This window comes from Sediminibacillus terrae, assembly GCF_009602435.1.
GTDB lineage: Bacteria > Bacillota > Bacilli > Bacillales > Amphibacillaceae > Sediminibacillus > Sediminibacillus terrae.
In genome coordinates, this window is record NZ_VZDQ01000006.1 from 1 (window position 1) to 55,955 (window position 55,955).

The 55,955-nt window shown below is 44.6% G+C and carries 68 protein-coding genes, 1 rRNA gene and 2 other annotated features; all 69 genes read left to right on the plus strand.

Translation table 11 applies throughout. The features are described 5' to 3' along the window. The first annotated feature begins 3 nt into the window (after positions 1-3). Positions 4-119, plus strand: a 5S ribosomal RNA gene (gene rrf, locus F6X55_RS02100). A gap of 423 nt (positions 120-542) precedes the next feature. Beyond that, positions 543-1,193 carry an MgtC/SapB family protein gene (locus F6X55_RS02105; RefSeq protein ID WP_035426475.1) on the plus strand — a complete coding sequence of 217 codons (651 nt, stop codon included), beginning with the start codon at positions 543-545 and terminating at the stop codon, positions 1,191-1,193. Between the two features lie 187 nt (positions 1,194-1,380). After that, complete coding sequence (locus F6X55_RS02110; protein WP_026569016.1) at positions 1,381-1,839, plus strand: CtsR family transcriptional regulator; 459 nt, start codon at positions 1,381-1,383, stop codon at positions 1,837-1,839. Between the two features lie 18 nt (positions 1,840-1,857). Then, positions 1,858-2,409, plus strand: a complete 552-nt coding sequence (locus tag F6X55_RS02115; protein ID WP_026569017.1) for a protein-arginine kinase activator protein McsA — start codon at positions 1,858-1,860, stop codon at positions 2,407-2,409. Further along, positions 2,406-3,470, plus strand: coding sequence for a protein-arginine kinase McsB (locus tag F6X55_RS02120; RefSeq protein ID WP_026569018.1), 1,065 nt, complete (start codon positions 2,406-2,408; stop codon positions 3,468-3,470). The genes F6X55_RS02115 and F6X55_RS02120 overlap by 4 nt, the downstream gene beginning before the upstream one ends. A gap of 24 nt (positions 3,471-3,494) precedes the next feature. After that, positions 3,495-5,930 (plus strand): ATP-dependent protease ATP-binding subunit ClpC, encoded by a 2,436-nt coding sequence (gene clpC, locus F6X55_RS02125; RefSeq protein ID WP_153461781.1) that lies wholly within the window; start codon positions 3,495-3,497, stop codon positions 5,928-5,930. A gap of 283 nt (positions 5,931-6,213) precedes the next feature. Next, entirely contained in the window at positions 6,214-7,587 is a 1,374-nt protein-coding gene (gene radA, locus F6X55_RS02130) for a DNA repair protein RadA (RefSeq protein WP_026569019.1), read from the plus strand. Beyond that, positions 7,588-8,664 carry a DNA integrity scanning diadenylate cyclase DisA gene (gene disA / locus F6X55_RS02135; protein WP_026569020.1) on the plus strand — a complete coding sequence of 359 codons (1,077 nt, stop codon included), beginning with the start codon at positions 7,588-7,590 and terminating at the stop codon, positions 8,662-8,664. 223 nt (positions 8,665-8,887) lie between these two features. After that, positions 8,888-9,988 (plus strand): PIN/TRAM domain-containing protein, encoded by a 1,101-nt coding sequence (locus F6X55_RS02140; protein ID WP_026569021.1) that lies wholly within the window; start codon positions 8,888-8,890, stop codon positions 9,986-9,988. A gap of 193 nt (positions 9,989-10,181) precedes the next feature. Then, positions 10,182-10,859, plus strand: a complete 678-nt coding sequence (gene ispD, locus F6X55_RS02145; protein ID WP_153461783.1) for a 2-C-methyl-D-erythritol 4-phosphate cytidylyltransferase — start codon at positions 10,182-10,184, stop codon at positions 10,857-10,859. A 30-nt stretch (positions 10,860-10,889) separates the two neighbouring features. Beyond that, complete coding sequence (ispF, locus tag F6X55_RS02150; protein ID WP_153461785.1) at positions 10,890-11,372, plus strand: 2-C-methyl-D-erythritol 2,4-cyclodiphosphate synthase; 483 nt, start codon at positions 10,890-10,892, stop codon at positions 11,370-11,372. A gap of 93 nt (positions 11,373-11,465) precedes the next feature. Continuing rightward, positions 11,466-12,935, plus strand: a complete 1,470-nt coding sequence (gene gltX, locus F6X55_RS02155; protein ID WP_153461787.1) for a glutamate--tRNA ligase — start codon at positions 11,466-11,468, stop codon at positions 12,933-12,935. Positions 12,936-12,977: 42 nt separating this feature from the next. Further along, positions 12,978-13,191, plus strand: a binding site (T-box leader). A 250-nt stretch (positions 13,192-13,441) separates the two neighbouring features. Beyond that, positions 13,442-14,140, plus strand: coding sequence for a serine O-acetyltransferase (gene cysE / locus F6X55_RS02160; RefSeq protein ID WP_051381994.1), 699 nt, complete (start codon positions 13,442-13,444; stop codon positions 14,138-14,140). Continuing rightward, on the plus strand, positions 14,121-15,521 hold the full coding sequence (cysS, locus tag F6X55_RS02165; RefSeq protein WP_026569026.1) for a cysteine--tRNA ligase: 1,401 nt from the start codon (positions 14,121-14,123) through the stop codon (positions 15,519-15,521). Before cysE ends, cysS begins: the two co-directional genes overlap by 20 nt. A 2-nt stretch (positions 15,522-15,523) precedes the next feature. After that, positions 15,524-15,937, plus strand: a complete 414-nt coding sequence (locus F6X55_RS02170; RefSeq protein ID WP_026569027.1) for a Mini-ribonuclease 3 — start codon at positions 15,524-15,526, stop codon at positions 15,935-15,937. After that, on the plus strand, positions 15,930-16,673 hold the full coding sequence (gene rlmB, locus F6X55_RS02175) for a 23S rRNA (guanosine(2251)-2'-O)-methyltransferase RlmB (protein ID WP_153461789.1): 744 nt from the start codon (positions 15,930-15,932) through the stop codon (positions 16,671-16,673). The genes F6X55_RS02170 and rlmB overlap by 8 nt, the downstream gene beginning before the upstream one ends. A 2-nt stretch (positions 16,674-16,675) precedes the next feature. Next, positions 16,676-17,185, plus strand: a complete 510-nt coding sequence (locus F6X55_RS02180; protein WP_026569029.1) for an NYN domain-containing protein — start codon at positions 16,676-16,678, stop codon at positions 17,183-17,185. An 83-nt stretch (positions 17,186-17,268) separates the two neighbouring features. After that, the gene (sigH, locus tag F6X55_RS02185; RefSeq protein WP_026569030.1) at positions 17,269-17,925 is read left to right on the plus strand and encodes an RNA polymerase sporulation sigma factor SigH; all 657 of its coding nucleotides are present in this window, start codon (positions 17,269-17,271) and stop codon (positions 17,923-17,925) included. A 71-nt stretch (positions 17,926-17,996) separates the two neighbouring features. Next, positions 17,997-18,146, plus strand: coding sequence for a 50S ribosomal protein L33 (gene rpmG / locus F6X55_RS02190; protein WP_081704471.1), 150 nt, complete (start codon positions 17,997-17,999; stop codon positions 18,144-18,146). A gap of 40 nt (positions 18,147-18,186) precedes the next feature. Further along, positions 18,187-18,366: a preprotein translocase subunit SecE gene (gene secE, locus F6X55_RS02195; RefSeq protein ID WP_026569031.1), complete on the plus strand. Its 180-nt coding sequence runs from the start codon at positions 18,187-18,189 to the stop codon at positions 18,364-18,366. Between the two features lie 135 nt (positions 18,367-18,501). After that, positions 18,502-19,035 (plus strand): transcription termination/antitermination protein NusG, encoded by a 534-nt coding sequence (nusG, locus tag F6X55_RS02200; protein WP_026569032.1) that lies wholly within the window; start codon positions 18,502-18,504, stop codon positions 19,033-19,035. A 229-nt stretch (positions 19,036-19,264) separates the two neighbouring features. Next, positions 19,265-19,690, plus strand: a complete 426-nt coding sequence (rplK, locus tag F6X55_RS02205) for a 50S ribosomal protein L11 (protein ID WP_026569033.1) — start codon at positions 19,265-19,267, stop codon at positions 19,688-19,690. Positions 19,691-19,899: 209 nt separating this feature from the next. Next, complete coding sequence (gene rplA / locus F6X55_RS02210) at positions 19,900-20,595, plus strand: 50S ribosomal protein L1 (RefSeq protein WP_026569034.1); 696 nt, start codon at positions 19,900-19,902, stop codon at positions 20,593-20,595. Between the two features lie 63 nt (positions 20,596-20,658). Next, positions 20,659-20,805 (plus strand) — a sequence feature (ribosomal protein L10 leader region). Positions 20,806-20,850: 45 nt separating this feature from the next. Further along, on the plus strand, positions 20,851-21,351 hold the full coding sequence (gene rplJ, locus F6X55_RS02215) for a 50S ribosomal protein L10 (protein ID WP_026771007.1): 501 nt from the start codon (positions 20,851-20,853) through the stop codon (positions 21,349-21,351). Positions 21,352-21,423: 72 nt separating this feature from the next. After that, positions 21,424-21,789, plus strand: coding sequence for a 50S ribosomal protein L7/L12 (gene rplL / locus F6X55_RS02220; RefSeq protein WP_026569036.1), 366 nt, complete (start codon positions 21,424-21,426; stop codon positions 21,787-21,789). A gap of 187 nt (positions 21,790-21,976) precedes the next feature. Further along, the gene (locus F6X55_RS02225) at positions 21,977-22,579 is read left to right on the plus strand and encodes a class I SAM-dependent methyltransferase (RefSeq protein WP_153461791.1); all 603 of its coding nucleotides are present in this window, start codon (positions 21,977-21,979) and stop codon (positions 22,577-22,579) included. Positions 22,580-23,202: 623 nt separating this feature from the next. Beyond that, complete coding sequence (rpoB, locus tag F6X55_RS02230) at positions 23,203-26,739, plus strand: DNA-directed RNA polymerase subunit beta (RefSeq protein WP_026569038.1); 3,537 nt, start codon at positions 23,203-23,205, stop codon at positions 26,737-26,739. A 67-nt stretch (positions 26,740-26,806) separates the two neighbouring features. After that, positions 26,807-30,418, plus strand: a complete 3,612-nt coding sequence (gene rpoC, locus F6X55_RS02235; RefSeq protein WP_153461793.1) for a DNA-directed RNA polymerase subunit beta' — start codon at positions 26,807-26,809, stop codon at positions 30,416-30,418. Between the two features lie 179 nt (positions 30,419-30,597). Beyond that, a complete protein-coding gene (locus tag F6X55_RS02240) occupies positions 30,598-30,849 on the plus strand; it encodes a 50S ribosomal protein L7ae-like protein (RefSeq protein ID WP_026771005.1) in 252 nt (83 codons plus the stop codon). 105 nt (positions 30,850-30,954) lie between these two features. Further along, positions 30,955-31,368: a 30S ribosomal protein S12 gene (gene rpsL, locus F6X55_RS02245; protein ID WP_026569040.1), complete on the plus strand. Its 414-nt coding sequence runs from the start codon at positions 30,955-30,957 to the stop codon at positions 31,366-31,368. Positions 31,369-31,417: 49 nt separating this feature from the next. Further along, positions 31,418-31,888, plus strand: coding sequence for a 30S ribosomal protein S7 (rpsG, locus tag F6X55_RS02250; RefSeq protein ID WP_026771004.1), 471 nt, complete (start codon positions 31,418-31,420; stop codon positions 31,886-31,888). Between the two features lie 39 nt (positions 31,889-31,927). Beyond that, on the plus strand, positions 31,928-34,006 hold the full coding sequence (fusA, locus tag F6X55_RS02255) for an elongation factor G (protein ID WP_026569041.1): 2,079 nt from the start codon (positions 31,928-31,930) through the stop codon (positions 34,004-34,006). Positions 34,007-34,135: 129 nt separating this feature from the next. Beyond that, the gene (gene tuf, locus F6X55_RS02260; protein WP_026569042.1) at positions 34,136-35,326 is read left to right on the plus strand and encodes an elongation factor Tu; all 1,191 of its coding nucleotides are present in this window, start codon (positions 34,136-34,138) and stop codon (positions 35,324-35,326) included. Positions 35,327-36,425: 1,099 nt separating this feature from the next. Further along, positions 36,426-36,734, plus strand: coding sequence for a 30S ribosomal protein S10 (rpsJ, locus tag F6X55_RS02265; protein ID WP_026569043.1), 309 nt, complete (start codon positions 36,426-36,428; stop codon positions 36,732-36,734). A gap of 30 nt (positions 36,735-36,764) precedes the next feature. Beyond that, positions 36,765-37,394: a 50S ribosomal protein L3 gene (gene rplC, locus F6X55_RS02270; protein ID WP_026569044.1), complete on the plus strand. Its 630-nt coding sequence runs from the start codon at positions 36,765-36,767 to the stop codon at positions 37,392-37,394. A 24-nt stretch (positions 37,395-37,418) separates the two neighbouring features. Continuing rightward, a complete protein-coding gene (gene rplD / locus F6X55_RS02275; protein WP_026569045.1) occupies positions 37,419-38,042 on the plus strand; it encodes a 50S ribosomal protein L4 in 624 nt (207 codons plus the stop codon). Next, positions 38,042-38,332 carry a 50S ribosomal protein L23 gene (rplW, locus tag F6X55_RS02280; protein ID WP_026569046.1) on the plus strand — a complete coding sequence of 97 codons (291 nt, stop codon included), beginning with the start codon at positions 38,042-38,044 and terminating at the stop codon, positions 38,330-38,332. Before rplD ends, rplW begins: the two co-directional genes overlap by 1 nt. A 31-nt stretch (positions 38,333-38,363) precedes the next feature. After that, the gene (gene rplB / locus F6X55_RS02285; protein ID WP_026569047.1) at positions 38,364-39,194 is read left to right on the plus strand and encodes a 50S ribosomal protein L2; all 831 of its coding nucleotides are present in this window, start codon (positions 38,364-38,366) and stop codon (positions 39,192-39,194) included. Positions 39,195-39,251: 57 nt separating this feature from the next. After that, positions 39,252-39,530 (plus strand): 30S ribosomal protein S19, encoded by a 279-nt coding sequence (rpsS, locus tag F6X55_RS02290; RefSeq protein ID WP_026569048.1) that lies wholly within the window; start codon positions 39,252-39,254, stop codon positions 39,528-39,530. 18 nt (positions 39,531-39,548) lie between these two features. After that, entirely contained in the window at positions 39,549-39,890 is a 342-nt protein-coding gene (gene rplV / locus F6X55_RS02295; protein WP_026569049.1) for a 50S ribosomal protein L22, read from the plus strand. Positions 39,891-39,893: 3 nt separating this feature from the next. After that, entirely contained in the window at positions 39,894-40,535 is a 642-nt protein-coding gene (gene rpsC / locus F6X55_RS02300; RefSeq protein ID WP_026569050.1) for a 30S ribosomal protein S3, read from the plus strand. Positions 40,536-40,552: 17 nt separating this feature from the next. Then, on the plus strand, positions 40,553-40,987 hold the full coding sequence (gene rplP, locus F6X55_RS02305; protein WP_026569051.1) for a 50S ribosomal protein L16: 435 nt from the start codon (positions 40,553-40,555) through the stop codon (positions 40,985-40,987). Then, a complete protein-coding gene (gene rpmC / locus F6X55_RS02310) occupies positions 40,977-41,177 on the plus strand; it encodes a 50S ribosomal protein L29 (protein WP_017473656.1) in 201 nt (66 codons plus the stop codon). Before rplP ends, rpmC begins: the two co-directional genes overlap by 11 nt. Positions 41,178-41,203: 26 nt before the next feature. Beyond that, positions 41,204-41,467: a 30S ribosomal protein S17 gene (gene rpsQ / locus F6X55_RS02315; protein ID WP_026569052.1), complete on the plus strand. Its 264-nt coding sequence runs from the start codon at positions 41,204-41,206 to the stop codon at positions 41,465-41,467. Between the two features lie 42 nt (positions 41,468-41,509). Next, the gene (rplN, locus tag F6X55_RS02320; RefSeq protein ID WP_026569053.1) at positions 41,510-41,878 is read left to right on the plus strand and encodes a 50S ribosomal protein L14; all 369 of its coding nucleotides are present in this window, start codon (positions 41,510-41,512) and stop codon (positions 41,876-41,878) included. A gap of 35 nt (positions 41,879-41,913) precedes the next feature. Then, the gene (gene rplX / locus F6X55_RS02325; RefSeq protein WP_026569054.1) at positions 41,914-42,225 is read left to right on the plus strand and encodes a 50S ribosomal protein L24; all 312 of its coding nucleotides are present in this window, start codon (positions 41,914-41,916) and stop codon (positions 42,223-42,225) included. Positions 42,226-42,251: 26 nt separating this feature from the next. After that, entirely contained in the window at positions 42,252-42,791 is a 540-nt protein-coding gene (gene rplE / locus F6X55_RS02330) for a 50S ribosomal protein L5 (protein ID WP_026569055.1), read from the plus strand. A 30-nt stretch (positions 42,792-42,821) separates the two neighbouring features. Next, complete coding sequence (locus F6X55_RS02335) at positions 42,822-43,007, plus strand: type Z 30S ribosomal protein S14 (RefSeq protein WP_026569056.1); 186 nt, start codon at positions 42,822-42,824, stop codon at positions 43,005-43,007. 29 nt (positions 43,008-43,036) lie between these two features. Further along, entirely contained in the window at positions 43,037-43,435 is a 399-nt protein-coding gene (gene rpsH, locus F6X55_RS02340) for a 30S ribosomal protein S8 (protein WP_026569057.1), read from the plus strand. A 30-nt stretch (positions 43,436-43,465) separates the two neighbouring features. Continuing rightward, positions 43,466-44,002 carry a 50S ribosomal protein L6 gene (gene rplF / locus F6X55_RS02345; protein WP_026569058.1) on the plus strand — a complete coding sequence of 179 codons (537 nt, stop codon included), beginning with the start codon at positions 43,466-43,468 and terminating at the stop codon, positions 44,000-44,002. A gap of 32 nt (positions 44,003-44,034) precedes the next feature. Continuing rightward, positions 44,035-44,397 carry a 50S ribosomal protein L18 gene (rplR, locus tag F6X55_RS02350; RefSeq protein WP_026569059.1) on the plus strand — a complete coding sequence of 121 codons (363 nt, stop codon included), beginning with the start codon at positions 44,035-44,037 and terminating at the stop codon, positions 44,395-44,397. Between the two features lie 21 nt (positions 44,398-44,418). Then, positions 44,419-44,922 (plus strand): 30S ribosomal protein S5, encoded by a 504-nt coding sequence (rpsE, locus tag F6X55_RS02355; RefSeq protein WP_074601248.1) that lies wholly within the window; start codon positions 44,419-44,421, stop codon positions 44,920-44,922. 13 nt (positions 44,923-44,935) lie between these two features. After that, positions 44,936-45,118 (plus strand): 50S ribosomal protein L30, encoded by a 183-nt coding sequence (gene rpmD / locus F6X55_RS02360; RefSeq protein WP_026569061.1) that lies wholly within the window; start codon positions 44,936-44,938, stop codon positions 45,116-45,118. A gap of 31 nt (positions 45,119-45,149) precedes the next feature. Next, positions 45,150-45,587 (plus strand): 50S ribosomal protein L15, encoded by a 438-nt coding sequence (rplO, locus tag F6X55_RS02365; protein ID WP_026569062.1) that lies wholly within the window; start codon positions 45,150-45,152, stop codon positions 45,585-45,587. Continuing rightward, entirely contained in the window at positions 45,587-46,882 is a 1,296-nt protein-coding gene (gene secY / locus F6X55_RS02370; protein WP_026569063.1) for a preprotein translocase subunit SecY, read from the plus strand. Before rplO ends, secY begins: the two co-directional genes overlap by 1 nt. A 91-nt stretch (positions 46,883-46,973) precedes the next feature. Then, positions 46,974-47,627, plus strand: a complete 654-nt coding sequence (locus F6X55_RS02375; protein ID WP_026569064.1) for an adenylate kinase — start codon at positions 46,974-46,976, stop codon at positions 47,625-47,627. Between the two features lie 608 nt (positions 47,628-48,235). Beyond that, entirely contained in the window at positions 48,236-48,571 is a 336-nt protein-coding gene (locus tag F6X55_RS02380) for a KOW domain-containing RNA-binding protein (RefSeq protein ID WP_026569065.1), read from the plus strand. Continuing rightward, positions 48,549-48,767 carry a translation initiation factor IF-1 gene (gene infA, locus F6X55_RS02385; RefSeq protein ID WP_003464670.1) on the plus strand — a complete coding sequence of 73 codons (219 nt, stop codon included), beginning with the start codon at positions 48,549-48,551 and terminating at the stop codon, positions 48,765-48,767. The genes F6X55_RS02380 and infA overlap by 23 nt, the downstream gene beginning before the upstream one ends. A gap of 29 nt (positions 48,768-48,796) precedes the next feature. Further along, positions 48,797-48,910 carry a 50S ribosomal protein L36 gene (gene rpmJ, locus F6X55_RS02390; protein ID WP_003156543.1) on the plus strand — a complete coding sequence of 38 codons (114 nt, stop codon included), beginning with the start codon at positions 48,797-48,799 and terminating at the stop codon, positions 48,908-48,910. A gap of 23 nt (positions 48,911-48,933) precedes the next feature. Further along, entirely contained in the window at positions 48,934-49,299 is a 366-nt protein-coding gene (gene rpsM / locus F6X55_RS02395; RefSeq protein ID WP_026569066.1) for a 30S ribosomal protein S13, read from the plus strand. A 22-nt stretch (positions 49,300-49,321) separates the two neighbouring features. After that, the gene (gene rpsK, locus F6X55_RS02400) at positions 49,322-49,711 is read left to right on the plus strand and encodes a 30S ribosomal protein S11 (protein WP_026569067.1); all 390 of its coding nucleotides are present in this window, start codon (positions 49,322-49,324) and stop codon (positions 49,709-49,711) included. Positions 49,712-49,938: 227 nt separating this feature from the next. Then, positions 49,939-50,883: a DNA-directed RNA polymerase subunit alpha gene (locus tag F6X55_RS02405; RefSeq protein WP_026569068.1), complete on the plus strand. Its 945-nt coding sequence runs from the start codon at positions 49,939-49,941 to the stop codon at positions 50,881-50,883. A 48-nt stretch (positions 50,884-50,931) separates the two neighbouring features. Beyond that, positions 50,932-51,285 (plus strand): 50S ribosomal protein L17, encoded by a 354-nt coding sequence (rplQ, locus tag F6X55_RS02410; protein ID WP_026569069.1) that lies wholly within the window; start codon positions 50,932-50,934, stop codon positions 51,283-51,285. 285 nt (positions 51,286-51,570) lie between these two features. After that, positions 51,571-52,410 (plus strand): energy-coupling factor ABC transporter ATP-binding protein, encoded by an 840-nt coding sequence (locus tag F6X55_RS02415; protein WP_153461796.1) that lies wholly within the window; start codon positions 51,571-51,573, stop codon positions 52,408-52,410. Further along, positions 52,386-53,258, plus strand: a complete 873-nt coding sequence (locus tag F6X55_RS02420; protein WP_153461798.1) for an energy-coupling factor ABC transporter ATP-binding protein — start codon at positions 52,386-52,388, stop codon at positions 53,256-53,258. The genes F6X55_RS02415 and F6X55_RS02420 overlap by 25 nt, the downstream gene beginning before the upstream one ends. Beyond that, a complete protein-coding gene (locus F6X55_RS02425; protein WP_153461800.1) occupies positions 53,251-54,048 on the plus strand; it encodes an energy-coupling factor transporter transmembrane component T family protein in 798 nt (265 codons plus the stop codon). The genes F6X55_RS02420 and F6X55_RS02425 overlap by 8 nt, the downstream gene beginning before the upstream one ends. 20 nt (positions 54,049-54,068) lie before the next feature. Next, positions 54,069-54,833 carry a tRNA pseudouridine(38-40) synthase TruA gene (truA, locus tag F6X55_RS02430; protein ID WP_153461802.1) on the plus strand — a complete coding sequence of 255 codons (765 nt, stop codon included), beginning with the start codon at positions 54,069-54,071 and terminating at the stop codon, positions 54,831-54,833. Between the two features lie 259 nt (positions 54,834-55,092). Beyond that, positions 55,093-55,530 carry a 50S ribosomal protein L13 gene (rplM, locus tag F6X55_RS02435; RefSeq protein WP_026569074.1) on the plus strand — a complete coding sequence of 146 codons (438 nt, stop codon included), beginning with the start codon at positions 55,093-55,095 and terminating at the stop codon, positions 55,528-55,530. 20 nt (positions 55,531-55,550) lie between these two features. Next, positions 55,551-55,943 carry a 30S ribosomal protein S9 gene (gene rpsI, locus F6X55_RS02440; protein WP_026569075.1) on the plus strand — a complete coding sequence of 131 codons (393 nt, stop codon included), beginning with the start codon at positions 55,551-55,553 and terminating at the stop codon, positions 55,941-55,943. The last annotated feature ends 12 nt before the right edge of the window (positions 55,944-55,955 follow it).

The following is a 55,955-nucleotide window of genomic DNA, read 5'->3' on the forward strand; positions in this document are numbered from 1 at the left end:
AGGCCTGGTGGCAATAGCGGAGAGGCCACACCTGTTCCCATGCCGAACACAGCAGTTAAGCTCTCCAGCGCCCATGGTAGTTGGGGCTTTGCCCCTGCGAGAGTAGGACGCCGCCAGGCAAAACAAAAACACCCTTGAATGAGTTCAAACTCGCTCAAGGGTGTTTTTTTATGTTATGTGAATACCCGGTTTTCAGGAAATGGAGAATACGAGCAAAAGTTGACTCTATATTGAGAGTATATAAAGCATAAAGTTTTATGGCAGAAAACGGGTTCATTTATTGAAATCGCTATTTTTATGGATGGAGCTTTCGGTAAAGAAAAATTGAATTGAAAAATCAAACCACCACCTTTGGCAGAGGAGCAAAGTTTTCCCAAAGAGCCGACTGAATTTAAAATAGAAACAATCATTCCCATTCCTTATCATTACATAAGATAAGAGAAAGCCTGATTTCGATTTGCCAGTAACGGGTACTAAATACACAAGAAGAAGGGGGAAGTCGAGTGCAATTATCAAGTTTGATTCATGAAGATTTTACACTAATGGTAATCCGTTTATTTGTAGCCTTGCTGCTGTCAGGCTTAATAGGATTTGAAAGAGAATGGAATAACCACGCTGCAGGATTCCGGACCCATATTTTAGTAGGGGTGGGTTCTTGTTTAATGATGCTTTTATCCATATATGGTTTTGAAACCTTTATGGAGAAATATGATAATGTCCGTTTTGATCCTGCACGTATCCCTTCTTACGTGATTAGCGGAATAGGCTTTTTGGGTGCCGGTACAATAATGGTGCATGGAATCAACATCCGTGGTTTGACGACTGCAGCCTCCATTTGGGCAGTCGCCGGACTTGGCCTGGTGGTGGGAGCGGGGATGTATAGCCTGGCAGGAGTAGCGACGTTCATCATCCTGCTTAGTTTGGTACTCTTGCAACAAGTAGAAAGACTATTTTTAAACAAACGGGCAAATCTCCATTTTGAATTAATTGTTGAGGAAGGTTTGAAAATTGAAAGCCTGCTCCGTATTTTTGAAAAATATCAATCGAAAATCGAAAAGATGGAAGTAGAAAGAGCAGAGGACGATGCAAGGAGTTTGTTTATCGAACTGGAAAACAAAACTCAAATTGATAAGTACGAATTGATTGAAGAGATGTCTTCTCTCGAACACCTAAAAAGAGTAAAAGAGATTTGAAGGAATTATCCCTTAAAAGAAGAAGCTTTATAAAAGACAGGGTAAAAAAACATTATATAGAAGTTTATCCACTATTTTTAAGGAGAAGATATTTACTGAACTTTTTTATTTGCATCCCAGGAAAAGATGAGTATAATAAAAGTAAAGTCAAAGATAGTCAAAGTCAAAGCTGAGGAGGGGAGGGCAAATGAGTAACATATCTGATGTAATCGAGCGTTACTTAAAAGAAATTCTGCGAGAGAATAATAAAAATGCAGTGGAAATCAAAAGAAGTGAAATAGCGAACCAGTTCCAGTGTGTACCCTCTCAGATAAATTATGTGATTAAAACCCGCTTTACAGTGGAAAGGGGCTATATAGTCGAAAGTAAGCGCGGAGGCGGAGGGTATATTCGCATAATTAGAATTGAAAATGAAGATAAAGCGAAATTGATCGATGATATTATGAAAATGATCCAACCTGCGGTAACACAGCAGGCCGCTGTGGATATATTGGAGCGAATGCTGGAGGAAGAGTTGATCACAAAGCGTGAGGCAAAAATGATGGCAAGTGCCATCGATCGAAGCACTCTTGCCTTTCAACTGCCAGTTCGTGACGAGATCCGGTCCCGCATTATGACTGCAATGCTTTCAACTTTAAAATATTAGGCAAAAGGGGGAGTTGGCATGGAGTGCCAAGAATGCCATGAACGTCCAGCTACCTTGCATTTTTCCAAGATTGTGAATGGTAATAAAACTGAAATACATGTCTGCGAGTATTGTGCGAAAGAAAAAGGGTATATGGGATACGAAGATGACGCATACTCCCTGCACAATTTATTATCTGGTTTGTTTAATTTCGACGGAGCATCGGGTCTTAATGAACAGCATGCGAGCAGTAGACCTTCCGAACAAAGGCTCACCTGCCCAAAATGCGGCATGACTTACCAGGAGTTTGCCAGAGTCGGCAAGTTTGGCTGCGCAGAATGTTATCAAACCTTTTCTGATCGACTAAATCCTGTTTTCCGCCGGGTTCATAGTGGAAACACAACCCATCATGGAAAAATACCTTCCAGAATTGGGAGTGGTATTCAGCAGAAACGGAAGTTAGGCGAGTACCGTGAACAGTTGAAACAATTAATTGCAAATGAAGAGTTTGAAAGCGCTGCTCAAGTGAGAGATAAAATTAAACAATTGGAAAAAGACCTCAGCCGTGACGGGGAAGGTGAGGATGAATGAGCTTACAGCAATTTATGAATGAGGCGATCAGTCCTTGGATGAAGGAGAATGGACCGGATAGCGACATTGTGATGAGCAGTCGTATTCGCCTGGCCAGAAACTTTGAGCAAGTCCCCTTCCCGATCATTGCCAGTGCCGATGAATTGGAGAAAGTGCTTTCGTTTTTTCAGAAGGAGTATGAACATCAGTCTTTTTCCAACTATAACGATTTGGCGCTCGTTAAAATGCGGGATTTGAAGCCAATAGAAAAAAAGGTTTTAGTTGAAAAACATCTCATCAGTCCCCATTTGGCAGAAAACGATGAAGAGGCTGCAGCCCTGATATCGAGCAACGAGCAAGTATCGGTAATGGTAAATGAAGAAGATCATATCCGGATTCAGTTATATTTTCCGGGTTTTCAATTGGAAAAAGCACTTGAACAGGCATTTACCTTTGACGATTGGCTGGAAGAAAGAATCAATTACGCATTCGATGAAAATCGGGGTTACTTGACGAGTTGCCCGACAAATGTCGGAACCGGAATGCGAGCTTCGGTCATGATGCATTTACCGGCATTGGCTCTAACTCAAAAAATCAATCGGATGATTCCGGCAATCAGCCAGCTGGGCCTGGTGGTAAGAGGCATATATGGAGAAGGAAGCGAAGCCATCGGGAACATTTTTCAAATTTCCAATCAAATCACCCTTGGAAAATCGGAAGAGGACATTGTCCAAGACTTGCGGAGTGTTGTCAACCAACTGATCGATCAGGAACGAAAAGCCAGACAGTTACTGGTCGAACAATCGGAATTACAACTTGAAGACAGGGTTTTCCGATCCTACGGCATCCTCCAGCACAGCAGAATCATCGAATCGAAAGAAGCGGCAAAATGCTTGTCGGATGTACAGTTGGGTATTGACGTAGGTTATATCAAGGATATCTCGAAAAGCATTCTGAATGAGTTGATGATATTGTCCCAACCTGGATTTTTGCAGCACTATGCTAAAAGAATGCTTTCAGCAAAAGAAAGGGATGTACTAAGGGCTTCGTTGATCAGAGAACGGTTCAAACTGGAAAATTAATTAATGTAAGGAGGAAGACCTGATATGATGTTTGGTCGATTTACCGAAAGAGCGCAAAAAGTTTTGGCCTTATCCCAGGAAGAAGCGGTCAGGTTAGGGCATAACAATATTGGTACAGAACATATTCTATTAGGATTGGTTAGAGAAGGGGAAGGCATTGCCGCCAAGGCATTAAGCTCTCTCGGACTCGAAACGGAAAAAATCCAGGAAGAAGTAGAACAATTAATCGGACGCGGACAAAAAGTGTCACAGACGATTCATTACACACCGCGGGCCAAGAAAGTCATTGAACTGTCCATGGATGAAGCCAGAAAGCTGGGGCACTCATATGTAGGAACAGAACATATTCTCTTGGGACTCATCCGGGAAGGGGAAGGAGTCGCTGCAAGGGTTCTGAACAACCTTGGAGTCAGCCTGAACAAAGCCAGACAACAAGTATTGCAATTGTTGGGCAGCAATGAATCGGCAGCAGGCCAACACGGCCGTAATGGCTCCCAATCAACTGCCGCCAACACACCGACTTTAGATTCCCTGGCACGGGATTTGACTTCGATTGCCAAGGATGGCAATGTCGATCCGGTTATCGGACGGGGCAAAGAGATTGAACGGGTCATTCAGGTATTGAGCCGTCGTACCAAAAACAACCCCGTATTGATAGGGGAACCAGGTGTCGGTAAAACAGCCGTGGCTGAAGGGCTTGCCCAAAAAATCGTGAACAACGACGTTCCGGAAATATTGCGTGACAAACGGGTCATGACATTGGATATGGGAACAGTCGTAGCCGGTACAAAATACCGCGGTGAATTCGAAGATCGTTTAAAGAAAGTAATGGAGGAAATTCGCCAGGCCGGCAATATCATTTTGTTCATCGATGAACTCCATACATTGATCGGAGCTGGCGGTGCAGAAGGCGCTATAGATGCTTCCAATATCCTGAAACCATCTCTCGCACGTGGAGAATTGCAATGTATCGGAGCGACAACATTGGATGAATACCGGAAGTATATTGAGAAGGATGCAGCACTGGAACGTCGTTTCCAGCCAATCCAAGTAGATGAACCGACAATGGATCAATCCATGCAAATTTTAAGGGGATTGCGTGATCGCTACGAGGCCCACCATCGTGTCACCATTACAGATGAAGCCATCGAAGCTGCCGTCACGTTATCGGATCGTTATATCACCGATCGCTTTTTACCCGACAAAGCCATCGATTTAATTGATGAAGCGGGCTCTAAAGTGCGCCTGCGCTCATATACTGCTCCGCCAAATCTGAAGGATTTAGAACAAAAGCTGGAAGAAGTTCGCAAGGAAAAGGATGCAGCGGTTCAAAGTCAGGAATTCGAAAAAGCAGCATCATTAAGAGACAGCGAACAGCGTTTAAGAGATGAATTGGATCAAACAAAAGAAGAATGGAAGGAGCAGCAGGGTCAAGAAAGCTCGGAAGTGACGGTCGAAGACATTGCCAGTGTTGTTTCAACATGGACGGGTGTCCCGGTTTCCAAGCTTACCAAAGATGAAAGTGAACGGCTGCTCAATATGGAAGAAGTGCTGCATGACAGGGTAATCGGTCAGGAGGAAGCGGTGAAAGCTGTTGCAAAAGCCATCCGTCGTGCCAGGGCCGGATTGAAGGATCCGAAACGCCCAATCGGTTCCTTTATCTTTTTGGGACCTACTGGCGTCGGTAAGACGGAATTGGCACGTGCCTTGGCTGATACGATGTTCGGAGATGAAGAAGCAATGATTCGTATCGATATGTCCGAGTATATGGAAAAACACTCGACATCCCGTCTTGTCGGTTCACCTCCTGGTTACGTCGGTTATGAGGAAGGCGGCCAATTAACGGAAAAAGTACGAAGGAAACCTTATTCCGTTGTGCTGCTTGATGAAATAGAAAAGGCACATCCAGAGGTCTTCAATATTCTTCTTCAGGTACTGGAAGATGGAAGGTTGACCGACTCCAAAGGGAGACTGGTCGATTTCCGAAATACCGTGCTGATTATGACTTCCAACGTAGGTGCCAGTGAATTGAAGCGAAACAAGTATGTCGGTTTCAACCTCGGAGACGAAGATCAAGGCTACAAAGGGATGAGGGATAAAGTGATGGATGAATTGAAAAAGGCATTCCGTCCTGAATTCCTCAATCGGATTGATGAAACGATCGTCTTCCACTCTCTGGAAAGAAAACACATGAATGAAATTGTCACCTTGATGGCAAATGAACTACAAAAAAGGCTGGCAGACCAGGACATTGAGTTCACCTTATCTGACCAAGCGGTGGAAAAAATTGCTAATGAAGGGTTCGACCCGGAATATGGTGCACGCCCGCTTCGTCGTTCGATTCAGAAGAATGTCGAAGATTTACTGTCCGAAGAATTGCTGAAAGAAAAAATTCAAAAAGGGCAAAAAGTCAAAATCGACGTCAACAAAAATGATGAGTTCACCGTTACTGCACAATAAGAAACGCTGTCGGCTAGAGAAAAGCGGAAGGTTCAACCCCTTCCGTTTTTTCATTTCAAAAAAGGTAAATAAATAAAAATTCGGCGGCCATACTGCCATTGCTTCTTAAAAATTCAGCGAAAAAACTTGGGAAAATACACACCCTTCGGAACTTTCGCAGGTGTTCTTGGAGGCTCCGGCGTTTTTTGTGTTTCCAAGGGAAGGGATATTTTTTAATAAATTGATAGAAGTCTGTAACTTGTTCGTTATCTCATTCGTATACAATAGGTGAGGAGAGATTATTTTGGCAAAACGAAAGACAAAGTATGTATGTCAGGAATGTGGATATGAAACCCCCAAGTGGATGGGGAAGTGCCCCAGCTGTCACAAGTGGAACACATTTGTAGAGGAGATGGAAGGATCTTCTTCCTCGAGGCATACATTCCAAGTACCATCTGGATCCAAAACAAAACCAGAAAAAATTACTGCTATCCAATCAGAAGAAGAACCACGGGTTACAACAAAAATGCCGGAGTTCAATCGAGTGCTTGGCGGAGGGATAGTACCTGGCTCGCTGGTTCTGATTGGCGGGGATCCCGGGATCGGGAAGTCGACTCTCTTACTGCAGGTATCTTCCCAGTTGGCAAGAAAACAAATGAATGTATTGTATATATCGGGTGAGGAATCGGCTCGTCAGACTAAGTTGCGGGCGGACCGGCTTGGCGTAACATCGGACAACCTTTACGTGCTCGCCGAAACAAATTTACTGGATATATCCAATCAAATCGAGCAATTGAACCCGTCATTTGTGGTGATTGACTCGATTCAGACTATCTATCGGGAAGAAGTCACCAGCGCTCCCGGCAGTGTTTCGCAAGTGCGGGAATGTACGAGCGAACTCATGCGTATAGCTAAGAGTAAAGGAATACCCATTTTTATCGTCGGCCATGTCACCAAAGAAGGATCGATAGCCGGGCCTAGACTCCTTGAACATATGGTGGATGCCGTCCTTTATTTTGAAGGGGAACGGCATCATACTTTCCGTATCTTAAGAGGGGTGAAAAACCGCTTCGGAAGCACGAATGAAATGGGTATCTTTGAAATGAAAGAGGAAGGCTTGCGTGAAGTGAGCAATCCATCGGAAATTTTCCTCGAAGAACGCTCGCAAGGTGCAGCAGGATCAACCGTGGTTGCTTCCATGGAGGGAAGCAGGCCGGTACTCGTGGAAATCCAGGCACTGATATCTCCCACCAGTTTTGGTAATCCAAGGCGGATGGCCACAGGCATCGATCACAACCGCGTCCCGCTTTTGATGGCTGTTTTAGAAAAACGGGTCGGTCTGATGCTGCAAAATCAGGACGCCTATGTGAAAGTTGCTGGAGGGGTGAAATTAGATGAACCCGCCATTGACCTGGCAGTAGCTGTCAGTATTGCATCCAGCTTCCGTGATCAGGTATCCAGACCGGATGACGTGCTGATCGGTGAGGTGGGACTTACCGGTGAAGTAAGAAGGGTAGCGAGAATCGATCAAAGGGTCCAGGAGGCAGCGAAGCTAGGATTCCAGCGGGCAATTATTCCAGCGAAAAATCTTGATGGATGGACTACGCCGAATAATATTGAAATCGTCGGGGTGAATACAGTTCAAGAAGCCTTAAAAGTGACGCTGGGAGGAAACTAAATGGAATGGCAGGGAAGAAAAGAAGCGAAGGTTATTGAGGCAATGCTGAAGTTTGTAGCGCCTGGTACTCCTATGAGACAGGGCATTGATAATGTATTGAGAGCAAACACAGGGGGCCTGATCGTCGTCGGAAGTCCCGATAAACTCAAAGGGGTTGTCGATGGCGGATTTGCAATAAATGCTTCTTTTTCCCCTGCGAATCTGTATGAATTGGCGAAAATGGACGGGGCCATCCTTCTCAGCGAGGATGCGTCGACCATTCTTTATGCAAATGTTCAACTGATGCCGGAACCGACCATTCCTTCCAAAGAAACGGGAATGCGGCACCGGACGGCTGAACGTGTTGCAAAACAGACAGAAACGCTAGTGATTGCCATTTCAGAAAGAAGAAACGTCATCACTCTATATAACGGCGGTATCCGTTATGCGCTGAAAGAAATGGGCGTTATTTTAACGAAAGCGAATCAAGCGATGCAGACATTGGAAAAATATAAAATCGTGCTTGATCAGACCTTGACCAATCTAGGGGCACTGGAATTCGAAGATTTGGTGACATTAACAGAGATCGTGCAAGTCTTTCACCGGATAGAAATGGTGCTTAGAATCAAAACGGAGATACTTAAATATATTACAGAGTTGGGAACGGAAGGGCGTCTTATTCAATTGCAGCTGACGGAGCTGGTTGCAGATATTGAAGTGGAGGCTGCCCTCATTATAAGGGACTACAGTACGGATTCAGGATTGTCTCCTCAAGAAATGCTGCTAAAAATGCAGGAGGTAGTTTCGGCAGAGCTTACCAGCGAGGAACAAATCATCAAAATGCTGGGATTTAGTCTCGACTCTAAACGCGATGCTATCATTTATCCAAGGGGATACCGGGTTTTAGCCAAGATACCGCGTCTTCCTCACGTAATCATCGATTATCTTATTGATCATTTCGGAGTACTGAACGAAGTAGCCAATGCGTCTACTCAAGAGCTTGTTTCCGTCAATGGGGTCGGGGACGTGAGGGCAAAAAAAATCAAGGACGGGTTGAACAGGCTACAGGAGCAGCTTTTCATCGACAGACATATTTAAGATGGATTGACTATGGTTTGTCACTGTGATAAAATCAATATTTTTGCTCATTTGACTGAATTTGTCAAGTATGTTACTTTGAATTTAGAAATCTGCCTAGAAAGCCAGTCGGCGAAAAGGCGGGTACATTCCATTAGAAAATGAGTTATGGAATACTAAGAAACAATTATTCGGGGATAAATTTTATATACTTGGAGATACTGACTCATAGGAGGTGACCTTGGTGCTGAAAAGAATTGTACAGCTGTTCATCATTATAGCTGGCGGTACTATTGGATATTTGTATATACCAGATTTATTGGATTTGACGGACATTACGAACGGAAACTGGGTTGAGTCACCATATGCGGGTCTAGTATTTGGGGCAATCATTTTATACTTACTATCATTTTGGGTGGTAGATTACATCGTGGACTTTTTGCGATGGGTTGAGGAGACGCTTGTCAAAGCTCCAGTCGGAGACTTGCTGTTCGGAAGTCTCGGATTGATTCTCGGACTTGTAATAGCCTATTTAATCACCATACCAATTTTGGATATTGAGATTAAGCTTGTTTCCCAGGTATTGCCGATATTTGTGACATTTTTATTGGGATACTTCGGTTTCCAAGTCGGTTTTAAACGACGCGACGAATTTTTGAACTTACTGACGATCGCTAGGAAGGAAAAAGAGAAGACGGAAATAGAAGATAGCGATAAAGAATCGAATCTGCAAATGCCAAAGGTGAAAATCCTTGATACCAGCGTGATTATTGACGGTAGAATTGCAGATATCTGTCAGACCAACTTTTTAGAAGGCACGGTATTGATTCCACAGTTTGTATTAGAGGAACTGCAGCATATCGCTGATTCGTCGGATGTCTTGAAACGAAATCGAGGCCGGCGCGGGCTTGACGTTCTCAATCGGATGCAGAAAGAGCTGCCTGTAAACGTGGAGATTTATGAAGGGGATTTTGAAGAAATCCAGGAAGTGGACAGCAAGCTTGTCAAGCTTGCTAAAGTAATCGACGGGGTTGTCGTCACCAATGACTTCAACCTGAACAAAGTGTGTGAGTTCCAGAACGTACAGGTATTGAATATCAATGACCTGGCAAATGCCGTGAAGCCGGTCGTCCTTCCGGGTGAAGAGTTGACTGTACAGGTCATTAAAGACGGGAAGGAACAAAACCAGGGAGTTGCCTATTTGGATGATGGAACGATGATCGTCGTGGAAGAGGGCAAGGAGTACATTGGCAAGACGATTGAAGTGTTAATCACCAGTGTCCTGCAAACTTCTGCCGGCCGAATGATTTTTGCGAAACCAAAATTACTTGAAAAAGCATTATAAAAAAGGTATAACTTATAGAGGAAAACAAAAGTGATAACAGTTCTGTTATCGCTTTTGTTATGAGGGGACTTAAAAAGGCTCCTAGTTCGGAAAACAGTGTAGTGGACAGAAAACCGACTTTGATGATGTCGACATACATAAGAACGGATTGAACAGGGAATCTTCCCTAGATTAAAACTAGGATGATACAATAATGAGGAGTTATCAGGCTATTATACTGGCAGCTGGCCAAGGGAAGCGGATGAAGGCCGGAGAAAACAAACAGTTCATCCACATAAGTGGAAGGCCGCTGATCCTTCATACGCTCGATGTTTTTTTGCGGGATACTTGGTGTACTGCGATTACGTTGGTAGTGAATCCAAAGGAAGAAGAGCGGATGGAAGAGCTGCTGAAATCAGTCTCCTCCCAAAAGGATATCCGCCTGGTAAAGGGTGGAGAAGAACGCCAGCAAAGTGTATTTTCGGGTTTAAAAAGCATGGAGGGATACACCGGGATGGTGTTTATTCATGACGGCGCCCGACCATTCGTGTCCATCGACCATCTTCACGAGCTAGCTGAAACGACGATGGAAAAACATGCGGCATTGTTGGCGGTGCCTGTAACGGACACTATTAAGCAAGTGGTGGATGGGCGTTTGCGGACACTGGACAGAAAAACGCTCTGGGCGGCACAGACTCCGCAAAGTTTCGATTTCGAATTGATTTACCAGATTCATCAGCAGGCAGCAGAACAAGGGCTTCTTGGAACGGACGATGCTTCATTGGCTGAGTATTTCGGCCATCATGTGGGAATCGTACAGGGAAGCTATCATAATATTAAAATCACCACTCCTGAAGACTTGGGGAAAGCACAAGCCTTTTTTGGGAAGTAAGCATAATAACGAGTAAAGGGGATAACGGTCATGTTCCGTGTAGGACAAGGTTTCGATGTCCATCAGTTTGCCGAAGGTCGTCCTTGCATTATCGGCGGAGTGGACATCCCGTATGAGAAAGGGCTTCTGGGCCATTCCGATGCCGATGTATTGCTACATACCATTGCGGACGCATGCTTGGGGGCAATAGGGGAAGGAGATATCGGCAAGCATTTTCCGGATACGGATCCGTCATTTAAAGACGCGGATTCTGAGCGTCTGCTGACACATGTATGGCAGTTGGTCGGGGAACGCGGGTATAAACTGGGCAATCTAGATTGCACGGTCATTGCGCAGGCTCCCAAAATGGCGCCGTACATTGAAGCAATCAGGAGTAACATTTGCCGGATATTGGAAGTGGATATATCGCAAGTGAATGTAAAAGCGACAACTACGGAAAAACTAGGGTTTCCGGGAAGAAAAGAGGGAATTGCTGCGCAGGCCGTCGTGCTGTTGCATAATGATCAACAATAAGCGGTATTAGTGGTAGAATGGGTACAGACGTGAATGCTTGATTATTAGCAGTGTAAGAATAGATTGGTTAACAAAAGGAAGGAGCTCGGCAAGATGACGAACGAAGTAAGGGTGCGCTATGCGCCCAGCCCAACCGGACATTTACATATAGGAAATGCCCGAACTGCTTTATTCAACTATTTATATGCCCGTCATCTGGGCGGTAAATTCATTATCCGTACGGAAGACACGGATGAAAAGAGAAACGTAGCGGGCGGTGAAGAAAGCCAGCTAAGTTACTTGAAATGGCTCGGGATAGAATGGGACGAAGGTGCTGACATTGGCGGGGATTATGGTCCTTACCGGCAGACGGAACGATTGGATTTATATCAAAAGTACGTAGATGAACTGCTGGAAAGAGACCTTGCATACAAATGTTATATGACGTCTGAAGAACTGGAACAAGAGCGGGAAGAACAGCGTGCTAACGGACAAGTCCCGAAATACTCCGGTGCCCACAGCAATCTTTCAGACGAAGAGATTCAGCAATTTGAAGCGGAAGGTCGCCAGCCGAGCATCCGTTTCCGTGTGCCGAAGAATGTTACGTATAAATTCAATGATATCGTTCGCGGCGATATTTCGTTCGATTCCAGTGATTTTGGAGATTGGGTGATCGTAAAGAAGAACGGGATCCCTACCTATAACTTCGCTGTGGCAATTGATGACCATCTAATGAAAATTTCCCATGTGCTTCGCGGAGAAGAGCATATCTCCAATACCCCGAAACAAATGATGATTTTCGATGCGTTTAATTGGGAACCGCCAAAGTTCGGTCATATGACGTTGATTTTGAATGAGAACCGCAAGAAGCTGAGTAAGCGGGACGAACATATCCTGCAATTTATCGAACAATATAAAAATCTTGGTTATTTGCCGGAAGCATTGTTCAATTTTATAACACTGCTGGGCTGGTCCCCGGTTGGAGAAGAAGAATTGTTTACCAAGCAGCAATTCATCGAAATGTTTGACCCGGATCGTTTGTCGACATCACCGGCGATTTTTGATCCGCAGAAATTGAAATGGATGAATAACCAGTACATCAAAAATATCGATTTTGATCATGTTGTGAAGCTGACGTTGCCTCATTTAATTCACGCAGAAAGACTGCCGGCAGAGATGGATAAAGAACAGGAAGACTGGGCGCTGGAATTGATCGGGCTGTACAAGGATCAGTTGAACTATGGAGCGGAAATCGTGGAATTGACTGAGTTGTTTTTTCGTGAAGAAATTCAGTATAGCGAAGAAGCCCTGGAAGTCCTTCGGGAAGAGCAGGTTCCAGAAGTGTTGTCTGTTTTCGCCGATAAGCTTGAAGCGAGTGATGAGTTCACACCGGACGCAATCAAAGCTGAAATCAAAGCGACACAAAAAGAGACAAAACAAAAAGGGAAAAAATTGTTCATGCCGATCCGTGTGGCGACAACCGGCCAGGTTCATGGACCGGAACTGCCTAATTCGATTCATTTGTTAGGGAAAGATACTGTACTGGCGAGACTGCGTTCTGCCGTTGAACAAATCAGTGAGTAAAGCTTCACATTTTCTTTGATTTGTAATATAGTAATACTACAAAATCGAGCGTTGAAGAGGAGAAGTAAAAAACGGCAGGCTTAGAAAGAGAGAATCACCACCGGCTGAAAGTGATTTTAAGCTTCCGTTTTCGAAATGCACCTCTGAGTCCCTTATTGAAACGAGTAGGTAAGGGCGGCTGCCTGCCGTTAACCAGGAACTTGAGTTGGGGGATATTTCCCCAAACAGAGTGGAACCGCGCTTAAGCGTCTCTGTGTATCTATACACAGAGACGCTTTTTTTAAAGATAAGAAAGTTATATAGCGCCTGCCTCAGGGTCTTAATCCAACCTTCTGTGTGACAAATGACCGCCGCTTCAAGGTAGTCTTAAGTTTGTCGGTGCCTGCACGATGCGGGTCATACAGAGGATGTCGCGGGTATAGCCAGAACTCTTTTAAACAGTCGCTTGTGCTTTTTTACTAAGATAAGGAATGAGTTCTTTCCATATGAGGATTCAGAATCAGGGGATGATTCAACAAGAAGGGAGGCGGTCTTACGTGGGTTTTTTCAGGATGCTGAAAGAGGATATTCTAGTCGTGTTTGACCAGGACCCGGCTGCCCGTACTTATTTTGAAGTGGTTTTAACCTATTCAGGATTGCATGCCATCTGGGCGCATCGGGTGGCGCACGCTCTTTATAGCAAGAAGTTTTACTTTATTGCCCGGGTAATTTCACAATTCAGCCGTTTCTTGACAGGGATTGAAATTCACCCTGGGGCAAAAATAGGAAGAAGATTTTTTATTGACCACGGAATGGGTGTGGTGATCGGAGAAACATGTGAAATCGGTGATAACGTTACAATTTTCCAAGGGGTTACCTTAGGAGGCACGGGAAAAGAGAAGGGAAAAAGACATCCAACGATTAAAAACAATGCTTTAATTGCAACCGGGGCAAAAGTGCTCGGTTCGATTGTCATTGGTGAGAACTCCAAGGTGGGGGCTGGATCGGTGGTCCTCCATGATGTTCCAGACCACTCAACAGTTGTTGGGATTCCCGGACGAGTAGTTATACAAAATGGGGAACGCGTACGAAAAGACCTCGATCATCATAAACTGCCTGATCCCCTTTCGGAAGTGATGAAAGATATGGACGCTGAAATAAAGGCTTTGCGCAAGGAATTGGATGAATTAAAAGGAGTGAAAAGTCATGACGATACAACTCTATAATACATTGACCCGGCAAAAGGAACCCTTCGAAACCATTGAAGAAGGAAAGGTGAGAATGTATGTCTGCGGTCCAACTGTTTATAACTATATCCATATAGGGAATGCACGGCCTGCCATTGTATTCGATACAGTAAGAAGGTATTTGGAATATCGTGGATATGCGGTCAACTATGTGTTGAACTTTACGGATGTCGACGACAAAATAATCAAAGCCGCAAATGAGCTTGGGGAAGAAGTGCCGGAGATATCGCAGCGGTTTATCAATGCCTATAAGGAGGATGTCGGTGCTCTGGGTGTTAAGCAAGCTGACCATCATCCCCGCGTAACGGAAAGCATGGAGGAGATTATTGATTTTATAGCCTTGCTTATAGAGAAAGGGCATGCATATGAAGCAGACGGTGACGTGTATTTCCGCACCCGTTCCTTTGACAATTATGGAAAACTATCCCACCAGTCGATCGACGAGCTTCGATCAGGCGCCAGAATCCAGATAGGGGAGAAAAAAGATGATCCCCTTGACTTCGCTTTATGGAAACAGGCGAAATCAGACGAAATTTCGTGGGATTCTCCCTGGGGCAAGGGCCGGCCGGGGTGGCATATAGAATGCTCGGCCATGGCCAAGAAATACCTGGGAGACACTATTGACATTCATGCAGGCGGACAGGATCTGACTTTCCCCCATCACGAGAATGAAATAGCTCAATCGGAAGCCGGCAATGATAAGCAGTTTGCGAACTATTGGATGCACAATGGTTACATCAATATAGATAATGAAAAAATGTCCAAATCCCTAGGGAATTTTGTGCTGGCTCATGACCTGATAGAACAGCATGATCCCCAGGTAGTACGATTCTTCATGTTGAGCGTCCACTACAGGCACCCGATCAACTTCAGCGAGGCATTGCTGGAGAGTGCAAAAAATAGTCTGGACCGGATCAAAAATGCCTATTTGAATCTGGAGCATCGCAAGCAATCCAGCACTAATCTTGACGGAAACGAGGAAGAATGGCTGGATAAAGCGGAGGGCTATCAGAGAAGATTCATCGAGGAAATGGACGACGACTTCAATACGGCCAATGCCATAGCTGTATTGTTTGATATAACGAAAGATGCCAATGTTTACTTGCAGTCCAAACAAACTTCCGAACGGGTCATCAACAGACTGATGGAACTGTTGGAACAGCAGACAGACGTCCTTGGCATACGGTTGAAACAAGAAGAAGAATTGCTGGATGAAGAAGTAGAAGCATTGATCAAGCAAAGGATTGACGCAAGAAAGAACCGTGACTTCGCATTGGCGGACCAAATCAGGGATGATTTGAAGGAACAAGGAATCATTCTCGAGGACACCCCCCAAGGCACGCGGTGGAAGAGGGGCTGAGCATGGCGGAGTTCGACGTGAAACAAATGAAGAGCCTGACGCTCGCTTACATGGGTGATGCCGTTTACGAGATTTATGTAAGGCATCACCTTATCAGCAAAGGAAACGTAAAACCGGATCAGTTACACCGGTCGGCGGTCGCGTTTGTCTCCGCGAAGTCGCAGGCCAAAGTGATTAACGATTGGCTGGAGAAGGATTGGCTATCCACGGAGGAAGAGGGTGTCGTCCGGAGGGGGAGGAATGCCAAATCCGGAACGGTGCCTAAAAATACTGATGTCCAAACCTATCGATATAGTACTGCTTTTGAAGCGTTGTTGGGCTATTTGTATTTGAAAGGAAATACAAATAGGCTGGAACAATTAGTGGCGGCGGCCATAGCATTCGTAGAAGGAAAGGGGTTGATCAATAATGGCTGAAGAATGGATCATTGGCAAAAACCCGGTTACTGAAGCATTGAGATCCGGGCGTTCGATCAATAAAATTATGATCTCAGACCAGCTGCAAAAACAGGCAGCACATAAAATTCAATCACTTGCCAAGGAGAATGGCGTGACAGTGCAGCAAGTGCCGAAACGAAAGATAGATCAACTGGTCGAAGGCAACCATCAAGGTATAGCGGCAGCCGTTGCAGCTTACTCCTACAGCAGTCTCGAGGATTTATTCACGGCAGCCGAAAAAAAGGACGAGCCTCCTTTTTTTATGATATTAGATGAAATAGAAGACCCGCATAACCTAGGGTCTATTCTCCGTACCGCAGATGCTGTCGGAGTTCATGGGATTATCATTCCAAAACGCCGGTCGGTCGGTTTGACTGCAGTGGTGGCAAAAACTTCGGCTGGAGCGATTGAGTATATTCCTGTCGCCCGCGTCACCAATATTGCGGCCACCATCGAGGAATTAAAGGAACGTAACGTATGGGTAGTCGGCACCGCTGCTGACGGATCAGAGGACTACCGGGAAATGTCGGCAGATATGCCATTAGCGCTTGTCATCGGCAATGAAGGCAAAGGGATGAGCAGGCTGGTGAAAGAGAAGTGCGATTGGACAGTAAGGCTGTCGATGAAGGGAAAAGTTTCCTCGTTGAATGCCTCTGTTGCTGCGGGTCTGCTTATGTATGAAGTTTTCAGAAAACGGAATCCGCTTGGTGAATAACGATGGATGTATTAGTGGTGGATGGATACAACATCATCGGTGCCTGGGATGAATTGAAAAAATTAAAGGATCATGACCTGGCTCAGGCCCGTGATCTTTTAATTGCAAAGATGGCAGAGTACCAAGCATACAAAGGAATACGGACCATCATCGTGTTCGATGCTTATTATGTACAGGGGCTGGCGAAAAAGCAGCAAAATTTCAAGGTGGAAGTGATTTTCACGAAAGAAAAAGAGACCGCAGATGAATGTATCGAGAAATTGATCAAGCAATTGAAAAATGTAAAAACACAAGTTTATGTCGCTACTTCGGATTTTACGGAACAACGGACCATTTTTGCTCAGGGGGCACTCCGCAAGTCTGCCCGCGAACTATATATCGAGATGCAGAATATCGAAAAAGAAATAGAAGAAGACCTGCAGTCCTATCGCAATATTCAAACTTCCACCAAGATTCCGATTCAAAAAGATGTTTTGGAAGTGTTCGAAAAATGGCGAAGAGGCGGACATTAGTCGACACCTGTTATTGACGATTGTGAAACGCTTACTGTATAATATTGCTATATTCACGGCAGTATAGTCGGGGGGAATCCTGGGTGACCATCACACACACGGAGACAGACGATCAGGAACTAGGCTATGAGAAACTTGAAGACGATGAACTGATTGAGTTGGTTCATCAGGGACAAACCTATGCCTTGGACTATTTGATTACGAAGTACAGAAATTTTGTCAGGGCAAAAGCCCGGACCTACTTTTTAATCGGGGCGGACCGGGAGGATATAGTTCAGGAAGGCATGATTGGTCTCTATAAGGCGATTCGTGACTACAAAGGGGACAAGCTTTCTTCTTTTAAAGCATTTGCTGAACTATGCATAACCCGTCAAATTATCACTGCAATCAAAACAGCCACCAGGCAAAAGCATATCCCATTAAACTCCTATGTTTCATTGGACAAGCCTATTTATGATGAGGAATCAGACAGGACACTCATGGATGTGATTGCCGGATCAAAGGCCGTCGACCCGCAAGAATTGATTGTGAATCGAGAGAAATTCGGTGACATGGAATATAAAATGTCAGAATTGTTAAGCGAATTAGAACAACAAGTGCTCAGTCTGTATCTGGACGGCAGGTCCTATCAAGAGATTTCCGTCGAATTAAAACGACATGTAAAATCGATCGATAATGCCCTTCAGAGGGTGAAGCGCAAACTGGAGCGTTACCTGGAAATCAGTGAGTTGAGTTTATAAACGTGACGTTGACAGGCTCCTGTTCCCATGCTACATTTGTATGGTGAAAAACCCTGAAACGGGGTGATAGGATGGGACGAAAAATAGTACTGGCCTGTGTTGACTGCTTGAGCAGAAACTACAGTACAGATAAGAATAAAACAGAGAATGCCGAACGGTTGGAAGTTCGCAAGTTTTGCAAAAGATGTGGAGCTCATACCCTGCATCGGGAAACGAAATAAGCAAAAGCCGGTCTATTGGCCGTAAGTTTGGGGGTAAAGCATGAAACTTATCACATTCTTTAAAAATGTTTCCAGGGAAATGAAAAAAGTGAGCTGGCCAAAAGGCCGGGAACTAACAAGCTATACAATTACAGTTGTGTGTACCGTTGCGTTTGTAGCAGTCTTTTTTGCTTTGATCGATTTGGGAATTACGGAAATTCTTAATCTATTGTTTGAATAATCATTGGTAGTTTATGCTATAATATAGTTAATCATACTTTTACCAGCAAAACCCGTGAACTGCGGGTTTTTTAAATTGGCAAAAATAATCAGTTTTCAATAAGGGAGGGAAGGGCAAGGGGATTGTCCTGAAATCATGGAAAAAAATTGGTATGTAGTCCACACTTATTCCGGCTACGAAAACAAAGTGAAGACAAATCTGGAGAAACGTTTGGAATCAATGGGAATGGAAGATAAGATTTTTCGAGTGCTTGTACCAGAAGACGAGGAAACAGAAATCAAGAACGGGAAAAAGAAGGTAGCTAAAAAGAAAGTATTTCCGGGTTATGTATTAGCGGAAATGATCATGACAGATGATTCCTGGTACGTAGTGCGCAACACCCCGGGAGTGACCGGATTTGTAGGCTCGACAGGTGCAGGCTCCAAACCCATCCCTCTCTTGCCTGAAGAAGCAGAGTTCATATTGAAACGGATGGGGATGCAAGAACAGGTCACCGAAGTGGACTTTGAAGAAAAAGAAAGCGTCCGCGTAACTGACGGGCCTTTCACGAACTTTACTGGCACCATCGAGCAAATTGACCTCGACAAGCAAAAAGTAAAGGTGCATGTAAACATGTTCGGCAGAGAAACTCCTGTAGAACTAGAATTCTCCCAAATCGAAAAACTATAATAGATGACGTAAGTAAATCGCAGGATTCCAGAAGGCGATGGCTGTTTGCCTGGTATCGTCATTGATCCCGGCTTGAGCTGGGAAGAACAGGTATTCAAACAACCCCTTGCATTTTGTTCGTAAAGATGCTAGAATTTTTATGTTCTTTATGCCCGGTGTATAAAGATATACGTTGAGTGGGAGGGGAAGACCCTATTACCACATCACGGACTTTAAGGAGGTGTGTCTCGTGGCTAAAAAAGTTATTAAAGTTGTAAAACTTCAAATCCCTGCAGGGAAGGCAAACCCAGCACCGCCAGTTGGACCGGCATTGGGTCAAGCAGGTGTAAATATCATGGGATTTTGTAAGGAATTCAATGCCCGCACGCAAGACCAGGCTGGCATGATCATTCCAGTAGAAATCACGGTATTTGAGGACCGTTCATTTACATTTATCACAAAAACTCCGCCTGCTGCTGTGCTTCTTAAAAAAGCAGCTGGGATCGAAACGGCATCAGGTGAACCAAACCGTAATAAAGTCGCTACTGTCAAACGCGACAAAGTAAAAGAGATTGCGGAAACCAAAATGCCAGATCTAAATGCTGCTAACGTGGAAGCGGCTATGCGTATGGTTGAAGGTACAGCGCGTAGTATGGGAATCGTTATCGAAGACTAATCCCACAGCGACTCTGATGAGTGAAGAAGGTTGCGATGATGGCGGAAGTGCCTTTCGCAACCTTTTTGTAGGACAGGGATTAAATCGTGATTGCTTCTGTGGCAATCATGTAGCGCGAGCCCGGCTGCCGAAGACGGCCGGTGAAGCTCGTTCCGCTTTTTAAAGTGGGAGGTATAACCGTTAAAACCACAATCAAGGAGGAAAAAATAATGGCTAAAAAAAGCAAAAAGCAACAAGAAGCTTTGAAACTTGTTGACCGTTCAAAAGCTTATGAAATAAAAGAAGCAGTAGAGCTAATCAAGCAAACCGCCAAGGCTAACTTCGATGAAACAGTAGAGGCTGCGTTCCGTTTGGGCGTTGACCCTAAGAAAGCGGACCAACAGCTTCGCGGTGCAATGGTACTTCCGCACGGAACTGGTAAAACTCAGCGCGTTTTGGTTTTCGCAAAAGGCGATAAAGCCAAAGAAGCTGAAAACGCTGGTGCCGACTATGTAGGAGAGCAAGACTTGATCAACAGAATCAACCAAGGCTGGTTCGATTTTGATGTTGTTGTAGCGACTCCTGACATGATGGCTGAAGTTGGTAAACTTGGACGCGTGTTGGGACCGAAAGGCTTGATGCCGAACCCTAAAACCGGAACGGTGACTTTCGAAGTCGAAAAAGCAGTTCAAGAAATCAAAGCCGGTAAGGTAGAATACCGTGTAGATAAGTCTTCCAACGTTCATGTGCCAATCGGAAAAGTATCTTTCGATGAAGCTAAGTTGATCGAGAACTTTGAAGCAATCACGGATACCTTGGTAAAAGCAAAGCCGCAAGCGGCAAAAGGTATTTACATGCGTAATGCTTCCGTTGCATCTACGATGGGGCCTGGCATCAAAGTAGACGTTTCTAGCTTCGTTCGCTAAAAAGTCTATTGACTTGTCATGAATGTTTAGCTATAATGTACAATGTTGCATAAGTTAAAGTAACTAAATATAAACGTTGTACCGTAGACAGCAGGTGCTGAACAAGCTTAATGTCCTGCCGAGGTGTGTGAATAGAAAACAATCAGTTGAATGATTGTTTCATCGAAAACAAAACCTCCATGTCTGCATGGAGGTTTTTTCATGTACTGACATAGGATCCCACGGTATGATGAAAAGTCAATAGGAGGTGGAACAATGTCCAAAACAATTGAGCACAAAAAACAAGTTGTAACGGAAATCGCCGACAAGTTCCGCGAAAGTAAATCAACAATTCTTGTCGATTACCGCGGTCTTGACGTTGCCGAAGTTACTGAACTTCGTACACAATTGCGCGATGCCGGTGTCGATTTCAAAGTGTACAAAAACACGATGACTCGCCGTGCTGCGGAAGAAGCGGAGTTGGCTGATTTGAACGAAACATTGGTTGGGCCGACAGCTATTGCATTCAGCACTGACGATGTAGTGGCTCCTGCAAAGATTTTGAACAACTTTGCCAAAGAACATGAAGCGCTTGAAATCAAGGCGGGTGTCATCGAAGGAAGCATCGCATCCATTGAGCAAATCAAGGAGCTTGCCGACCTGCCGAACTACGAAGGTATGCTTTCTATGCTGCTTAGCGTACTTCAAGCACCTGTCCGCAACTTCGCTTACGCTACTAAAGCAGTTGCAGAGCAAAAAGAAGAACAAGGCGCGTAAGCCGGTACTTGTTTACAGAGATTTAACGAGAAGCGTTTAAAATAAAACTAATTATCCCAAGGAGGAAGAAACATGTCTAAAGAACAAATTATTGAGCAAATCAAAGAAATGACAGTTCTTGAATTGAATGACCTTGTAAAAGCTATCGAAGAAGAATTTGGAGTAACTGCTGCTGCACCAGTTGCTGCTGCAGGTGCTGCTGGCGGCGGAGAAGCTGCTGCAGAACAAACTGAATTCGATGTTGTGCTGGAAAGCGCTGGATCTTCTAAGATCAAAGTTGTTAAAGCAGTACGTGAAATCACTGGTCTTGGCCTTAAAGATGCAAAAGATCTAGTTGATAACGCTCCAGGAGCAATCAAAGAAGGCGTTGCTAAAGAAGAAGCTGAAGAAATGAAATCTAAGCTTGAAGAAGCAGGCGCTTCTGTTGAATTGAAGTAAGGAATAAACAAGCCCGCCTTTACCGGCGGGCTTTTATTACCTTTAATGGGTCGGGTTTCTGCTCCGGTAAGTATGAAACACCTACACACCGGTTGTGCTTGAAAAGGTGTGAATGGTCGAATGAGTTTGTGCCCGGCCGTTATATCCTCTGAACCATTTTATCTAAGAAAAGCAGGTGCTTACCATTATGACTGAGCATTATTATTCAAGAAAACCAACCTCAGAAAGTGATCCGATATCATGGCATTACAAACTGAGAGGTTTTGACTTTTCTTTTACCACTGATCACGGAGTGTTTTCCAGAAACGAGGTAGACTTCGGCTCCCGTACTTTGATTGAAGGCTTTACGGAACCGGCGGTCACAGGCGGGTTTCTTGATCTTGGCTGTGGCTACGGGCCGATAGGCTTGGCATTGGCGAAAGCTTTTCCGCATCGTCATATCACCATGAGCGATGTCAATGAAAGGGCGATCGACTTAGCCAGAAAAAATGCAATAAACAATCAGGTGGAAAACGTAGAATTTAAAATAAGTGATCGTCTCCAGTCCTTCCAAAACGAAATGTTTTCAGCTATAGTAACCAATCCCCCTATCCGTGCAGGGAAGAAAATAATTTTCGATATGTTTGAAGAGAGCCATCGGGCGTTGCTTCCGCAAGGAGAGCTGACTGTTGTCATTCAGAAGAAACAGGGGGCTCCTTCTGCGCAAAAGAAATTGGAGCAAGTGTTCGGCAATGTCGAAGTGGTTATGAAAAACAAAGGTTATTACTTATTAAAATCTATAAAACAATAAGTTGCCGCCGGTTTTGTGCCGGAAATTTTATTATTGACTCGCCGTACCTGTTGTGGTAATATTGAAAAATGCCAATAGGCGACTTCCCTTGTCAAGGATTATTTTGCTTATTCACGTATAATCTTTTTTGATAAAGGAAAGAATGGTGAAATCGGATAATTTTTCCTATTGTTTCAAGAGAAATAAGGGAAGAATCATGTCGTTTTACCACTTTAAAAAAATTTAAATTTTTTTAAATGTCGCAGTATGCTTTCCAGCGGCAACAGGCAAACTGCCGGAAACCCGTTTCTAATCTAACGTTAGATGGATGGAAAATGTGATACAACATTCGCTAGCTGCGAATGTCTCAATAAAAATCTTGTGAACGATTGTTTTTGATTTCACAAGTTTGTTCGGTATGTTTACCGGACAATTTTGCGCTTATCACCGAATGCTCGTTTTACTGCTGAACAAGAGGGGTGTGATGGTGCGAAATCGCTTCACCTTAAGCTCGGCGAAAACGATATTGTTTTATTTTCAAGCATTATTGCTTTCCAGGCAGCAATGGTTGAATCTTGTTTTTTGCCGACAGTCTTGACGGTGGGCAGCGTTTTTTCTAATTCTTGATTTGAGGGGTGAATCAGTTGACAGGTCAACTAGTTCAGTATGGACGACACCGCCAACGCAGAAGTTATGCACGTATTAGTGAAGTACTAGAATTGCCAAACCTTATCGAGATACAAACAGCTTCCTATGATTGGTTTTTGGAAGAAGGTTTGCGCGAAATGTTCCAGGACATCTCTCCGATTGAAGACTTTACAGGGAACTTATCCTTGGAGTTTGTGGATTACAGCTTGGGTGAACCTAAGTATCCTGTCGATGAATCGAAAGAAAGAGATGTTACCTATAACGCTCCTCTTCGTGTTAAAGTCCGGTTGCTTAACAATGAAACTGGCGAAGTGAAAGAGCAGGAAGTGTTTATGGGAGATTTCCCATTGATGACCGATACTGGTACCTTTGTGATCAACGGTGCCGAACGGGTAATTGTATCCCAATTAGTTCGTTCACCAAGCGTTTATTATAATGTAAAACATGACAAGAACGGGAAAAGGGGTTATACAGCAACTGTAATTCCGAACCGTGGAGCCTGGCTTGAGTTTGAAACTGATGCCAAGGATGTTGTTCATGTTCGTATCGACCGTACAAGAAAGCTTCCGATTACGGTTCTTTTGCGTGCGCTCGGATTTGGTACTGATCAAGAGATCATTGATTTGCTAGGCGATAATGAATACTTAAAAAACACATTGGAAAAAGACAACACGGAAAACAGCGAAAAAGCGTTGCTTGAAATATATGAACGGCTGCGCCCTGGCGAGCCGCCGACAGTCGATAATGCCAAAAGTCTGCTTGTATCCCGCTTCTTTGATCCGAAGCGATACGACCTTGCGCACGTGGGCCGATACAAAATGAACAAAAAGCTTCATATTAAAAACCGTCTGTTCAACCAAGTCCTGGCTGAAACCCTCGTCGATCAAGAAACAGGGGAGGTCTTGGCGCAAAAGGGCGACACAATTGACCGCAGGCTGCTTGATAAACTCCTTCCTTATTTAGAAGGAACAGAAGAAAACACCGGGGATCAGATTCTGGAACCGCACGAAGGTGTGCTGGAAGATCCTATAAAAGTACAAACGATCAAAATCGTTGATCCAACTGACCCTGAAGGTGAAAGAACATTGAATGTCATCGGCAACGGCAATGTGGATGATAGTGTCAAAAACATTGCACCTGCTGATATCCTGGCGGCGATCAGTTATTTCTTCAATCTGTTGCACCAAGTAGGCGGCACTGATGATATTGATCACCTTGGAAACCGCAGGCTGCGTTCTGTCGGTGAGCTTTTGCAGAATCAATTCCGGATCGGTTTATCCAGAATGGAGCGTGTGGTTCGGGAACGTATGTCGATTCAGGACACCTCGTCCATTACACCGCAGCAGTTGATCAATATAAGGCCTGTTATTGCCTCCATTAAAGAATTCTTTGGCAGTTCCCAGCTTTCCCAGTTCATGGATCAAACGAACCCATTGGCGGAGTTGACCCATAAACGTCGTTTGTCTGCTTTGGGACCGGGCGGATTGACCAGAGAACGTGCTGGAATGGAAGTTCGTGACGTTCACTACTCCCACTATGGACGTATGTGTCCGATCGAAACGCCGGAGGGTCCTAACATCGGACTGATTAACTCCTTATCTTCTTATGCGAAGGTAAATAAATTCGGCTTTATTGAAACGCCTTACCGCCGTGTCGATTTAGAGACGGGCAGGGTGACGGAGCATATCGATTACCTGACTGCCGACGAAGAAGACAACTATGTAGTAGCACAGGCGAATGCTCGATTAAACGAAGACTGGTCGTTTACCGACGAAGAAGTAATTGCCCGTTTCCGCGGGGAAAACACTGCAGTTCCTCGCGACCGGATTGATTATATGGACGTTTCTCCAAAACAGGTTGTATCTGCTGCAACAGCATGTATTCCTTTCTTGGAGAACGATGACTCCAACCGTGCTTTGATGGGTGCGAACATGCAGCGACAAGCTGTGCCGTTGATGCAGCCGGAAGCACCGAGAGTCGGGACTGGTATGGAATATGTGAACGGAAAAGACTCCGGAGCCGCTGTCATTTGTAAACACGAGGGGATCGTCGAGCGGGTAGAAGCAAAAGAAATCTATGTCCGTCGTATTTCCGAAGTGGATGGAAGACGAGTGGAAGGCGACTTGGATCGCTACCGTTTGCAGAAGTTCATTCGTTCCAACCAAGGCACTTGTTACAACCAAAAACCGATCGTAAGCGTCGGCGACCACGTCACCAAAGGTGAGGTGCTTGGTGACGGACCTTCCATGGAAGATGGGGAACTAGCGCTGGGACGAAATGTCTTGGTCGGTTTCATGACATGGGAAGGGTACAACTACGAGGACGCCATTATCATGAGTGAGCGTCTGGTGAAAGATGATGTATATACTTCTATTCATATTGAAGAGTATGAATCAGAAGCACGTGATACAAAATTGGGACCTGAAGAAATTACACGCGATATTCCGAATGTCGGAGAAGACGCACTGCGCGACCTTGACGAAAGAGGGATCATCCGTGTCGGTGCAGAAGTCGAAGATGGTGACTTGCTGGTAGGTAAAGTTACACCTAAAGGGGTAACAGAATTGTCGGCAGAGGAACGCTTGCTCCATGCTATCTTTGGTGAAAAAGCACGTGAAGTGCGCGATACTTCCTTGCGTGTCCCTCATGGTGCCGGCGGTATTGTATTGGACGTGAAGATTTTCAACCGGGAAGACGGCGATGAACTTCCTCCAGGTGTAAACCAGCTTGTCCGTGTATATATCGTCCAAAAACGTAAAATTCATGAAGGAGACAAAATGGCAGGTCGACATGGTAACAAAGGTGTAATTTCCAAAATCTTGCCTGAGGAAGACATGCCATTCCTTCCAGACGGAACACCTATTGATATTATGCTGAATCCGTTAGGAGTACCTTCCCGTATGAATATCGGACAGGTACTGGAGTTGCATCTAGGTATGGCAGCAAGACAACTGGGCCTTCATGTAGCTACCCCTGTTTTCGATGGTGCCAGGGAAGAAGATGTTTGGGAAACACTTGAAGAAGCCGGAATGCCGCGGGATGCGAAGACAATCCTTTATGACGGCCGTACCGGTGAACCGTTTGACAACAGGGTTTCTGTCGGTGTCATGTATATGATCAAGCTTGCCCATATGGTAGACGACAAACTGCATGCCCGTTCTACTGGTCCTTATTCACTCGTTACGCAGCAGCCTCTGGGCGGTAAGGCTCAATTTGGCGGACAGCGTTTCGGTGAAATGGAGGTATGGGCATTGGAAGCCTATGGTGCTGCTTATACCTTGCAGGAAATACTGACAGTGAAGTCAGATGATGTTGTCGGACGTGTGAAAACGTACGAAGCAATCGTAAAAGGCGACAATGTTCCGGAACCAGGTATTCCTGAATCATTCAAAGTACTGATCAAAGAGTTGCAAAGTCTTGGCATGGACGTGAAGATGCTTTCCGCAGATGAGGAAGAAATTGAGCTTAGGGACATTGAAGAAGACGATACTCAATCCGCAGACAACCTGAATATTGAAGTGGAAGAAAGCTAATTCCACTTCTTGTTCACTCAGTCTGTACTTAGGTTAAAACCTGGATACTAAAAGGGAGGTAGGCCCCTTGCTAGATGTAAATAATTTCGAATTTATGAAAATAGGTTTGGCTTCACCTGATAAAATTCGATCTTGGTCTTTTGGTGAAGTAAAAAAACCGGAAACCATCAACTATCGAACGCTGAAGCCGGAGAAAGATGGATTGTTTTGCGAAAGAATCTTTGGTCCTCAGAAAGACTGGGAATGTCATTGTGGTAAATATAAACGTGTCCGCTATAAAGGCGTAGTTTGTGACCGCTGCGGTGTCGAAGTTACCAAAGCAAAAGTCCGGCGTGAGCGGATGGGGCACATCGAGTTAGCTGCCCCAGTTTCTCACATCTGGTATTTCAAAGGAATTCCGAGTCGTATGGGTCTTGTCATGGATATGTCCCCACGTGCTTTGGAAGAGGTTATTTACTTTGCGGCATATATTGTTACGGATGCTGGAGATACGGCACTAGAGAAAAAACAATTGCTTTCCGAGAAGGAATACCGTGCATATCGTGACAAGTACGGTCAGTCCTTCCAAGCGCAAATGGGCGCTGAAGCAATCCGCAAACTTCTCCAGGATATTGATTTAGATAAAGAAGTCGACCAACTTAAGGAAGAATTGAAAACGGCACAAGGACAACGACGCACACGTGCGATCAAGCGTCTGGAAGTATTGGAAGCCTTCCGCAACTCCGGAAACGAGCCTTCCTGGATGATATTGGATGTATTGCCGATCATCCCGCCAGAGTTGCGTCCGATGGTACAGCTGGATGGTGGGCGCTTTGCCACTTCCGATTTGAATGACTTGTACCGCCGTGTGATCAATCGGAACAATCGTTTGAAACGCCTGCTTGATTTAGGCGCGCCAAGCATCATTGTTCAAAATGAGAAGCGCATGCTTCAAGAAGCTGTCGACGCATTGATTGACAATGGACGTCGCGGCCGTCCGGTTACTGGACCCGGAAACCGTCCGCTCAAGTCGCTTTCCCACATGTTGAAAGGGAAACAAGGCCGTTTCCGTCAAAACTTGCTCGGTAAACGTGTTGATTATTCCGGCCGTTCCGTAATCGTTGTGGGACCGCATTTGAAGATGTATCAGTGCGGACTACCGAAAGAAATGGCAGTGGAACTGTTCAAACCGTTCATTATGAAAGAGCTTGTCGAGAAAGGGCTCGCCCATAATATAAAATCGGCAAAGCGCAAAATTGAACGATTGCATCCGGAAGTATGGGACGTTCTTGAAGAAGTAATCAAGGAACATCCTGTTCTGTTGAACCGGGCGCCAACCCTTCACAGATTGGGAATCCAGGCATTTGAGCCGACGTTGGTTGAAGGAAGGGCGATCAGGCTCCACCCGCTCGTATGTACAGCGTATAACGCCGACTTTGATGGTGACCAAATGGCTGTACACGTTCCGTTGTCTGCCGAAGCGCAAGCCGAAGCGCGTATCCTGATGCTTGCTGCGCAGAACATTTTGAATCCAAAAGATGGCAAACCGGTTGTTACGCCATCTCAGGATATGGTACTCGGTAACTATTACATTACGTTGGAGCGTAAAAACGCAGTAGGCGAGGGGATGGTTTTCAGAGATCTTAACGAAGCCTTGATCGCTTACCAGAACGGTTACGTCCATTTGCATACTCGAGTTGCCGTAAGTGCAGCTTCTTTAGGCAATGAAACATTCAGCGAAGAACAGAAAGGCAAGTTGATTATCACTACAGTGGGTAAACTGATCTTCAATAACATGCTTCCTAATTCGTTCCCGTATATGAACGAACCAACACAGGAAAACCTGGAGCTTCGTACACCAGAAAAGTACTTTGTGGATAAAGGGGCAAATGTGAAAGAAATCATTGCCGAGCGGGAGATCATTTCTCCATTCAAAAAAGGCATACTGGGTGACATAATCGCCGAGGTATTTAAACGGTTCAAGATCAGCGAAACATCGAAAATGCTTGACCGCATGAAAGACCTAGGATTCAGCTATTCAACAAAAGCCGGTATCACTGTCGGTGTTTCCGACATTGTCGTACTGGCTGAAAAAGAAGAAATACTTGATGAAGCCCAAGGCAGAGTTGATAAAGTCTTGAAACAATTCCGCCGCGGTCTCATAACCGAAGAAGAGCGATATGACCGAGTCATTTCCATTTGGTCACAGGCTAAAGATACTATTCAAGATAAGCTGATGAAGTCTTTGAATCCACGCAACCCGATTTTCATGATGAGTGATTCCGGTGCCCGTGGTAATGCATCTAACTTCACACAGCTCGCCGGTATGCGCGGACTGATGGCCAACCCGGCAGGACGAATCATTGAATTGCCGATCAAGTCAAGCTTCCGTGAAGGATTGACGGTACTTGAATACTTTATTTCCACTCACGGTGCCCGTAAAGGTCTGGCTGATACAGCGTTGAAAACAGCTGACTCTGGTTACTTGACCAGAAGACTTGTCGATGTAGCCCAGGATGTCATTATCCGGGAAGAAGACTGCGGAACAGATAAAGGTTTGACCGTACAGTCGATTACAGAAGGTACCGAAATGATCGAACCGTTGATCGACCGTCTGATCGGAAGAACTTCGTTCCAGGTTGTCCGTCATCCAGAGACACAAGAAGTGCTGGTCGATAAGAATGAGGTCATCACAGAGGATACTGCCAAGCAGATAGTAGATGCTGGCATTGAACATGTGACGATCCGGTCCGTCTTTACTTGTAACACCAAGCATGGAGCTTGTAAAAAATGTTACGGCAGAAACCTTGCTACTGGAGACGAAGTGGAAGTCGGTGAAGCAGTCGGTATTATCGCCGCCCAGTCTATCGGTGAACCAGGTACACAGCTTACAATGCGTACGTTCCACACTGGTGGTGTAGCAGGAGACGATATCACCCAAGGTCTGCCGCGTATCCAGGAGCTTTTCGAAGCGCGTAATCCGAAAGGTCAAGCAGTTATCAGTGAGATCAAGGGAACAATCCAGGATATCAACGAGATCAAAGACAAGCAGGAAATCGTTGTACAGGGTGAAGTGGAAAACAGATCATACACTTCTCCATATGGTGCACGATTGAAAGTCGCTGTCGGTGACCAGGTAATAGCCGGTCAGGAACTGACAGAAGGTTCGGTTGACCCGAAAGAGCTTCTGAAGGTTCAAGGCATCGACGGAGTACAACAGTACTTGCTGAAAGAGGTTCAGAAGGTTTACCGGATGCAAGGTGTTGAGATTGGCGATAAACACGTTGAAGTGATGGTTCGACAAATGCTTCGTAAAGTCCGTGTTTCTAATGCAGGGGACACCGATGTGTTGCCAGGTTCACTGCTTGAGATCCATCAGTTCAGAGATGCCAACAAAAACGTATTGCAGGAAGGCAGGCAGCCGGCTGTCGGCAGACCTGTCATTCTCGGTATTACGAAGGCGTCTCTTGAGACAGACTCCTTCTTATCAGCTGCATCCTTCCAGGAAACAACACGTGTCCTTACCGATGCCGCTATTAAAGGAAAACGAGATGAATTACTCGGCCTGAAAGAAAATGTCATTATCGGTAAGCTTGTACCAGCGGGTACCGGCATGCCGACATACAGAAAAATACAGGCTGAATTGGATGAAGTGGAAGAACCTGTTGATGTGCAACAGGCAGAAGAAATAACCCATTAATTACTTTGTAAAGACAAGGTATAGCAGGGAAGCTGACAGGAAACGGCAGATTATCGCAATCTGCCCGTTTTCCTGCCTCTATATAAAAAATCCTTCCAAATTAAGTTGACATTGAAATTCCAGGATGATACTATATTTGAGGTGCTTCCGTTTATCCTTGTTACTTTGGAGGATAGCTAATGTCTTATGATAAAGTGGCACAGGTTAAAACTGGTTTGATAATAGGAACCAAGCAAACATTGAAAGCCATGAAAAATGGCGAAGTAAGGGAAGTAGTTATTGCAGATGATGCTGATCTGCAAATAACAGAGAAAGTGTCGCGTCTTGCAAATGATTTGAGCATCCCATGCAGCAGGGTGGATTCCAAGAAGAAACTAGGCGAAGCATGTGGCATAGATGTAGGTACAGCGACTGTGGCAATCAAGCAATAAAGTTTTGGCGAATCGTAGTTAATCGCGAAAACTTTGTTTTTTGCCTCAAAATGAACCACCTGGATATGTGGTATTACAGAATGAAGTTGAAAGGAGGAAAAACAAATGCCTACAATTAATCAATTAGTACGCAAAGGCCGTGTGAGCAAAGGAAAAAAATCCGACTCACCAGCATTGAACAAAGGGTACAACAGCTTCAAGAAAACCTTGACTGATCAATCTTCTCCGCAAAAACGCGGGGTGTGTACTCGTGTTGGTACTTTGACACCGAAGAAACCAAACTCTGCACTTCGTAAATACGCTCGTGTGCGTTTGACAAACGGTATTGAAGTCACTGCTTACATTCCTGGTATCGGACACAACCTTCAAGAGCACAGTGTAGTGCTTATTCGCGGAGGTCGTGTAAAAGACTTGCCAGGTGTACGTTATCACATCGTCCGTGGAGCGCTTGATACAGCCGGAGTAGAAGGCCGTGCGCAAGGACGTTCGAAGTATGGTACAAAGAGACCTAAAAAATAATGCAGCAATTGCTCATTCTTAAATAGATAAACAGAAAGGAGGAAATCATATGCCACGTAAAGGACCAGTAGCAAAACGTGATGTATTGCCAGATCCGTTACACAACTCTAAGCTTGTTACTCGTTTGATCAACCAAATCATGATTGACGGACAACGAGGTAAAGCTCAGAAGATTCTTTATAAAGCATTTGAACTTGTACAAGAACGCAGCGGCCAAGACGCCATGGAAGTTTTTGAACAAGCGATGAAAAATGTTATGCCAGTACTTGAAGTACGCGCACGCCGTGTGGGGGGTTCTAACTACCAAGTACCTGTAGAGGTGCGCCCCGAACGTCGCCAGGCGTTAGGCCTACGTTACATTGTCAACTACTCCCGTCTTCGCGGAGAAAAAACAATGGAAGAACGCCTTGCAAACGAAATCCTTGATGCTTCAAACAACACAGGTGCATCTGTCAAGAAACGCGAAGATATGCACAAAATGGCTGAAGCCAACAAAGCATTCGCTCATTACCGCTGGTAATCTAAAAACTAAACATTATATCAGGAAGGAGAAAGATGCATGGCTAGAGAATTCTCCTTGGAAAAGACTCGTAATATCGGTATCATGGCTCACATCGATGCTGGTAAAACCACTGCTACCGAGCGTATTCTTTTCTACACAGGACGTATCCATAAAATTGGCGAAACCCACGAGGGTGCTTCTCAAATGGACTGGATGGAGCAGGAACAAGAGCGTGGTATCACCATTACTTCTGCTGCGACAACTGCTCAATGGAAAGGTCACCGTATCAACATCATCGATACACCAGGCCACGTGGACTTCACAGTCGAAGTAGAACGTTCCCTGCGTGTACTTGATGGTTCTGTAGCAGTTCTTGATGCTCAATCTGGTGTGGAACCACAGACAGAAACCGTTTGGCGTCAGGCTACAACTTACGGTGTTCCTCGTATTGTATTTGTAAACAAAATGGATAAAGTAGGTGCAGACTTCCTTTATTCCGTTGGAACACTGGGCGACCGTCTGGGAGCAAACGCTCATCCAGTTCAATTGCCAATTGGTGCAGAGGATAATTTTGAAGGAATTATCGATCTGATTTCCATGGAAGCATATTACTACATGGATGACCTGGGTACCCGTGCGGAAGCACGTCCGATTCCGGACGAATATAAAGAACAGGCTGAAGAATATCGCACCAATTTAGTTGAAGCAGTAGCTGAGCTGGACGAGGAACTTATGATGAAGTACTTGGAAGGCGAAGAAATCTCCAACGAAGAGTTGAAAGCTGCTGTTCGTGCCGCTACGCTAAGCGTTGAATTCTATCCTGTTTTCTGTGGATCTGCCTTTAAAAACAAAGGGGTACAGTTGCTGATCGACGGTGTCATCGACTACCTGCCATCACCAACTGATGTACCTCCGATCGAAGGACATGTACCACAAACAGAAGAAAAAGTTGTCCGTAAATCCGATGACAATGAGCCATTCTCAGCATTGGCATTTAAGGTTGCAACCGACCCTTATGTCGGAAAACTGACTTTCTTCCGCGTATATTCCGGTACATTGAACTCCGGTTCTTATGTACGAAACTCTACGAAGGATAAGCGTGAGCGTGTAGGTCGTATCCTGCAAATGCATGCCAATTCCCGTGAAGAAATTTCAACCGTTTATGCCGGCGATATCGCTGGTGCTGTCGGACTGAAGGATACTGGAACAGGGGATACACTTTGTGACGAGAAGTCACTGGTAATCCTGGAATCCATGGAATTCCCTGAGCCGGTTATCGATGTAGCTATCGAGCCGAAGACAAAAGCAGACCAGGACAAAATGGCTGTTGCGCTAGGCAAGCTGGCTGAAGAGGATCCAACTTTCCGTACAGAAACAAACACGGAGACAGGCCAAACAATTATTTCCGGTATGGGTGAACTTCACCTGGACATCATTGTTGACCGTCTGAAACGTGAATTCAAAGTTGAAGCTAATGTTGGTGCTCCACAGGTTGCTTATCGTGAAACTTTCCGTGCTTCTGCTGAAGTAGAAGGTAAGTTTGTAAGACAGTCCGGTGGTAGAGGTCAATACGGCCACGTTTGGGTCAAATTTGAGCCAAACGAAGAAGGCGCCGGCTTCGAATTTGAAAACAAAATCGTTGGTGGTACTGTTCCTCGTGAATACATCCCTTCCGTAGAAGCTGGTATCAAGGAATCTATGGAAAACGGTGTGTTGGCAGGATATCCATTGATCGACGTCAAAGCGACCTTGTTCGACGGAAGCTACCATGACGTTGACTCTAACGAAATGGCCTTTAAAGTTGCCGCATCAATGGCACTTAAGGCTGCAAAAAACAAATGTCAACCAGTCATTCTGGAACCAATGATGAAAGTCGAAGTTACGATTCCGGAAGAATATATGGGAGACATCATGGGTGACGTAACATCCCGTCGCGGACGTGTTGAAGGTATGGGCGCTCGTGGTAATACACAAGTCGTAAATGCTTTCGTACCGCTTTCCGAGATGTTCGGTTATGCAACGGCGCTTCGTTCCAACACACAAGGAAGAGGTCAATATACGATGCACTTTGACCACTACGAAGAAGTACCGAAGAGCATTTCCGAAGAAATTATCAAAAAAAATGCTGGTGAATAATTGATTTTTTTCTGTTCATCGCGTATAACTTGTATTGTAAGCTTAGAAACGACTTCTTGGTTGTTTCTAAGCGGCAAATACATTGATTATAAAATCAACACTTTTACTTACTTAAAGGAGGAAATATAAATGGGTAAAGAAAAATTCGATCGCTCCAAAGACCACGTTAATATTGGTACTATCGGTCACGTTGACCACGGTAAAACTACTTTGACTGCTGCTATTACTACAGTACTGCACAGCCGTTCTGGTTCTGGTACTGCAATGGCATATGACCAAATCGACGGTGCTCCAGAAGAGAAAGAACGCGGAATCACTATCGCAACTTCTCACGTTGAGTACGAAACTGAAAACCGTCACTATGCGCACGTTGACTGCCCAGGTCACGCTGACTATGTTAAAAACATGATCACTGGTGCTGCACAAATGGACGGAGCTATTCTTGTAGTATCTGCAGCTGACGGTCCGATGCCGCAAACTCGTGAGCACATCCTTCTTTCTCGCCAGGTTGGTGTACCGGCAATCGTTGTATTCTTGAACAAAACAGACATGGTAGACGATGAAGAACTTCTTGAGCTAGTAGAAATGGAAGTTCGCGACCTACTATCTGAGTATGACTTCCCTGGTGACGATGTACCTGTAATCAAAGGTTCTGCTCTTAAAGCTCTAGAAGGTGACGAAGAGTATGCAAACAAAATCTTCGAACTTATGGATGCTGTTGATGAGTACATCCCAAGACCAGACCGTGACACTGAAAAACCATTCATGATGCCAGTTGAGGACGTGTTCTCTATCACTGGTCGTGGTACAGTTGCTACTGGCCGTGTTGAGCGCGGACAAGTTAAAGTCGGTGACGAAGTTGAAGTTATCGGTCTTGCTGAAGAAGCAGCTAAAACAACTGTAACTGGTGTAGAAATGTTCCGTAAGCTTCTTGACTATGCAGAAGCTGGCGACAACATTGGTGCACTTCTACGTGGTGTGGCACGTGACGATATCAACCGTGGCCAAGTTCTTGCAAAGCCAGGTTCTATCACTCCACATACAAAATTTAAAGCAGAAGTCTATGTCCTTTCTAAAGAAGAGGGTGGACGTCATACTCCATTCTTCGGTAACTACCGTCCGCAGTTCTACTTCCGTACAACTGACGTAACTGGTGTTATCACACTTCCAGAAGGCGTAGAAATGGTTATGCCTGGTGACAACGTAGAAATGAGCGTAGAACTTATTTCTCCAATCGCTATCGAGGACGGAACTAAGTTCTCTATCCGTGAAGGTGGCCGTACAGTAGGCGCCGGCGTTGTTGCTTCTATCCAAGAATAAGTTGGAACAATGAAAATTAAGCAGACAGCTAAAAGCTGTCTGCTTTTTCGTTATTATGAAGATGCAACGAGATAGAGACAAATGTGTAGCTGTCAAAACAGCAAAATCGAGATGATCAAAATCTCGAACATTTCGAATCCGACCGCCTTTTTTCTATAAGGTACCAGCTTGACCTGACAATTAATAAAGATTAATGACCTCCTCTGTGAAAGAATGGTGTAAAAATTCCGCACCGGCAAGGGAATTCGTTTCTAACGGCAGCTTTCTTCTTGAATGGTATCGTTGCATATTGAAAACTACATTAAAGGATCTGTTTTATCCCATGGGAGGAATATATAGTTAGCACTAGTCGTGATTGGCTCTCAGAGATTCTGTCAGGATTGCTTTCTTACCAACTACCAATCTGCCAAGAAAGTTTTGATAAATCGAGGTTAGAGTACCGGGACCCGACGAAAGCAACATACAGAGATTCATCTGTAGAAAACCCTGCATAAACATTTCATGGAAGGCGCTGGATTTGTGCGCAGCGAATCGAGGATCATACGTCAGAATGAAAGGAATTTTAACCAAGGATAATTTTCTCGTTTCTCTTTTCATCCATTGCATAGTCAACCGAGTTCATAAAGGAGTTCATGTTATGTCCTTGCTGTTATTCGTGTTTCAAACACGGGATAACGGTAAGAACGCTTTTGGATTCAAGTGGAGTTGTTTCCATAATAAATAATTCGGTCCAGCAACTTTCGCAGTTTTTCATTTTATTACCACCAAAAAACAGGAATAATACCTTGAAAACAGGGGTGAACCTCCTGTATAATACGGGAAGTGCCGTTGAAACTGCGCCTTAAAGGAACTTTTCAAAAGAGAAGGGTTGTACTTGTTTTGAAACAAGTGCTTTCGCGTTATTTTTTCGAAAGGCTCCTTTCTTCACATTTAAGGTTGCAATGACCGCTATTATTCTATATAATAAGTAATGTTGGTCATAAAAGGCGATGATGCGGAAGGTTGTTGGCACACCCGGCCCCTTTGCCATGGCGGGGATGCCAAGGAATTTTCGCGGAGAATGTCTATTATAAAATGGGCGAAAAAAGGAGGGAAAATAATGGCAAAAGAAAAGATTAGAATTCGTTTAAAGGCGTATGATCACCGTATCCTGGATCAATCTGCCGAGAAGATTGTAGACACAGCGAAGCGTTCTGGTGCTAATGTATCCGGACCAATCCCGCTTCCAACCGAAAAATCAGTGTACACAGTACTTCGTGCCGTACACAAATACAAAGATTCTCGTGAGCAATTTGAAATGCGCACACATAAACGTCTTATCGATATTGTAAGTCCAACACCGCAAACGGTTGACTCGCTAATGCGTCTTGATCTGCCGTCTGGCGTGGACATTGAAATTAAATTATAAAGAATTCAAAGATATTAGGAGGTGTGACGGATGGCGAAAGGAATCTTAGGTCGAAAAATCGGCATGACACAACTTTTCAGTGAAGAAGGAGAATTGACTCCTGTAACTGTAATTCAAGCCGACCCGAACGTTGTTCTTCAAAAGAGAACACTTGAGAATGACGGATATGAAGCAATTCAATTGGGTGTAGCTGATCAAAAAGAAACAAAGGCGAACAAGCCGGCAAAAGGGCATGCTGAAAAAGCAAACACAACTGCTAAGCGCTTCATTCGTGAAATCCGTGATGCTAACCTTGACGACTATGAAGTAGGCCAAGAGGTTAGTGTTGAGATTTTTCAAACTGGAGACAAAATCGATGTTACTGGAACTTCTAAAGGGAAAGGATTCCAAGGTGCAATCAAGCGCCATAATCAATCCCGCGGACCAATGACCCACGGTTCTCGTTACCACAGAAGACCAGGTACCATGGGTGCCATTGACCCGATGCATGTTTTCAAAGGCAAAAAACTTCCTGGACAAATGGGCGGAGAGCAAGTAACACTTCAAAACCTTGAAGTAGTAAAAGTCGACGCTGAACGCAACCTTATTCTTGTAAAAGGTAATGTGCCGGGAGCGAAAAAATCATTCGTTAAAATCACGAGTGCAGTTAAGGCTAACTAATCATAAACGAAGGGAGGATATGTCATGCCTAAAGTAGCACTTTATAACCAAGGCGGATCACAAGTCGGCGATTTAGAACTTAATGATGCCGTTTTTGGTATTGAACCAAACACACACGTTTTACACGAAGCTGTTGTTATGCAACGCGCTTCTTTACGCCAAGGAACACACGATGTAAAAAACCGTTCTGAAGTACGCGGTGGTGGACGCAAACCATGGCGCCAGAAGGGTACAGGACGTGCCCGTCAGGGATCCATCCGCTCTCCGCAATGGGTAGGCGGCGGAACTGTATTCGGCCCTACACCACGCAGCTATAGCTACAAACTACCGAAGAAGGTACGCAGATTGGCGCTAAAATCTGCTCTTTCCTCTAAAGTGAACGAAGAAAGCCTGGTTGTCCTTGATAGTCTTGCATTCGATGCACCGAAAACAAAAGAAGTGGTAAACGTACTTGCTGCTCTTAATGTAGATGGTAAAGCATTGATCGTAACTGCCGATCAGGACGAAGTTGTTGCACGTTCTGCTAACAACTTGCCAAACGTGAAGGTTTTGACTGTGAGCGAAGTTAACGTACTTGACTTGCTTACGCATGACAAGCTGATCTTGACAAAAGAAGCAGCTGAAAAAGCAGGGGAGGTGCTTGCATAATGAAGGACCCACGAGATATTATTAAGCGCCCGATAATCACGGAACACTCTGCTGACTTGATGGCAGAAAAGAAATACACCTTTGAAGTGAACACCAAAGCCAACAAAACAGAGATAAAAGACGCTGTTGAGTTGATTTTTGATGTGAAAGTAGAAAAAGTCAATACAATGAATCTCAAAGGTAAATTCAAGCGGATGGGTCGTTACGGTGGATACCGTCCAAACCGCAAGAAAGCCGTTGTGCAATTGACAGAAGACAGTAAAGAACTTGAATTCTTTGAAAGTGTATAAATAAAACCTATTAAAAAAGGAGGGAAACAAGATGGCGATTAAAAAGTATAAACCAACTTCTAATGGTAGACGCGGCATGTCCACTTCCGATTTCGCTGAAATCACAACCGACAAGCCGGAAAAATCCCTGTTGAGCCCGATTCACAAACGTGGCGGTCGTAACAACCAGGGTAGATTAACAGTTCGTCATCAGGGCGGCGGCCACAAGCGCCAATATCGTATCATCGATTTCAAACGCGACAAAGATGGAATACCAGGACGCGTTGCTACAATCGAATACGATCCAAACCGCTCCGCAAATATTGCATTGATCAATTATGCTGATGGTGAAAAGCGATACATCCTTGCACCTAAAGGCCTGACTGTAGGTACTGAAATTATTTCTGGACCAGAGGCTGACATCAAGCTTGGAAACTCGCTTCCACTGCAAAACATTCCAGTAGGTACTATCATTCATAACGTAGAATTGAAGCCTGGCCGCGGCGGACAACTAGCCCGTTCTGCAGGAGCTCAAGCTCAAATTCTGGGACGTGAAGATAAATACGTATTGGTACGTCTGGTATCTGGTGAAGTACGCCTAGTACTCGGCACTTGCCGCGCTACAATCGGACAGGTAGGAAACGTAGAACACGAATTGATCAATGTTGGTAAAGCAGGACGTTCTCGCTGGAAAGGCAACCGTCCAACTGTTCGTGGTTCTGTAATGAACCCTAACGATCACCCACACGGTGGTGGTGAAGGTCGCGCGCCTATCGGTCGTAAATCACCAATGTCTCCTTGGGGCAAACCTACGCTTGGTTACAAAACGCGTAAACGCAACAAGCCGACGGATAAATTCATCGTTCGTAAACGTAAAAAATAACGGGATTGAAAGGCGGGAGACAAACCCCGTCTGTCAATCGCAAAGGGAGGTTTATGTATGGGTCGCAGTTTGAAAAAAGGACCTTTCGCAGATGACCATTTAATGAAAAAAGTCGAAAAATTGAACGAAGACAACAAGAAGCAAGTTGTGAGAACTTGGTCTCGCCGTTCAACTATATTCCCTAACTTTGTTGGTCATACCATCGCTGTATATGACGGTCGCAAACACGTACCGGTATATGTCACCGAAGATATGGTCGGACATAAATTAGGTGAATTCGCGCCAACCCGCACGTTCAAAGGGCATGCTGGCGATGACAAGAAAACAAAACGCTAATGAGAGGAGGCACTCTTGATGCAAGCTAAAGCCGTTGCGAAATCTGTTCGTATTGCTCCTCGTAAAGTTCGTTTAGTCGTAGATTTAATTCGAGGAAAAAAAGTCGGAGAAGCCGTTGCAATTCTAAACCATACACAACGCGGTGCATCACCAGTTGTGGAGAAGGTATTGAAATCAGCTATCGCTAATGCTGAGCACAATTATGAAATGAACCCGGATGATTTGGTAGTATCTGAAGCATTCGTAAACGAAGGCGTCACACTGAAACGTTTCCGCCCTCGTGCAATGGGTCGTGCTAGTCAAATCAATAAAAGAACCAGCCATATCACTGTGGTTGTATCAGAACAGAAGGAGGGATAATCAGTGGGTCAAAAAGTTAATCCTGTAGGACTTCGTGTCGGCGTCATCCGTGACTGGGAATCCAAATGGTACGCTGGCAAAGATTATGCAGATTTGTTACATGAAGACATAAAAATTCGTGAATATATCGAAAAGCGTCTGAAGGATGCAGCCGTTTCAAGTATTGAAATTGAACGTGCAGCCAATCGCGTGAACATTTCTATTTCAACTGCAAAACCAGGAATGGTTATCGGTAAAGGCGGTTCCGAAGTAGAAGCATTGCGTAAATCTTTGAATGCTTTGACTGGTAAGAGAGTTCACATCAACATCGTTGAAGTGAAAAAAGCAGATCTTGACGCTACGCTGGTAGCTGAGAATATCGCACGTCAATTGGAAAACCGTATTTCTTTCCGTCGTGCTCAAAAACAAACGATCCAACGCGCTATGCGTGCGGGAGCCAAAGGTATCCGCACTCAAGTTTCCGGTCGTCTTGGTGGAGCCGACATTGCCCGTGCAGAACATTACAGCGAAGGAACTGTACCACTTCACACACTTCGCGCTGACATTGACTATGGTACTGCTGAAGCAGATACTACGTATGGTAAACTTGGTGTCAAAGTGTGGATCTATCGTGGAGAAGTCCTTCCAACTAAAAACAATCAATAAGGAAGGGGGAACGCATTATGTTAATGCCTAAACGTGTAAAATATCGTAAACAACACCGCGGCCGCATGACAGGTAAAGCGAAAGGCGGCACGACTGTTGCATTTGGTGAATATGGACTACAAGCTTTAGACGCTTCTTGGATTACTAGCCGTCAAATCGAGGCTGCTCGTATTGCAATGACCCGTTATATGAAACGTGGCGGTAAAGTTTGGATCAAAATCTTCCCGGACAAACCTTATACTGCTAAACCTCTTGAGGTTCGGATGGGTTCCGGTAAAGGTGCCCCAGAAGGATGGGTCGCTGTAGTAAAACCAGGTAAAATCATGTTTGAAATCGCCGGAGTTTCTGAAGAAGTGGCACGTGAAGCATTGCGTCTTGCTTCTCATAAACTGCCGATCAGAACGAAATTTGTAAAACGTGAAGAAATTGGTGGTGAAATCAATGAAGGCTAATGAAATCAGAGAATTAACCACTGCCGAAATTGAACAAAAAGTTAAATCTTTAAAAGAAGAATTGTTCAACCTGCGTTTCCAACTAGCCACCGGCCAATTGGAAAACACCGCACGTCTTCGTGAAGTTCGTAAATCAATCGCACGCATGAAAACTGTTGTACGTGAAAGAGAACTAAGCGTTAATAACTGATAAACCTGAGAGGAGGTTAGCCTCACATGAGTGAACGTAACAATCGTAAGGTCTATAACGGCCGTGTAGTATCAGATAAAATGGATAAAACCATTACAGTATTAGTCGAAACCTACAAATTCCATAAGCTTTATGGAAAACGTGTTAAGTACTCGAAGAAATTCAAAGTGCATGATGAAAACAACCAAGCGAAAATCGGAGATGTTGTACGCATCATGGAAACTCGTCCGCTTTCAGCTACGAAGCGTTTCCGTCTAGTTGAAATTGTCGAAGAAGCGGTTATTATTTAATAAAGTTCGCTCGGAAGAATTCCGAAGGGAGGTTCAAGCAGTATGATTCAACAAGAAACTCGTTTAAAAGTTGCAGATAACTCAGGAGCACGTGAAGTGCTTGCGATTAAAGTTCTGGGCGGTTCAGGCCGTAAAACTGCCAATATCGGCGATGTGATCGTTTGTACGGTGAAACAGGCAACACCAGGCGGCGTTGTTAAAAAAGGTGAAGTCGTACGTGCTGTCATCGTCCGTTCTAAAAGCGGAATGCGCCGTAAAGACGGATCTTACATTCGATTTGATGAAAATGCAGCGGTAATTGTACGTGACGATAAAAGTCCACGCGGTACTCGTATCTTTGGACCGGTAGCACGTGAATTGCGCGATGCTAAATTCATGAAAATCGTTTCCCTAGCTCCAGAAGTACTATAAGCGAATTAAAAGCCTTGTAAGGAGGTGCAGCAAGCATGCATGTTAAAAAAGGTGATAAAGTTCAGGTAATAGCTGGCAAGGATAGCGGCAAACAAGGCACTATTCTCGAAGCATATCCGAAAAAAGAGCGCGTGTTGGTGGAAGGCATCAACGTCGTGAAAAAGCACGCAAAACCTTCTCAGGATAACCCGCAAGGCGGAATTCTTAACCAGGAAGCACCAATTCATGTTTCCAATGTAATGCCGATCGATCCGAAAACCGGCGAACCAACTCGCGTTGGACATGAAGTGCGCGACGGCAAGAAAGTCCGTATAGCTAAAAAATCCGGTGAAGCATTAGATAAATAAATCAGCGGTGAAAGGAGGGCTACTCGATGAACGAATTGAAGAAAAGATACCAAGAGGAAATCGTTCCTTCATTGGCAGAAAAATTTAATTATGAGTCAGTAATGCAAGTGCCTAAAATAGAAAAAATCGTAATCAACATGGGTGTGGGTGATGCTGTTCAGAACACGAAAGCGTTGGATAACGCCGTTGAAGAACTATCGCTGATCTCCGGACAACAGCCAGTGGTTACAAAAGCAAAGAAATCAATTGCAGGATTCCGTTTGCGTGAGGGAATGCCTATCGGGGCAAAAGTAACCCTTCGCGGTGAGCGCATGTACGAATTCCTTCAAAAGCTGATCGGAGTATCATTGCCACGTGTGCGTGACTTCCGTGGTATCTCCAAGAAAGCATTTGACGGACGCGGTAACTATACGCTTGGAATTAAAGAACAATTGATTTTCCCGGAAATTAATTATGATAAAGTCAATAAAGTTCGCGGTATGGATGTAGTTATCGTAACCACTTCTAATACTGACGAAGAAGCACGTGAACTTTTAGCTCAGCTTGGCATGCCTTTCCAAAAATAAGCATTAGAGCTAACACAAGGAGGGAAAATTGTGGCTAAGAAATCAATGATTGCGAAACAAAAACGCAAACAGAAATTCAAAGTACAAGAGTACACACGGTGCGAACGCTGCGGACGTCCACACTCTGTATTGCGCAAATTCAAACTTTGCCGTATTTGTTTCCGTGAACTTGCCTATAAAGGTCAAATTCCTGGTGTCAAAAAAGCAAGCTGGTAATCCCCGATCAGGGAAGGAGGTAATGAATAATGGTTATGACAGATCCAATCGCAGATATGCTTACTCGTATTCGTAACGCCAACATGGTACGCCATGAGAAGCTAGAGGTGCCTGCTTCTAAGCTTAAAAAAGAGGTTGCAGACATTCTGAAGCGTGAAGGCTTCGTACGCGATTACGAATTTATCGAAGATAACAAACAAGGTGTTCTACGTATTTTCCTTAAATACGGTGCTAATGAAGAAAGAGTCATTTCCGGGCTGAAGAGAATCAGTAAGCCAGGATTGCGTGTCTACGCTAAAGCCGACGAAATACCAAAAGTATTGAACGGACTTGGCATCGCAATTGTTTCTACTTCAAAAGGCGTTTTATCTGACAAAGAAGCACGTGCGCAAGCAATTGGCGGCGAAGTGCTAGCATATATTTGGTAATTTATTCAGACAAGATAGGAGGTGCTTTGAATGTCTCGTGTAGGTTTTAAAATTTTGGAAATCCCAGAGGGTGTGGAAGTCAAATTAGATGGAAACACCGTTACAGTTAAAGGTCCTAAAGGAGAGCTTTCCCGTACTTTCCATCCGGACATCGAAGTGAAAATCGAAGATAATGTTCTTACTGTAGAGCGTCCTAGCGACAGTAAAGAGCATCGCGCCCTGCATGGTACTACCCGCAGCTTGATCGGCAATATGGTTGAGGGAGTCCATAAAGGATACGAAAAGAGCCTGGAGATTAATGGTGTAGGTTACCGTGCTACGAAGCAGGGCAATAAAGTAGTCATTAACGCAGGATATTCCCACCCGGTGGAAATCGAACCACGTGAAGGAATCGAAATCGACGTTCCTGCCAATACAAAAGTTACCGTAAAAGGTATCGACAAAGAATTAGTCGGAGCTGTAGCGGCTAATATCAGAGCCATTCGTCCGCCTGAACCTTATAAAGGCAAAGGTATCCGTTACGAAGGCGAATATGTACGCCGTAAAGAAGGTAAAACTGCAAAATAAGGTAGGTTTGGGAACAGAAAGGAGTGACCTAGATGATCACAAAGCCCGACAAGAACGTTGTGCGTAAAAAGCGCCACACTCGTGTACGTAAAAATCTGTTCGGAACAGCTGAACGTCCGCGTCTGAACGTTTACCGTTCAAACAAACACATCTACGCACAGCTTATCGATGATATGAACAGCAAAACGTTGGCAAGTGCATCTACTGTAGACAACGATCTAAACCTGGAAGCAACAGGTAATGTAGAAGCTGCTCAAAAAGTAGGCGAATTGCTTGCTAATCGCGCAATCGAAAATGGACACAAGAATGTGGTGTTCGACCGCGGAGGTTACTTGTACCACGGCCGTGTAAAAGCATTGGCAGATGCTGCTCGTGAAGCAGGTCTTGAATTTTAATCGAAAAAGGAGGGACATATATTGCGTACTAACATTGACCCGAACAAATTAGATATCGAAGAACGTGTAGTTACTATAAACCGTGTCGCAAAAGTAGTAAAAGGTGGTCGTCGTTTCCGTTTTGCTGCACTAGTCGTTGTCGGCGACAAAAACGGTCATGTAGGATTTGGCACTGGTAAAGCTCAGGAAGTACCAGATGCAATCAGAAAAGCAATCGACGATGCAAAGAAAAATCTAATAACTGTACCAATCGTAGGAACAACCATCCCCCACGAAATCACTGGCGGATTTGGCGCAGGAAGCATCCTGATGAAACCTGCTGCAGAAGGTACCGGAGTTATCGCAGGCGGACCTGTCCGTGCGGTACTTGAACTTGCTGGTATTGGTGATATCCTATCCAAATCACTTGGATCCAACACACCAATCAACATGGTTCGCGCCACAATCAATGGATTGAGCGAGCTGAAGCGTGCAGAAGATGTTGCCAAACTACGTGGTAAGTCAGTAGAAGAACTGTTAGGATAAGGAGGGAAATCACATGGCTAAAAAGTTAGAAATTACCCTCACGCGCAGTGTCATTGGCAGAAGTGAAGGCCAAAAGCTTACAGTCAAGACACTTGGCTTGAATAAAATCCGTCAATCGGTAGTCCGTGAAGATACTCCTGCCGTCAGAGGCATGATTAATAAAGTATCTCACTTAGTATCGGTAAAAGAAGTATAATTAACGAAAAGCGCAAAGAGGAGGTGCTCGCATGAAACTTCATGAATTGAAGCCAGCAGAAGCTCGCAAAAAACGTAATCGTGTAGGCCGAGGAATGTCTTCAGGTAATGGAAAAACAGCTGGGCGCGGACATAAAGGACAGAAAGCTCGTTCAGGCGGCGGTACTCGTCCTGGTTTCGAGGGCGGCCAAATGCCTTTGTTCCAACGTCTGCCTAAGCGTGGATTTACCAACATTCACCGCAAAGAGTTTGCGATCGTAAATTTGGATACTCTGAACCAATTTGACGAAGGCACAGAAGTTACACCTGAGCTTTTACTTGAAACTGGTGTTGTCAGCAAGCTAAAAGCCGGCATTAAAGTTCTTGGAAATGGTAATATTGAAAAGAAACTTACCGTAAAAGCTCATAAGTTCTCTGCTTCAGCTAAGGAAGCTATTGAAGCAGCGGGCGGTCAAACAGAGGTGATTTAATGTTCCGTACAATCTCCAATTTTGTGCGCGTGGGTGACATTCGTCAAAAAATCGTATTCACCTTATTGATGCTGATCGTATTTCGGCTTGGTACGTTCATTCCCGTACCTTTTACCAATCGTGATGCCATCGGTGATATGAATGAACAAAGTGTGTTTGGATTTTTGAACACGTTTGGCGGTGGGGCTTTGCAAAATTTCTCCATCTTTGCTATGGGGATCATGCCTTACATTACCGCTTCGATTATCATGCAGTTGTTACAAATGGATGTTGTACCAAAATTCACTGAATGGAAGAAGCAAGGTGAAGTAGGGCGTAAAAAATTGGCCCAGTTCACGAGATATGGAACGATAGTTCTTGCTTTTATCCAGGCTGCTACCATGTCTATCGGGTTTAACGCTATGACGAACGGAATGCTGATAGTAGATCCTGGTTTTGGCAAGTTTGCAGTTATCGCGCTTGTTTTAACAAGTGGAACCGCATTTCTTATGTGGCTCGGTGAGCAAATCACAGCCCATGGCGTAGGAAATGGGATTTCGATCATAATATTCGCCGGTATTGTTGCGGCAATTCCGAACGGCGTTAACCAAATATTTGAACAGTACTTTGGCGGAGATGTCGGCGATGATCTGTTTATCAACATAGTCATTGTCGCTTTAATTGTGTTGGTGGTTTTGGCAGTGGTTGTCGGAGTCGTTTTCATCCAGCAAGCATTGCGTAAAATCCCGATTCAATATGCCAAACGTTTAGTAAATCGTTCGCCAGTCGGCGGCCACTCTACTCATTTACCGTTAAAAGTAAATGCAGCTGGAGTAATCCCGGTTATCTTTGCTGTCTCCTTTATCGTGGCACCGAGAACCGTGGCCGGATTCTTTGGAAATGACGGCATGGCGGGAACGATTCAAACCATTTTTGACTATACACAGCCAATAGGAATGGTGATTTACGTAGCCTTGATCATTGCTTTCACTTATTTCTATACATTTGTTCAAGTGAATCCTGAACAAATGGCTGAAAACCTGAAAAAACAAGGCGGATATGTTCCTGGCATACGCCCGGGTAAAAATACCGAAACGTATTTGACCCGTGTTATGTATCGACTTACTTTTGTAGGAGCTTTGTTTTTAGCAGCCGTTTCTGTACTTCCACTAGTCTTGGGCAGTCTTGCTAATCTGCCACAGACAGTACAAATTGGCGGAACAAGCCTCTTGATTGTTGTAGGAGTTGCCTTGCAGACGATGAAACAACTAGAGAGTCAGCTTGTAAAACGCCATTACAAAGGCTTTATCAAGTGAACCGGTCATGCTGTCCTTGCTGGTGCCTTGCATGTTTAGCATGACAGCAAACCGAGTTTCTTTAGAAGAAATGAGAGCGAGGGGAAAGTCATTGAATTTAATCCTGATGGGACTGCCAGGTGCCGGTAAAGGGACACAGGCAGAAAAAATAGTTGATAAATATCAAATCCCTCATATCTCAACAGGAGATATGTTCCGTTTAGCTATTAAAGAAGGAACGGAGCTCGGTAAGCAAGCAAAATCTTATATGGATCAAGGGGAGCTTGTCCCTGACGAGGTCACCATTGGTATTGTCCGTGAGCGGTTAAGCAAAGATGACAGCCAAAAGGGCTTCCTGTTAGACGGTTTTCCTAGAACGATTGCCCAAGCAGAGGCTTTGGAAAATCTTTTGGCAGACATGGGAAAATCCCTCGACTATGTTTTACACGTAGAAGTGCCAAAAGATCAACTTATCGAGCGGTTAACTGGCAGAAGGATTTGTCCGACTTGTGGAGCTACTTATCATGTTCAATTCAATCCGCCGCAAGTAGAGGGGATTTGTGACCGTGATGGTTCAGCATTGATCCAAAGGGATGACGATAAACCTGATACAGTTAAAAAACGCCTTGAAGTGAATGTAGAACAAACACAGCCAATGCTTGATTATTATCAGGAAAAAGGGTATCTCGCTGAAGTCAATGGAGACCAGGATATCGATTTGGTATTCCGGGAAATTGATGAAAAACTGCAGAACCTTTCTAAATGATATTGGCAATACATCCTGTGAAACGCGAGATGCTGCCGATGGATAAGACACATCAAATCGGCGAATTGCGTTAAACTGAGTATATCGGTGCCGGATTTGGATAATATTGCTGAAAGGTAGATTCAGCAAGATGATGCAATTCCAGTGCATACAAGGTATAATGGATTTCGCAGGAGATTTGCGCATCAGTTATTGTCGAGCTTGTGCAAGGAACGCCGGATAACCGGAACTGTCGAACGGCTTAATGTGCTGAACGAGTTGAGTCCGGGAAACACAAATCCTATCATGGCGATTCGGCTTGGATGTATCCTGTCGATAGAGTCGATAGCGATACGAACAATCTGCTGCTGGTAACAAAGATGCCTTATGAAATAGGTTTATAAAAGGCAATGCCAGGTGTCCGCCTTTCTAATATATCGCATGCCGATCCAGGCATGGTCCTTGCCATTTAACCAATGGTGAATGCAGGATAATCAAGTGATTTCTTGCAGATGATTGGACAGTTGTCACCCAAAATGGTAAAATGTGTGCTCACTTTGAACACACCTTTGCCATCGCAAAAGAAGGTTTTCAAATATTAACAAAAGCCTAAGTGAAGGTGATTGTGGTTGAGTGAATCAGAGTCGAGTCCGCGAATAGGTCAAGTTGTTCGTATTGCACGGGGACGGGAAGCGGGTCAATATGCGATTGTCATCCAAATGCTTGATGATCGATTTGTCTTGCTTGCTGATGGAGAAAAAAGAAAATATGATCGGCCGAAGAAGAAGAACCTGCATCATATTGAATTAATGGATTATATATCTCCAGAAGTCCAGAACAGCCTTCTAGAAACTGGTCGCGTAACAAATGGTAAGCTGCGTTTTGCTCTATCAAAATTTGTCAATGAAGTAGTGACTGATTTGAAGAAGGGAGATCAACTCGATGGCGAAAGACGATGCAATTGAAGTGGAAGGAACCGTTACTGACACGTTGCCTAATGCGATGTTCAAAGTTGAATTAGAAAACGGTCATACTGTTTTAGCTCATGTCTCTGGAAAAATTCGTATGCATTTCATCCGGATTCTTCCTGGAGATAAAGTGACGGTTGAGCTTTCCCCATATGATTTAACAAGAGGACGTATCACGTACCGTTATAAATAAATGCTCCGATCCAAAAGGAGGTATGGATGATGAAGGTAAGACCATCTGTAAAACCGATTTGTGAAAAATGTAAAGTTATTCGCAGAAAAGGCAAAGTCATGGTAATCTGTGAAAACCCTAAGCATAAACAAAAACAAGGCTAATTTAAAGGAGGTGCACGTATCTAATGGCACGTATTGCTGGTATTGATATTCCGCGTGATAAACGTGTAGTGATTTCTCTTACCTATATTTATGGTGTTGGTAAATCAACTGCAAAAGAAGTATTGAAAGAGGCTGGAGTTTCAGAAGATACACGAGTTCGTGATTTAACCGAGGATGAACAAGCAAGAATCCGTCAAGCAGTAGAACGGTTCACAGTAGAAGGAGATCTTCGCCGTGAAGTATCCCTGAACATTAAACGCTTGATCGAAATCGGTTCTTATCGTGGCATCCGCCACCGCAGAGGGCTTCCATTGCGTGGACAAAGAACGAAGAACAACTCTCGTACTCGTAAAGGCCCACGTCGTACAATCGCTAACAAGAGAAAATAAGCTAAAGGAGGTTAGTTAATCAATGGCACGTAAAACAAATACACGTAAACGTCGTGTGAAAAAGAATATTGACAGTGGTATAGCTCATATCCGTTCGACTTTCAACAACACTATCGTGACCATCTCGGATGTTCAAGGTAACGTTGTAAGCTGGAGCAGCGCTGGCGCTCTTGGTTTCAAAGGCTCCCGTAAATCTACTCCTTTTGCTGCCCAAATGGCTGCTGAAGCTGCTGCGAAAGCAGGTATGGAGCACGGTTTGAAAACCTTGGAAGTAACAGTGAAGGGTCCTGGTGCTGGACGTGAAGCGGCAATCCGTTCACTTCAAGCAGCAGGTTTAGAAGTTACAGCTATTCGTGACGTAACGCCAGTTCCTCACAATGGCTGCCGCCCACCAAAACGTCGTCGTGTTTAATTTATCCGTATATAATTTGTCACCCTGTCTATAATGGGTTATGATAGCTAAAAATGCAGGAGACCAGAGGATCGTTGATCTAACCTGGTTACCCTACAGCATCGCAAATGACAGAAAAGCATACGAGTTGCATAGTGCAGAGAACGGTAACTGCCTACCTGGGGAATTTCGGTTAGACCGGTAACGTCTAACCGGGGTTTCGACGTTTTGAAGGAGGGTTTTAATTAATGATTGAGATTGAAAAGCCAAAGATTGAAACGGTCGAGGTGAGCGATGACGCTACCTTTGGCAAGTTCGTCGTAGAACCGCTTGAACGTGGATATGGTACTACACTAGGAAACTCCTTGCGTCGTATCCTTTTATCCTCACTTCCCGGTGCGGCTGTGACATCGATTCAAATTGATGGAGTGCTTCATGAGTTTTCTACCATTGATGGAGTAGTAGAAGACGTGACAACCATCATTTTGAATTTGAAAAAGTTGGCTCTTAAAATCTATTCCGATGAAGAAAAGACATTGGAAATCGATGTTCAGGGCGAAGGAAAAGTTACAGCTGCCGACATTACTTATGACAGTGATGTGGAAGTATTGAACCCGGATCTTCATATTGCTACATTGGGAGAAAACGCTCATTTTCGCATGAAGATTGCAGCTGAACGCGGCCGCGGTTATCGTCCGGCAGAAGCAAACAATCATGAAGATTTGCCGATTGGTGTCATTCCGGTAGACTCGATTTTCACTCCGGTGGAACGAGTGACTTACCAAGTGGAAAATACGCGTGTCGGCCAGATCACCAATTTCGACAAATTGACGCTGGATGTATGGACTGATGGAAGTATACGACCTGAAGAGGCTGTTTCATTGGGCGCCAAGATTTATACGGAGCATCTTAATATTTTCGTAGGACTTACTGATGAAGCACAAAGTGCGGAAATCATGATCGAGAAAGAAGAAGATCAAAAAGAAAAGGTTCTTGAAATGACAATCGAAGAATTGGATTTATCTGTCCGTTCTTATAATTGTTTGAAGCGTGCCGGCATCAATACGGTACAAGAGCTTGCTCATAAGTCGGAAGAAGATATGATGAAGGTCCGCAATCTTGGACGCAAATCATTAGAAGAAGTAAAACATAAACTAGAGGATCTTGGTCTAGGATTACGCAAAGAAGATTGATAAATGAATAGACACCTTTAGATATTTCGAAAAAGGGAGGGATAATCCATGGCTAGAAAACTAGGTCGTACAACTGATGTGCGTATGGCACTACTTCGCAACCTTGCCACAGACTTGATTATTCATGAACGATTGGAAACTACTGAGGCGAAAGCAAAAGAACTTCGCTCTGTTGTTGATAAAATGATTACGCTTGGTAAGCGCGGCGATCTTCACGCCCGTCGTCAAGCAGCTGCATTCCTATACAATGCAGAAGCAAACGAAAACGAAGATGTCATCCAAAAGCTATTCTCTGATATCGCTGCACGCTATGAAGAGCGTCAAGGCGGTTACACTCGAGTCCTTAAGCTGGGACCTCGTCGTGGAGACGGTGCAGAAATGGCGATTATCGAGTTGGTTTAACTTTAAAAGCAATTGCTTGAAGGGCAGGACAGAATCTCTTCCATGAGGTGAATCCCGGCCCTTTTTTGTTTTATATTCATTTAGCAGTCTATGGCGTTATGTTCGCTTATTCCCTTGGGGGTCTGTCCCTCCTGTGCATAGCGAAGAACTGCCACGGAGAGGTTGCGCTTGGTTTTTCGGGCATAAACACGTTTGGCGCTTTCTTTAGAAGCCGATGTGAGTTGGTTCGACAGTTTGTTATTTCCGGGGAAATATTCGTCGAACAGCCTAAGGGGGGGGATGAAGATGGGGAAGAATGTATTGAAATTTGAACACGTCTGGTTCCGTTATGGAGAAGACTTGCCGTGGGTACTGCAAGATGTCAGCTTTGAAATCAGCAGGTCTGAATGGGTGGCGGTGATTGGTCACAATGGGTCTGGAAAATCGACGATAGCGAAATTGATGAACGGTCTCTTATTTCCACAGAAGGGCAAAATTCTGATCAATGGACTGGAAATAAATGAAGAAACCATATGGGATATCCGTAAGCAAGTTGGAATGGTCTTCCAAAACCCGGATAACCAGTTTGTCGGTACCACAGTCCGGGACGATGTGGCTTTCGGATTGGAGAACAGAGGGATACCCAGAGAAGAAATGATCAAACGGCTAAAAGACAGTCTTGCAGCAGTAAGAATGGAAGGCTATGAACTACATGAACCCCATCGCTTATCCGGCGGTCAGAAGCAACGCGTGGCGATAGCAGGCGTTTTGGCCGTTTCCCCACAGATCATCATTTTAGATGAAGCTACTGCCATGCTTGATCCCAATGGTAGAAAGGAAATAATCGAAACAGTAAAAACGGTAAAAGAACAAGATGATGTATCGCTTGTCACCATCACACACGATCTGAATGAAGTGACGTTGGCAGATCGGGTGCTCGTGATGAATGAGGGGAAGGTATGGATGGAAGCTTCCCCCAAAGACATCTTCGCCAAGCGGGATGAACTAAAAGAAATAGGTTTGGATATACCTTTTGTTACCAAACTCGCTGCTGAATTAACTGATCGGGATGTTATTCTTGATTCAGAACCTTTAAACCATGACGAGCTGCTGGAGGAACTATGGAGATTTCATTTAAACAGGTAAGCTATACGTATCAACCCAATACACCATTTGAACACAGAGCCATCAATGACCTGAGTATGGATGTCTCTTCAGGATCTTTCACCGCCATTATCGGACACACAGGATCGGGAAAGTCGACATTGATTCAACACTTAAACGGTTTGTTGAAGCCTTCATCTGGGGAAGTAGTCATCGGTTCCTATCGCCTGCAGCCAGAAGGTAAGCTCAAGGGGATCAAAGAACTGAGGAGCAAGGTGGGGATTGTCTTTCAATATCCGGAACATCAATTGTTCGAGGAAACGGTTTTCAAGGACATTGCTTTTGGCCCTTTGAACTTTGGTGTTGATCGTCAAGAGGTCGAAAAGCGTGTAGGCGAGGCAATGTCAGCTGTCCAGCTGCCGGAAGAGTTGCTTGTCCGATCGCCTTTCGAGTTAAGCGGGGGACAAATGAGGAGAGTAGCAATAGCAGGGGTGCTGGCTGTTCAGCCCGAGCTGCTTGTTTTGGACGAGCCTACAGCCGGTCTTGATCCGAAAGGACAAAAAGAAATGATGGATATGTTTCATCGCCTTCATAAACAAAAAAGTTTGACGACTATTTTGGTCACCCACAGTATGGAAGATGCTCTGGCCTATGCAGATCATGTCATCATTCTAAATAAAGGGGAAAAATATTTGGAAGGCAAACCTGAAGATGTTTTTACCAGACAAGCAGACCTCCGAAAGGTTCAACTCGATGTTCCAGAAGTCATCCAATTCATAACAAAAGCGAAAGAAAGATTTCAAGCGGATCTCTCCTATCACGGACAGACCATTCAGGAATTGGCGGAAGAGTTGGCGTTGATCGTGAAAGGGGCAAGTCGATATGAATAATGCCTTTATTATAGGTCAATATGTCCCAGGGGAATCCATCGTCCATCGTTTAGATCCGCGCACCAAAATGATCATCATTTTTTTATTTGTCATCGTGGTGTTTTTTGCAAATTCTGTCTGGAGCTATGGCCTATTGACCGTGTTTTCCCTGCTGTGCGCGCTTACAACCCGCATTCATTTTTCTTATATACTTAAGGGACTGACCCCGGTATGGTTTTTGATTGTTTTTACGCTGCTGCTGCATTTAATCGTCACAAAAGAAGGGGATGTTCTCTTCCGTGTTTTTTCCTATCCGATTTATTCCGGGGCTGTTGCACAAGGAGCTGCCATATCGTTGCGGTTTTTCCTGTTAATCATGGTTACCTCGCTCCTTACTTTAACGACGACTCCAATCGAAATCACCGATGCCATCGAAAGCTTGCTCCAGCCATTGAAAAAAGTAAAGTTTCCTGTCCATGAGCTGGCCTTGATGATGTCGATTTCTCTCCGGTTCATCCCCACTTTAATGCAGGAAACAGAGAAAATCTCCAAGGCACAGGCCTCCAGAGGAGTGGATTTCCGTACCGGTACCGCTAAAGAGCGGATTCAGGCAGTCGTTCCCTTATTGGTTCCATTGTTCATCAGTGCGTTTAAACGGGCAGAAGAGTTGGCGATGGCCATGGAAGCAAGAGGATATCAAGGCGGTGAAGGCAGGACAAAGCTGAGAGAACTGAAAACCGGCCGGCTGGACATCAGCGTATATGCGCTGTTTGCTGTTGTGGTTATCTTATTATTTATCATACGTGACTAAGAAAGTGGGTTTATAAGACAGTGGGACGGATAAAATGTACTATTAGCTATGATGGAACTGGGTTTTCGGGATATCAAATCCAACCGAATGGACGTACTGTACAAGAAGAAATAGAAAAAGCGTTGACGAAAGTCCATAAAGGCGACTTCGTTAGAGTAGTAGCATCAGGACGAACCGATGCCGGTGTCCATGCAAAAGGTCAGGTCATCCATTTTGATTCCGATATTCAGATGCCGGAGCCCAATTGGAAAAAAGCTTTAAATGCCTTGCTGCCAGACGATGTGCGAGTAATCAAGGCGGAGAAAGTAAAGGATGCGTTTCACTCACGCTATGATGTAAAGGAAAAGGAGTACCGTTATTTTGTATTGAATGCAGAGGAAAACGATGTATTCCAACGGCACTTTTGCTGGCGCAGGAACGGAGAATTCGATATCGAAGCGATCCAGAAAGCTTGTGCACAGTTAGAAGGCAGGCATGATTTTTCTTCTTTCTGTTCCGCTAAAACAGACTTGCAAGGGGATAAAATCCGCACGATTTATCAGGCTGGTTGTCACAGGGATGGAAACATGATCATTTTTTCCTTTAAAGGCAGCGGTTTTTTATACAATATGGTGCGAATTTTGGTGGGAACATTGCTGGAAATTGGCAAAGGGAAAAGACCGGCTTCTTCGATCCCGCAAGTGATTGCCGCTGAAGACCGCAAAGCCGCCGGTGAAACAGCGCCGCCGCAAGGTTTGTTTCTATGGAATGTCACCTATTCGGAAAGTGAAAAAAATCCGTTATAAAACAACGGTTCCTAGTGTAACATTTCCTTGACATCCCTCCTTAATTGTTATAGTATGATTAATGGCATTTTATTTCTATACCACGATTAGCCCCGGAAAGTTAATTCGTGTAGAATAGATGAAATACGCAATCTGCCCAGTCCATTCGAGTAAGGAAGAACAGAAAACGACAAGTGGAGTTATCGTTCTGATTCCGTGGATTTGGGAAGTCGAAGTTAGATAAAAGATTATGGAAATTGAAATTCAGGAGGTACTGAACATGCGCACAACTTTCATGGCGAATGAAAATAATATTGAACGCAAGTGGCTTGTTGTGGATGCTGAAGGACAAACGCTTGGACGTTTGGCAAGTGAAGTTGCTGCTATTCTTCGCGGCAAGCACAAACCAACATACACACCGCATGCTGACACAGGCGATCATGTAATCATCGTAAACGCAGAAAAAATCGAACTTACTGGTAACAAGCTTAATGACAAAATGTATTACCGTCACTCCAACCACCCAGGTGGTTTGAAGCAGCGTAATGCGAACGAAATGCGTACGAAATACCCTGAGCAAATGCTCGAACTTACAGTGAAAGGTATGCTTCCAAAAGGCAGCCTTGGCCGTAAAATGGGTAAGAAATTGCACGTATTCCGTGGCCCGGATCATAATCATCAAGCACAAAAACCTGAAGCATACCAGCTTCGCGGATAATTAAAAGGAGGTAAACGATAGTGGCACAAGTACAATACTACGGCACCGGACGCCGTAAAAGCTCAACTGCACGCGTGCGTTTAGTACCAGGGACTGGACGTATCGTTGTCAATAAACGTGACGCTGAAAGCTATTTCCCATACGAAACACTTCGTACAATCATTAAGCAGCCTCTAGCTGCTACAGAAACAGAAGGAAGCTACGATGTACTAGTAAACGTAGACGGTGGAGGATTTACCGGCCAAGCTGGCGCAATCCGCCACGGTGTAGCCCGTGCTTTGTTGGAAGCAGATCCAGAATACCGCTCTGCTCTTAAAAGAGAAGGCTACCTTACTCGCGACTCCCGCATGAAAGAACGTAAGAAATACGGTCTTAAAGGCGCTCGTCGTGCACCGCAATTCTCGAAGCGTTAATATTTCGAAAAG

What these genes read in the sequence shown, in the direction of transcription:
- rpsL (WP_026569040.1), top strand. Translation starts at nt 30,955, where the DNA reads ATGCCTACAATTAATCAATTAGTACGCAAAGGCCGTGTGAGCAAAGGA.
- rplD (WP_026569045.1), top strand. Translation starts at nt 37,419, where the DNA reads ATGCCTAAAGTAGCACTTTATAACCAAGGCGGATCACAAGTCGGCGAT.
- rpsS (WP_026569048.1), top strand. Translation starts at nt 39,252, where the DNA reads ATGGGTCGCAGTTTGAAAAAAGGACCTTTCGCAGATGACCATTTAATG.
- rplA (WP_026569034.1), top strand. Translation starts at nt 19,900, where the DNA reads ATGGCTAAAAAAAGCAAAAAGCAACAAGAAGCTTTGAAACTTGTTGAC.
- nusG (WP_026569032.1), top strand. Translation starts at nt 18,502, where the DNA reads ATGGAAAAAAATTGGTATGTAGTCCACACTTATTCCGGCTACGAAAAC.
- tuf (WP_026569042.1), top strand. Translation starts at nt 34,136, where the DNA reads ATGGGTAAAGAAAAATTCGATCGCTCCAAAGACCACGTTAATATTGGT.
- rplB (WP_026569047.1), top strand. Translation starts at nt 38,364, where the DNA reads ATGGCGATTAAAAAGTATAAACCAACTTCTAATGGTAGACGCGGCATG.
- ispD (WP_153461783.1), top strand. Translation starts at nt 10,182, where the DNA reads ATGAGGAGTTATCAGGCTATTATACTGGCAGCTGGCCAAGGGAAGCGG.
- rplN (WP_026569053.1), top strand. Translation starts at nt 41,510, where the DNA reads ATGATTCAACAAGAAACTCGTTTAAAAGTTGCAGATAACTCAGGAGCA.
- rpmC (WP_017473656.1), top strand. Translation starts at nt 40,977, where the DNA reads ATGAAGGCTAATGAAATCAGAGAATTAACCACTGCCGAAATTGAACAA.
- rplF (WP_026569058.1), top strand. Translation starts at nt 43,466, where the DNA reads ATGTCTCGTGTAGGTTTTAAAATTTTGGAAATCCCAGAGGGTGTGGAA.
- rplM (WP_026569074.1), top strand. Translation starts at nt 55,093, where the DNA reads ATGCGCACAACTTTCATGGCGAATGAAAATAATATTGAACGCAAGTGG.
- rplE (WP_026569055.1), top strand. Translation starts at nt 42,252, where the DNA reads ATGAACGAATTGAAGAAAAGATACCAAGAGGAAATCGTTCCTTCATTG.
- rplR (WP_026569059.1), top strand. Translation starts at nt 44,035, where the DNA reads ATGATCACAAAGCCCGACAAGAACGTTGTGCGTAAAAAGCGCCACACT.
- F6X55_RS02225 (WP_153461791.1), top strand. Translation starts at nt 21,977, where the DNA reads ATGACTGAGCATTATTATTCAAGAAAACCAACCTCAGAAAGTGATCCG.
- rpsJ (WP_026569043.1), top strand. Translation starts at nt 36,426, where the DNA reads ATGGCAAAAGAAAAGATTAGAATTCGTTTAAAGGCGTATGATCACCGT.
- disA (WP_026569020.1), top strand. Translation starts at nt 7,588, where the DNA reads ATGGAATGGCAGGGAAGAAAAGAAGCGAAGGTTATTGAGGCAATGCTG.
- F6X55_RS02415 (WP_153461796.1), top strand. Translation starts at nt 51,571, where the DNA reads ATGGGGAAGAATGTATTGAAATTTGAACACGTCTGGTTCCGTTATGGA.
- rpmJ (WP_003156543.1), top strand. Translation starts at nt 48,797, where the DNA reads ATGAAGGTAAGACCATCTGTAAAACCGATTTGTGAAAAATGTAAAGTT.
- rpsG (WP_026771004.1), top strand. Translation starts at nt 31,418, where the DNA reads ATGCCACGTAAAGGACCAGTAGCAAAACGTGATGTATTGCCAGATCCG.
- rpsK (WP_026569067.1), top strand. Translation starts at nt 49,322, where the DNA reads ATGGCACGTAAAACAAATACACGTAAACGTCGTGTGAAAAAGAATATT.
- F6X55_RS02115 (WP_026569017.1), top strand. Translation starts at nt 1,858, where the DNA reads ATGGAGTGCCAAGAATGCCATGAACGTCCAGCTACCTTGCATTTTTCC.
- F6X55_RS02170 (WP_026569027.1), top strand. Translation starts at nt 15,524, where the DNA reads ATGGCGGAGTTCGACGTGAAACAAATGAAGAGCCTGACGCTCGCTTAC.
- rpsH (WP_026569057.1), top strand. Translation starts at nt 43,037, where the DNA reads ATGGTTATGACAGATCCAATCGCAGATATGCTTACTCGTATTCGTAAC.
- rpmD (WP_026569061.1), top strand. Translation starts at nt 44,936, where the DNA reads ATGGCTAAAAAGTTAGAAATTACCCTCACGCGCAGTGTCATTGGCAGA.
- infA (WP_003464670.1), top strand. Translation starts at nt 48,549, where the DNA reads ATGGCGAAAGACGATGCAATTGAAGTGGAAGGAACCGTTACTGACACG.
- rplW (WP_026569046.1), top strand. Translation starts at nt 38,042, where the DNA reads ATGAAGGACCCACGAGATATTATTAAGCGCCCGATAATCACGGAACAC.
- F6X55_RS02420 (WP_153461798.1), top strand. Translation starts at nt 52,386, where the DNA reads ATGGAGATTTCATTTAAACAGGTAAGCTATACGTATCAACCCAATACA.
- clpC (WP_153461781.1), top strand. Translation starts at nt 3,495, where the DNA reads ATGATGTTTGGTCGATTTACCGAAAGAGCGCAAAAAGTTTTGGCCTTA.
- rplL (WP_026569036.1), top strand. Translation starts at nt 21,424, where the DNA reads ATGTCTAAAGAACAAATTATTGAGCAAATCAAAGAAATGACAGTTCTT.
- rlmB (WP_153461789.1), top strand. Translation starts at nt 15,930, where the DNA reads ATGGCTGAAGAATGGATCATTGGCAAAAACCCGGTTACTGAAGCATTG.
- F6X55_RS02120 (WP_026569018.1), top strand. Translation starts at nt 2,406, where the DNA reads ATGAGCTTACAGCAATTTATGAATGAGGCGATCAGTCCTTGGATGAAG.
- rplO (WP_026569062.1), top strand. Translation starts at nt 45,150, where the DNA reads ATGAAACTTCATGAATTGAAGCCAGCAGAAGCTCGCAAAAAACGTAAT.
- F6X55_RS02425 (WP_153461800.1), top strand. Translation starts at nt 53,251, where the DNA reads ATGAATAATGCCTTTATTATAGGTCAATATGTCCCAGGGGAATCCATC.
- F6X55_RS02180 (WP_026569029.1), top strand. Translation starts at nt 16,676, where the DNA reads ATGGATGTATTAGTGGTGGATGGATACAACATCATCGGTGCCTGGGAT.
- rpsM (WP_026569066.1), top strand. Translation starts at nt 48,934, where the DNA reads ATGGCACGTATTGCTGGTATTGATATTCCGCGTGATAAACGTGTAGTG.
- rpsQ (WP_026569052.1), top strand. Translation starts at nt 41,204, where the DNA reads ATGAGTGAACGTAACAATCGTAAGGTCTATAACGGCCGTGTAGTATCA.
- rplP (WP_026569051.1), top strand. Translation starts at nt 40,553, where the DNA reads ATGTTAATGCCTAAACGTGTAAAATATCGTAAACAACACCGCGGCCGC.
- rplV (WP_026569049.1), top strand. Translation starts at nt 39,549, where the DNA reads ATGCAAGCTAAAGCCGTTGCGAAATCTGTTCGTATTGCTCCTCGTAAA.
- F6X55_RS02110 (WP_026569016.1), top strand. Translation starts at nt 1,381, where the DNA reads ATGAGTAACATATCTGATGTAATCGAGCGTTACTTAAAAGAAATTCTG.
- rpmG (WP_081704471.1), top strand. Translation starts at nt 17,997, where the DNA reads ATGGGACGAAAAATAGTACTGGCCTGTGTTGACTGCTTGAGCAGAAAC.
- ispF (WP_153461785.1), top strand. Translation starts at nt 10,890, where the DNA reads ATGTTCCGTGTAGGACAAGGTTTCGATGTCCATCAGTTTGCCGAAGGT.
- secY (WP_026569063.1), top strand. Translation starts at nt 45,587, where the DNA reads ATGTTCCGTACAATCTCCAATTTTGTGCGCGTGGGTGACATTCGTCAA.
- F6X55_RS02105 (WP_035426475.1), top strand. Translation starts at nt 543, where the DNA reads ATGGTAATCCGTTTATTTGTAGCCTTGCTGCTGTCAGGCTTAATAGGA.
- rplQ (WP_026569069.1), top strand. Translation starts at nt 50,932, where the DNA reads ATGGCTAGAAAACTAGGTCGTACAACTGATGTGCGTATGGCACTACTT.
- rplX (WP_026569054.1), top strand. Translation starts at nt 41,914, where the DNA reads ATGCATGTTAAAAAAGGTGATAAAGTTCAGGTAATAGCTGGCAAGGAT.
- rplC (WP_026569044.1), top strand. Translation starts at nt 36,765, where the DNA reads ATGGCGAAAGGAATCTTAGGTCGAAAAATCGGCATGACACAACTTTTC.
- rplJ (WP_026771007.1), top strand. Translation starts at nt 20,851, where the DNA reads ATGTCCAAAACAATTGAGCACAAAAAACAAGTTGTAACGGAAATCGCC.
- cysE (WP_051381994.1), top strand. Translation starts at nt 13,442, where the DNA reads ATGATTCAACAAGAAGGGAGGCGGTCTTACGTGGGTTTTTTCAGGATG.
- cysS (WP_026569026.1), top strand. Translation starts at nt 14,121, where the DNA reads ATGACGATACAACTCTATAATACATTGACCCGGCAAAAGGAACCCTTC.
- F6X55_RS02405 (WP_026569068.1), top strand. Translation starts at nt 49,939, where the DNA reads ATGATTGAGATTGAAAAGCCAAAGATTGAAACGGTCGAGGTGAGCGAT.
- fusA (WP_026569041.1), top strand. Translation starts at nt 31,928, where the DNA reads ATGGCTAGAGAATTCTCCTTGGAAAAGACTCGTAATATCGGTATCATG.
- gltX (WP_153461787.1), top strand. Translation starts at nt 11,466, where the DNA reads ATGACGAACGAAGTAAGGGTGCGCTATGCGCCCAGCCCAACCGGACAT.
- secE (WP_026569031.1), top strand. Translation starts at nt 18,187, where the DNA reads ATGAAACTTATCACATTCTTTAAAAATGTTTCCAGGGAAATGAAAAAA.
- F6X55_RS02240 (WP_026771005.1), top strand. Translation starts at nt 30,598, where the DNA reads ATGTCTTATGATAAAGTGGCACAGGTTAAAACTGGTTTGATAATAGGA.